The sequence below is a fragment of the Isoptericola sp. NPDC055063 genome (assembly GCF_053608125.1).
The window spans coordinates 66,070-121,361 of sequence record NZ_JBSGUW010000010.1 but is presented as its reverse complement, the minus strand read 5'-3'; the positions used below and the strand labels follow the sequence as shown (position 1 = coordinate 121,361).

General features: G+C 71.9%; 51 protein-coding genes, 3 tRNA genes and 2 pseudogenes. 24 read left to right on the top strand and 32 right to left on the bottom strand.

Annotated elements, in window-relative coordinates; translation table 11 throughout:
• The first annotated feature begins 429 nt into the window (after nucleotides 1–429).
• A complete protein-coding gene (locus ACWF41_RS13735; protein WP_380316178.1) occupies nucleotides 430–1,488 on the top strand; it encodes a hypothetical protein in 1,059 nt (352 codons plus the stop codon).
• A gap of 1,300 nt (nucleotides 1,489–2,788) precedes the next feature.
• On the opposite strand, the gene ACWF41_RS13730 is transcribed toward ACWF41_RS13735, so the two are convergent.
• The 6 genes from ACWF41_RS13730 to ACWF41_RS13705 all read right to left on the bottom strand — a co-directional run bounded on the left by ACWF41_RS13730 (nucleotide 2,789) and on the right by ACWF41_RS13705 (nucleotide 12,288).
• Nucleotides 2,789–3,121 carry a hypothetical protein gene (locus ACWF41_RS13730; protein ID WP_380316175.1) on the bottom strand — a complete coding sequence of 111 codons (333 nt, stop codon included), beginning with the start codon at nucleotides 3,119–3,121 and terminating at the stop codon, nucleotides 2,789–2,791.
• A 299-nt stretch (nucleotides 3,122–3,420) separates the two neighbouring features.
• Nucleotides 3,421–4,440: a hypothetical protein gene (locus ACWF41_RS13725; protein ID WP_380316172.1), complete on the bottom strand. Its 1,020-nt coding sequence runs from the start codon at nucleotides 4,438–4,440 to the stop codon at nucleotides 3,421–3,423.
• Complete coding sequence (locus ACWF41_RS13720; RefSeq protein WP_380316169.1) at nucleotides 4,437–7,640, bottom strand: type I restriction endonuclease subunit R; 3,204 nt, start codon at nucleotides 7,638–7,640, stop codon at nucleotides 4,437–4,439. The genes ACWF41_RS13725 and ACWF41_RS13720 overlap by 4 nt, the downstream gene beginning before the upstream one ends.
• Nucleotides 7,640–8,827, bottom strand: a complete 1,188-nt coding sequence (locus ACWF41_RS13715) for a restriction endonuclease subunit S (protein WP_380316166.1) — start codon at nucleotides 8,825–8,827, stop codon at nucleotides 7,640–7,642. The genes ACWF41_RS13720 and ACWF41_RS13715 overlap by 1 nt, the downstream gene beginning before the upstream one ends.
• Nucleotides 8,820–10,436, bottom strand: coding sequence for a class I SAM-dependent DNA methyltransferase (locus ACWF41_RS13710; protein WP_380316163.1), 1,617 nt, complete (start codon nucleotides 10,434–10,436; stop codon nucleotides 8,820–8,822). The genes ACWF41_RS13715 and ACWF41_RS13710 overlap by 8 nt, the downstream gene beginning before the upstream one ends.
• A 1-nt stretch (nucleotide 10,437) precedes the next feature.
• Nucleotides 10,438–12,288: a hypothetical protein gene (locus ACWF41_RS13705; protein ID WP_452182703.1), complete on the bottom strand. Its 1,851-nt coding sequence runs from the start codon at nucleotides 12,286–12,288 to the stop codon at nucleotides 10,438–10,440.
• A gap of 165 nt (nucleotides 12,289–12,453) precedes the next feature.
• Here ACWF41_RS13705 and ACWF41_RS13700 point away from each other — a divergent pair, with 165 nt between their 5' ends.
• The 4 genes from ACWF41_RS13700 (at nucleotide 12,454) to ACWF41_RS13685 (ending at nucleotide 16,024) form a co-directional block, all read left to right on the top strand.
• Nucleotides 12,454–13,875 (top strand): hypothetical protein, encoded by a 1,422-nt coding sequence (locus ACWF41_RS13700; protein ID WP_452182701.1) that lies wholly within the window; start codon nucleotides 12,454–12,456, stop codon nucleotides 13,873–13,875.
• Nucleotides 13,876–14,145: 270 nt separating this feature from the next.
• Entirely contained in the window at nucleotides 14,146–14,382 is a 237-nt protein-coding gene (locus ACWF41_RS13695) for a hypothetical protein (protein ID WP_380316154.1), read from the top strand.
• Nucleotides 14,383–14,627: 245 nt separating this feature from the next.
• Nucleotides 14,628–15,572: an alpha/beta hydrolase family protein gene (locus ACWF41_RS13690; RefSeq protein WP_380316151.1), complete on the top strand. Its 945-nt coding sequence runs from the start codon at nucleotides 14,628–14,630 to the stop codon at nucleotides 15,570–15,572.
• Nucleotides 15,569–16,024 (top strand): MarR family winged helix-turn-helix transcriptional regulator, encoded by a 456-nt coding sequence (locus ACWF41_RS13685; RefSeq protein WP_380316148.1) that lies wholly within the window; start codon nucleotides 15,569–15,571, stop codon nucleotides 16,022–16,024. Before ACWF41_RS13690 ends, ACWF41_RS13685 begins: the two co-directional genes overlap by 4 nt.
• Before the next feature lie 34 nt (nucleotides 16,025–16,058).
• Here ACWF41_RS13685 and ACWF41_RS13680 read toward each other — a convergent pair whose 3' ends face one another.
• From ACWF41_RS13680 to ACWF41_RS13670, 3 genes and pseudogenes are all read right to left on the bottom strand, one after another.
• Nucleotides 16,059–16,289, bottom strand: a complete 231-nt coding sequence (locus tag ACWF41_RS13680) for a hypothetical protein (protein WP_380316140.1) — start codon at nucleotides 16,287–16,289, stop codon at nucleotides 16,059–16,061.
• On the bottom strand, nucleotides 16,282–16,746 hold the full coding sequence (locus tag ACWF41_RS13675; RefSeq protein ID WP_380316246.1) for a hypothetical protein: 465 nt from the start codon (nucleotides 16,744–16,746) through the stop codon (nucleotides 16,282–16,284). Before ACWF41_RS13675 ends, ACWF41_RS13680 begins: the two co-directional genes overlap by 8 nt.
• A gap of 20 nt (nucleotides 16,747–16,766) precedes the next feature.
• Nucleotides 16,767–17,000, bottom strand: a pseudogene (locus tag ACWF41_RS13670) (DUF4240 domain-containing protein); the annotation flags it as partial.
• A 309-nt stretch (nucleotides 17,001–17,309) separates the two neighbouring features.
• On the opposite strand from ACWF41_RS13670, the gene ACWF41_RS13665 reads away from it, so the two are divergent.
• Complete coding sequence (locus ACWF41_RS13665) at nucleotides 17,310–19,040, top strand: SpoIVB peptidase S55 domain-containing protein (protein WP_380316137.1); 1,731 nt, start codon at nucleotides 17,310–17,312, stop codon at nucleotides 19,038–19,040.
• A gap of 16 nt (nucleotides 19,041–19,056) precedes the next feature.
• Here ACWF41_RS13665 and ACWF41_RS13660 read toward each other — a convergent pair whose 3' ends face one another.
• Nucleotides 19,057–20,670, bottom strand: a complete 1,614-nt coding sequence (locus ACWF41_RS13660) for an esterase/lipase family protein (RefSeq protein ID WP_452182697.1) — start codon at nucleotides 20,668–20,670, stop codon at nucleotides 19,057–19,059.
• A gap of 297 nt (nucleotides 20,671–20,967) precedes the next feature.
• Between ACWF41_RS13660 and ACWF41_RS13655 the strand changes: the two genes are divergently transcribed.
• A complete protein-coding gene (locus tag ACWF41_RS13655) occupies nucleotides 20,968–24,324 on the top strand; it encodes a hypothetical protein (protein ID WP_380346799.1) in 3,357 nt (1,118 codons plus the stop codon).
• Here ACWF41_RS13655 and lpdA read toward each other — a convergent pair.
• Together lpdA and rnhA are read right to left on the bottom strand one after the other, a co-directional pair.
• On the bottom strand, nucleotides 24,314–25,717 hold the full coding sequence (lpdA, locus tag ACWF41_RS13650) for a dihydrolipoyl dehydrogenase (RefSeq protein WP_380325836.1): 1,404 nt from the start codon (nucleotides 25,715–25,717) through the stop codon (nucleotides 24,314–24,316). The two genes, ACWF41_RS13655 and lpdA, sit on opposite strands and share 11 nt — an antisense overlap.
• Nucleotides 25,718–25,794: 77 nt before the next feature.
• Nucleotides 25,795–26,247, bottom strand: a complete 453-nt coding sequence (rnhA, locus tag ACWF41_RS13645; RefSeq protein ID WP_452182694.1) for a ribonuclease HI — start codon at nucleotides 26,245–26,247, stop codon at nucleotides 25,795–25,797.
• Between the two features lie 104 nt (nucleotides 26,248–26,351).
• Between rnhA and ACWF41_RS13640 the strand changes: the two genes are divergently transcribed.
• From ACWF41_RS13640 to ACWF41_RS13630, 3 genes are all read left to right on the top strand, one after another.
• Nucleotides 26,352–27,227, top strand: coding sequence for an LLM class flavin-dependent oxidoreductase (locus ACWF41_RS13640; RefSeq protein WP_380325839.1), 876 nt, complete (start codon nucleotides 26,352–26,354; stop codon nucleotides 27,225–27,227).
• Nucleotides 27,228–27,324: 97 nt separating this feature from the next.
• Nucleotides 27,325–28,260, top strand: coding sequence for a hypothetical protein (locus ACWF41_RS13635; RefSeq protein WP_380325842.1), 936 nt, complete (start codon nucleotides 27,325–27,327; stop codon nucleotides 28,258–28,260).
• Nucleotides 28,257–28,700 carry a GntR family transcriptional regulator gene (locus ACWF41_RS13630; protein WP_380325845.1) on the top strand — a complete coding sequence of 148 codons (444 nt, stop codon included), beginning with the start codon at nucleotides 28,257–28,259 and terminating at the stop codon, nucleotides 28,698–28,700. The genes ACWF41_RS13635 and ACWF41_RS13630 overlap by 4 nt, the downstream gene beginning before the upstream one ends.
• Before the next feature lie 56 nt (nucleotides 28,701–28,756).
• Here the strand turns inward: ACWF41_RS13630 and leuD are convergent, their stop codons facing one another.
• The gene (gene leuD / locus ACWF41_RS13625; protein WP_380325848.1) at nucleotides 28,757–29,395 is read right to left on the bottom strand and encodes a 3-isopropylmalate dehydratase small subunit; all 639 of its coding nucleotides are present in this window, start codon (nucleotides 29,393–29,395) and stop codon (nucleotides 28,757–28,759) included.
• A 37-nt stretch (nucleotides 29,396–29,432) separates the two neighbouring features.
• Nucleotides 29,433–30,908: a 3-isopropylmalate dehydratase large subunit gene (gene leuC / locus ACWF41_RS13620; protein ID WP_380325851.1), complete on the bottom strand. Its 1,476-nt coding sequence runs from the start codon at nucleotides 30,906–30,908 to the stop codon at nucleotides 29,433–29,435.
• Between the two features lie 165 nt (nucleotides 30,909–31,073).
• On the opposite strand from leuC, the gene ACWF41_RS13615 reads away from it, so the two are divergent.
• The 3 genes from ACWF41_RS13615 (at nucleotide 31,074) to ACWF41_RS13605 (ending at nucleotide 32,923) form a co-directional block, all read left to right on the top strand.
• Nucleotides 31,074–31,793 (top strand): IclR family transcriptional regulator, encoded by a 720-nt coding sequence (locus tag ACWF41_RS13615; protein WP_079574616.1) that lies wholly within the window; start codon nucleotides 31,074–31,076, stop codon nucleotides 31,791–31,793.
• A gap of 159 nt (nucleotides 31,794–31,952) precedes the next feature.
• The gene (locus ACWF41_RS13610; RefSeq protein WP_380320620.1) at nucleotides 31,953–32,120 is read left to right on the top strand and encodes a hypothetical protein; all 168 of its coding nucleotides are present in this window, start codon (nucleotides 31,953–31,955) and stop codon (nucleotides 32,118–32,120) included.
• Between the two features lie 8 nt (nucleotides 32,121–32,128).
• Nucleotides 32,129–32,923: a PH domain-containing protein gene (locus tag ACWF41_RS13605; protein WP_380320617.1), complete on the top strand. Its 795-nt coding sequence runs from the start codon at nucleotides 32,129–32,131 to the stop codon at nucleotides 32,921–32,923.
• 90 nt (nucleotides 32,924–33,013) lie between these two features.
• Here ACWF41_RS13605 and ACWF41_RS13600 read toward each other — a convergent pair.
• The 3 genes from ACWF41_RS13600 to ACWF41_RS13590 form a co-directional block, all read right to left on the bottom strand.
• A tRNA-Glu gene (locus ACWF41_RS13600) sits at nucleotides 33,014–33,086 on the bottom strand.
• A gap of 62 nt (nucleotides 33,087–33,148) precedes the next feature.
• Nucleotides 33,149–33,221: transfer RNA gene (locus ACWF41_RS13595), tRNA-Glu, on the bottom strand.
• A 77-nt stretch (nucleotides 33,222–33,298) separates the two neighbouring features.
• Nucleotides 33,299–33,370, bottom strand: a tRNA-Gln gene (locus tag ACWF41_RS13590).
• A gap of 151 nt (nucleotides 33,371–33,521) precedes the next feature.
• Between ACWF41_RS13590 and ACWF41_RS13585 the strand changes: the two genes are divergently transcribed.
• Nucleotides 33,522–34,331 (top strand): class I SAM-dependent methyltransferase, encoded by an 810-nt coding sequence (locus ACWF41_RS13585; protein WP_380320614.1) that lies wholly within the window; start codon nucleotides 33,522–33,524, stop codon nucleotides 34,329–34,331.
• Here ACWF41_RS13585 and ACWF41_RS13580 read toward each other — a convergent pair.
• Nucleotides 34,328–35,233, bottom strand: coding sequence for a LysR substrate-binding domain-containing protein (locus ACWF41_RS13580; protein ID WP_380320611.1), 906 nt, complete (start codon nucleotides 35,231–35,233; stop codon nucleotides 34,328–34,330). The genes ACWF41_RS13585 and ACWF41_RS13580 overlap by 4 nt on opposite strands.
• Before the next feature lie 69 nt (nucleotides 35,234–35,302).
• Here ACWF41_RS13580 and ACWF41_RS13575 point away from each other — a divergent pair, with 69 nt between their 5' ends.
• On the top strand, nucleotides 35,303–36,433 hold the full coding sequence (locus tag ACWF41_RS13575; RefSeq protein WP_380320608.1) for a YeiH family protein: 1,131 nt from the start codon (nucleotides 35,303–35,305) through the stop codon (nucleotides 36,431–36,433).
• Nucleotides 36,434–36,552: 119 nt separating this feature from the next.
• On the opposite strand, the gene ACWF41_RS13570 is transcribed toward ACWF41_RS13575, so the two are convergent.
• The 3 genes from ACWF41_RS13570 to gltX form a co-directional block, all read right to left on the bottom strand.
• Nucleotides 36,553–37,926, bottom strand: coding sequence for a carboxylesterase family protein (locus tag ACWF41_RS13570; RefSeq protein WP_380320605.1), 1,374 nt, complete (start codon nucleotides 37,924–37,926; stop codon nucleotides 36,553–36,555).
• Between the two features lie 74 nt (nucleotides 37,927–38,000).
• Nucleotides 38,001–38,741, bottom strand: a complete 741-nt coding sequence (locus ACWF41_RS13565) for an HAD family hydrolase (protein WP_380320602.1) — start codon at nucleotides 38,739–38,741, stop codon at nucleotides 38,001–38,003.
• Nucleotides 38,738–40,159: a glutamate--tRNA ligase gene (gltX, locus tag ACWF41_RS13560; RefSeq protein WP_380320599.1), complete on the bottom strand. Its 1,422-nt coding sequence runs from the start codon at nucleotides 40,157–40,159 to the stop codon at nucleotides 38,738–38,740. Before gltX ends, ACWF41_RS13565 begins: the two co-directional genes overlap by 4 nt.
• Nucleotides 40,160–40,284: 125 nt before the next feature.
• On the opposite strand from gltX, the gene ACWF41_RS13555 reads away from it, so the two are divergent.
• Nucleotides 40,285–41,022, top strand: a complete 738-nt coding sequence (locus tag ACWF41_RS13555; RefSeq protein WP_380320596.1) for a flavin reductase family protein — start codon at nucleotides 40,285–40,287, stop codon at nucleotides 41,020–41,022.
• Nucleotides 41,023–41,040: 18 nt separating this feature from the next.
• Here the strand turns inward: ACWF41_RS13555 and ACWF41_RS13550 are convergent, their stop codons facing one another.
• From ACWF41_RS13550 to ACWF41_RS13525, 6 genes are read right to left on the bottom strand one after another with little or no spacing between them, the layout of a single operon-like run.
• Entirely contained in the window at nucleotides 41,041–41,706 is a 666-nt protein-coding gene (locus ACWF41_RS13550) for a nitroreductase (RefSeq protein ID WP_380320593.1), read from the bottom strand.
• Nucleotides 41,707–41,755: 49 nt separating this feature from the next.
• Nucleotides 41,756–42,316, bottom strand: coding sequence for an NUDIX hydrolase (locus ACWF41_RS13545; RefSeq protein WP_380320590.1), 561 nt, complete (start codon nucleotides 42,314–42,316; stop codon nucleotides 41,756–41,758).
• 1 nt (nucleotide 42,317) lies between these two features.
• Nucleotides 42,318–43,100 (bottom strand): fumarylacetoacetate hydrolase family protein, encoded by a 783-nt coding sequence (locus ACWF41_RS13540; RefSeq protein ID WP_380320587.1) that lies wholly within the window; start codon nucleotides 43,098–43,100, stop codon nucleotides 42,318–42,320.
• A gap of 23 nt (nucleotides 43,101–43,123) precedes the next feature.
• On the bottom strand, nucleotides 43,124–43,504 hold the full coding sequence (locus ACWF41_RS13535) for a type II toxin-antitoxin system VapC family toxin (protein ID WP_380320584.1): 381 nt from the start codon (nucleotides 43,502–43,504) through the stop codon (nucleotides 43,124–43,126).
• Between the two features lie 7 nt (nucleotides 43,505–43,511).
• Nucleotides 43,512–43,766 (bottom strand): hypothetical protein, encoded by a 255-nt coding sequence (locus ACWF41_RS13530; RefSeq protein WP_380320581.1) that lies wholly within the window; start codon nucleotides 43,764–43,766, stop codon nucleotides 43,512–43,514.
• Nucleotides 43,767–43,794: 28 nt separating this feature from the next.
• The gene (locus tag ACWF41_RS13525) at nucleotides 43,795–44,706 is read right to left on the bottom strand and encodes a class I SAM-dependent methyltransferase (protein ID WP_380320578.1); all 912 of its coding nucleotides are present in this window, start codon (nucleotides 44,704–44,706) and stop codon (nucleotides 43,795–43,797) included.
• Here ACWF41_RS13525 and ACWF41_RS13520 point away from each other — a divergent pair.
• Nucleotides 44,705–45,439: pseudogene (locus ACWF41_RS13520) on the top strand (heparan-alpha-glucosaminide N-acetyltransferase domain-containing protein); the annotation flags it as partial. The gene ACWF41_RS13525 and the pseudogene ACWF41_RS13520 overlap by 2 nt on opposite strands.
• A gap of 433 nt (nucleotides 45,440–45,872) precedes the next feature.
• Here the strand turns inward: ACWF41_RS13520 and ACWF41_RS13515 are convergent.
• Both ACWF41_RS13515 and ACWF41_RS13510 read right to left on the bottom strand, forming a co-directional pair.
• A complete protein-coding gene (locus tag ACWF41_RS13515; protein ID WP_380320575.1) occupies nucleotides 45,873–47,000 on the bottom strand; it encodes a glycosyltransferase in 1,128 nt (375 codons plus the stop codon).
• The gene (locus ACWF41_RS13510) at nucleotides 46,997–48,043 is read right to left on the bottom strand and encodes a phosphodiester glycosidase family protein (RefSeq protein WP_380320572.1); all 1,047 of its coding nucleotides are present in this window, start codon (nucleotides 48,041–48,043) and stop codon (nucleotides 46,997–46,999) included. The genes ACWF41_RS13515 and ACWF41_RS13510 overlap by 4 nt, the downstream gene beginning before the upstream one ends.
• 115 nt (nucleotides 48,044–48,158) lie before the next feature.
• Here ACWF41_RS13510 and ACWF41_RS13505 point away from each other — a divergent pair, with 115 nt between their 5' ends.
• The 3 genes from ACWF41_RS13505 to ACWF41_RS13495 are packed head-to-tail and all read left to right on the top strand — an operon-like array spanning nucleotide 48,159 to nucleotide 49,440.
• Complete coding sequence (locus ACWF41_RS13505; protein WP_380320569.1) at nucleotides 48,159–48,761, top strand: TetR/AcrR family transcriptional regulator; 603 nt, start codon at nucleotides 48,159–48,161, stop codon at nucleotides 48,759–48,761.
• Complete coding sequence (locus ACWF41_RS13500) at nucleotides 48,758–49,243, top strand: hypothetical protein (RefSeq protein WP_380320566.1); 486 nt, start codon at nucleotides 48,758–48,760, stop codon at nucleotides 49,241–49,243. Before ACWF41_RS13505 ends, ACWF41_RS13500 begins: the two co-directional genes overlap by 4 nt.
• Nucleotides 49,240–49,440: a hypothetical protein gene (locus ACWF41_RS13495; RefSeq protein ID WP_380320563.1), complete on the top strand. Its 201-nt coding sequence runs from the start codon at nucleotides 49,240–49,242 to the stop codon at nucleotides 49,438–49,440. Before ACWF41_RS13500 ends, ACWF41_RS13495 begins: the two co-directional genes overlap by 4 nt.
• A 10-nt stretch (nucleotides 49,441–49,450) precedes the next feature.
• Here ACWF41_RS13495 and ACWF41_RS13490 read toward each other — a convergent pair whose 3' ends face one another.
• Complete coding sequence (locus ACWF41_RS13490) at nucleotides 49,451–50,320, bottom strand: PhzF family phenazine biosynthesis protein (RefSeq protein WP_380320560.1); 870 nt, start codon at nucleotides 50,318–50,320, stop codon at nucleotides 49,451–49,453.
• Between the two features lie 55 nt (nucleotides 50,321–50,375).
• Here ACWF41_RS13490 and ACWF41_RS13485 point away from each other — a divergent pair, with 55 nt between their 5' ends.
• Nucleotides 50,376–51,338 (top strand): 3-methyladenine DNA glycosylase, encoded by a 963-nt coding sequence (locus ACWF41_RS13485; protein WP_380320557.1) that lies wholly within the window; start codon nucleotides 50,376–50,378, stop codon nucleotides 51,336–51,338.
• Nucleotides 51,339–51,347: 9 nt separating this feature from the next.
• Here the strand turns inward: ACWF41_RS13485 and ACWF41_RS13480 are convergent, their stop codons facing one another.
• Both ACWF41_RS13480 and ACWF41_RS13475 read right to left on the bottom strand, forming a co-directional pair.
• Complete coding sequence (locus tag ACWF41_RS13480; RefSeq protein WP_380320554.1) at nucleotides 51,348–51,800, bottom strand: peptidoglycan-binding domain-containing protein; 453 nt, start codon at nucleotides 51,798–51,800, stop codon at nucleotides 51,348–51,350.
• A gap of 108 nt (nucleotides 51,801–51,908) precedes the next feature.
• Nucleotides 51,909–52,442, bottom strand: a complete 534-nt coding sequence (locus tag ACWF41_RS13475; RefSeq protein ID WP_380320551.1) for a CGNR zinc finger domain-containing protein — start codon at nucleotides 52,440–52,442, stop codon at nucleotides 51,909–51,911.
• Nucleotides 52,443–52,481: 39 nt separating this feature from the next.
• On the opposite strand from ACWF41_RS13475, the gene ACWF41_RS13470 reads away from it, so the two are divergent.
• The 3 genes from ACWF41_RS13470 to ACWF41_RS13460 all read left to right on the top strand — a co-directional run bounded on the left by ACWF41_RS13470 (nucleotide 52,482) and on the right by ACWF41_RS13460 (nucleotide 55,158).
• Nucleotides 52,482–53,489, top strand: a complete 1,008-nt coding sequence (locus ACWF41_RS13470) for an EamA family transporter (RefSeq protein WP_380320548.1) — start codon at nucleotides 52,482–52,484, stop codon at nucleotides 53,487–53,489.
• Between the two features lie 33 nt (nucleotides 53,490–53,522).
• Nucleotides 53,523–54,293, top strand: a complete 771-nt coding sequence (locus tag ACWF41_RS13465) for a phosphotransferase (protein WP_380320545.1) — start codon at nucleotides 53,523–53,525, stop codon at nucleotides 54,291–54,293.
• Nucleotides 54,294–54,432: 139 nt separating this feature from the next.
• Nucleotides 54,433–55,158: a lytic polysaccharide monooxygenase gene (locus ACWF41_RS13460; RefSeq protein WP_380320542.1), complete on the top strand. Its 726-nt coding sequence runs from the start codon at nucleotides 54,433–54,435 to the stop codon at nucleotides 55,156–55,158.
• Nucleotides 55,159–55,292 lie beyond the last annotated feature (134 nt).

Below are 55,292 nucleotides of genomic sequence, written 5' to 3'. Positions count from 1 at the left end.
CGGCCTTCCTGGAGCGGCGGCGGTAAGAAGTTGATCCTCTAGGATCGGTGGCCCAGAATCGTTGACATTCCGCGGTTCTTGTCCTCATTCCTGCATCTCGTGCCCCCTGCGTGCCCCTCTGAGCACGTCGCCAAGCGAGACAGCCCATCTACAGTTCCTGGTGGACCAGCTCGTCCGGACTGGGGGCCGTGCCCGCCAGGCACGACCCCGGGCCGTGACGCGCCGCGGCGCCGCCGTGACTACCGCACCCGAATGGAACCGCCGACCTCAGTCGCCCCAGCCTTCAAGAGCCTCATCCACTGTTCCACGCGGCGAGGAAGGCAGAGGAAGGCGAATCCCCCGCCCACGATGCCCCCTCTGGCGTCGGCGTCCTCCATCGTGCGGCAGTCCGCGCGGCCACGCTATCGCGCGGTGGTTCACACTGTGCACATGGATCTGGACGCCCAGGTGACGGCTGGGGACTTGTTAGCCATTGGGACGACGCTGCTGCTGGCCGTTCTCTCAGGCGTGAGTGTGTTGCGCCAGCGTGATCGGCCAGACGATGAGGTGGTGATGGCGTGGCAGCTACGTTCGCACCGATTCGCCAAGGATGGACGCCGCACTAATGTGGCGCGCGTCTTGGGTCAAAATGTATCGAACCCGCACATCTTTAAGCTAGTTGCCGTAAACACGGGCCACAGAGACATCGAGTTGGACAAACAGTTCTCGCCGTTAAACAAGAGCGGCTTATGCCTGTTCTCAACAGAACTGGTAGGTTGCGAGAAGGTGAGATTCGTTCGACTGCTCGCTAACGGGAAGCATGTCGATGGTGGCGGCGACTTGAATCGCTGGGAATGCGAGCCATTCCAGCTTTCGATCGGACAGGCGCTTGTGATTGAGGGCGTCGCGAGCGGTCGGCCCCGTTCGGCAAAATTTGAGGGAATTCGTCACGCGCACTACGTTCGACGAATCGGCAAAAGTGCGAGATGGTGGTGGACCGTTGGACCCATCGCTGGGGCAACCGGCGTGTGCTGGTTTACGCTGCAGCCTTGGGCACACGACTCGTTCTCAAATTTGACGCAGGCCGCGGCCTGGCTCGTTGCGCTCGTCATGGTGGTAGCGGTGTGGTGGCGCGTTCAGATGACAGACCGCCGCAGAAGCTGGTGGTCCGACCCGTGGGCAAGCGAACAGGTCGCGCTACCAGCGGAAATCGAGCGCCAGCCGTCGGATGCGAGCTTGTCGGTTGCGGTGAAGCAAGGAACATATTCACCGCAGTGGTCTCTAGTCGTTGAAAACGGTGGCCGGACGTCGGCCGAAGATGTCCGGGTAGAGATTTCACGGAATGGCGTAGCGCTTGAGGAACATGGCAGCACAGATATTGATCCGGGATGTGCACTGGAGATCCAGTTCACGCAGTGGCCGGACGGAACTGCTTTCGTCGTAGGGATGCTGATGTGGCGTGAGGGTGGGCGCGATATGTCTGGCCCATTCCATGCGCGCGTTCCGTAGGTTCAGTTTGGTCGCCTCCCGGTTATTCTACTGTGCGAAGTCCACTCTGGGTCTTGAACTGCGCACCCGCTCGTCCGAGGCGATACACTTTCCGGGTCGTCGGGCACCAGGAGGTCATCAGATCCTTAGTAGATGACGCGGGATGCCCGGTACTTACAAGGATGCGGGCTGCATTAATGTCCAGTGCCGCCGAGAGATGCGTGCTTGTAGGCGCTAATTGCTCGCCCTGACGCGCCGTGCCGAGTGCTGGCCAGGGTATCTGTGATATCGACCTCGGCACATTTCGGCGAACCTGCAGGCGCTCGTACCTGGGACGCCATAGCCACTCCTCCACTCAGAGGGTGCCGTGGCCGATGAAGTTGTCCTCGACATGGTCGAGTAGGCCGCCGCACGGATCACAGAGCCCGTGAATAGTCAATATGATACTTTCGTTCGATTCAATGCGCGGCCCCGCGGCGCCGACCGGCCTTGGCGACCAGGAACTCGGCGAGGTGGCCGCGGGCCGCGTTCTCCTTGACGTTAGTGCGTAGGCCCGAGGTCACGGACGGTCGCGTCGATGTCGGTGAAGGCCTCGTAACCGGTGACACGGACGGAGTTGGTCAGGAGCGGAGTTCGGCCGGTGGCCACGACATCGACGAGCACGACCTCACGCCCACCTCATCGAAGTCGCCTCCGGAGCCGACCAGCTCGCGCCAAGGCTCCGCTCGAACGACCACGCGAGCTCCTCCTGAGTGCCGCTGTCGCCGCCGAAGACCGCCGACACCGAAATTCGTGACGCGCCTCTTGCACCCGTGTAAATCGGCTGCGTCGCGTGACGTGATTGGTTGACCGGTATCGGTCCCCGCGCTCGACCCCCGACGACGATGTCCCAGACGTGAACACCTCGACGCCAGAGACGGTCCGGCTGTGCGCCAACATCACCTGCAACGCGCCGATACCCGCAGCCCGACGTTTGACCGCAAGATATCGCTCGCCAGGGTGCGCGAGCGTCTCATCCTCGCGTGACTACATCGCCCGTCGCAAGGGGCTGTCGTCGTGGAAGCCTCCAGTCCCAAAGTCGTGCGCGCGCGACGGCTGCGATCGCGTCGTCGATGTCGAGCGCCTGCGCCGACGGGCGAAATAATGCTCGCCGGGTTGCATGCGCCAAGCCCGCACCGCACCGACCCGCGAGCGCCGATGCGCTCGCTCAGAGTGTGCGCGAGCAGTCCCCGATGAGCGTGCCCGTCACGGGGGCCGGTACTGCTCCGATCAGAGCGCGCGGGCCGCTCGCCGCGAGCGGTCGGCCGAATAATCCAAACGGTCACGTGCGCTCACCCGACAGCGTGCTGCCGCCCGTCGTGACCGCGCGCTCGCCGCCAAGCTCAAGTTGCTCGGCCAGGACGCCACGACGCGCATCCGTGAGCTCGACGCAGGCGAGGCCGCGATCGCTCGCCAGCTCGCCGACCTGGAGGAGATCGTGGTCCTCCACGAGCAGAACGCACAACAGTTGGCCCGCTGGCTGTGGCATCTGGCCGCCGTCTACGGCGATCGCCTCGTGTTCGACGAGGCCGTCCAGACCTTGCTGCGCTACTACCTGCCCGGGCTCGCTGGCCCCACCGGCCACCAGTAGCACCTCGACGACGCCGTGTTTCACCCAGGTTCGATGTTGGCGCGGTGCTGGGGGCATCCGAGGCTGAGGTGTCCGCACCGGGGAGATCGGCGTCGAGGGCCGAACGTGGGGACCGAACCGGTCAACCGGTCACGTCACGCATCTTCGGCGATCTACACGGGTGCAAGAGGTGCGTCAGGAACTTTGGTGACGACGGTCTAGCGGGAGCAGCGGCCGTTGTAGTCTCGCGCGTCAGACTGAGTGTCAGGAGCTCACCTCAAAGTAGAAATTGCCTGCGACGAGCTCGCTCGGGACTGGGTTTCAGCGACTCGATACCGCACAGATCAGCCGCGACCGTGCTTGCGGGCGGGGAGCCAACTGTCACCCATGTCCTCGATCAGCCCTGCGGCCTTAGTCATCGCGTTGAGGCTCACGCCCGGGGGCACACCTGCTTTGTCAAGATGGCCCTGGATGTAGTCGCCCATCACGACGCCCGGGTCGACGCGCGAGACGATCATGTGGACGACTGACTCCGCCTCGACCTCTTCCACGTCGTGCGGGGTTCGCGGACGCGACGGCCAGTTCTTCTCATTCGGCGATCCAAGGTGCCCGCAGTAGATGTGCGCGAGTTCGTGCACGAGCGTCGCGTACTGGTCGCGCCGCCTCAGAGTGCCGTTCACCTCGACGTCGTAACGAAGCGGGAACTTTTCCGGGCGGCCCGCCGCGTCGCGTGCGCGAGACGGCCGGGACAACATGATCCCCGACGAAAGGCGGGACGTCGTCGAACCGCCCGCGTGAGCGCCGTGGTCGACGAGCGAAATGCGGATACCGTCGCGGATCGCGTTGTGCTCGATCCGTGACCACCGAGTTTCGATCTCAGTTTCGGGTGCCCGATAGCCGATGGCGATAGGGTCGGTGGCGCTCGTTGGGACCGGCCTGGGGTTCGGTCCCACGGCCTCAGTATGCCGGACATCGAAGACGATGAGGACCGGCCCCATCGGCTGTAAGACGATGATCGGCCGAGCGCCCGGCGTGATTTCCCGTCCAAACTCTGATCGCCACCGGGCGGCCGTGGCCACGTACTTTGCTCCCGGGTCCTGGATGTGTACGAGCATCCGGTTGAACGGGCTGTACCGAGGCAGCTTACCGACGAACGCCACGAGGTCGCGGTACTCGGAAGGGGTGGAGTAGCGGCTCGCACTCGCGAGCAGCGCGTCCACTGAGGCTTTGGCGGTATCTTCAGTGATCCCGGTCTCGACGGAGTCTTCGAAGTGCTCGAATAGGTCCTGGTCCTCGAAGGCGAGTTGGCCCTGCCCGGGTGAGATAGGGCTCGCCGCGCTCTTCGTATCCTTCGACCCCATCACGGCTCCAACGTGGCAACGAACGAGGTTGACCCCTGGGCCGCCACCCGGGGGGCCATGCTCTCCATTTGCTCCATGACGAGCGTGATGGCGCCAAGCTGCTTGTCCGGTGGGTACCTGTACTTGACGAGCAGCCGCTTGATGGACGAGCGGAGTTTGGCGCGCACGTCGTCGCGCACGGTCCAGTCGGTCTTGATATCGCGGCGCATGACGGCGACAAGCTCGCGCGCAATCTGAGCGAGGACGTCATCGCCCTGGACATCCACCGCGGACTCGTTCGCGGCGACGGCGTCGTAGAACGCAAGCTCGTCGGAGTTGAGAGGCGGGGTGAACTGCTCGCCGCGGGTGGCTTCGGCGGCGACCTCCTTGGCGAGCTCGATGAGCTCGGCGATGACCTCCGCCGAGGTGAGCTGCTGGTTGGTGTAGCGGTTCATCAGCTCCTTGAGCTTCTCGGAGAACGCGCGCTGACGGACGATGCTGTTCTGGGTGACGCGCGCGGACTCCTCGATGAGCAGGTCACGCAGGGCCTCGATCGCCAGGTGCGGGTTGTCAGCCCGCTGGGCACGGTGGACGTACTCCGGGCCCAGGTCGGACAGCGAGGGCTTAGGCAGTCCTGCGGCGTCGTAGATGTCGACGATCTCGCCTGTCGCGGTCGCGGTCGCGACGAGGCCGGCGAGCATGCGGCTGATCTCCTCGGGCACGGGCTCACCGGAGGACTGCCGCTCGTTCGCGTCGAACTTCGCCATCCAGACGCGGACCTCTTCGTAAAACTTCGCGGTCCGGCGCAGGTCGTCGAGCGTCTGCGAGCCGGACGCGAGGGCCCAGGCCCGCGCGAGCTGGTTCGCGAGCCGGCGGAACCGGGCACCGAGCGTCTCGACGCCGTCGGCCGCATGGTTGCCGGCGGTGGCGGGTGACCGCAGGTGGTTGGTGACGCCGACGGCGGCCTTGATCCAACTTTTCGCGTCGGCGCCGATCTGCTGCTGCCACGGGTAGCCGGCGCAGACCGCGTCGAGCGCCTCGATGAGCGCGCGGGCCAGCGCCGCGGCCTCGTCGATGTTGCGGCCGACGGGCTTGGTCGCCTGGTCCTTCTCGGTGTACTCGGCCAGCGCCTTGTTGAGGTTGTCGGCCAGCGGGGCGTACGCGACGAGCAGACCGTCGGGCTTGCCTCGGAAGGTCCGGTTGACGCGGGCGAGGGTCTGCATGAGCAGGGCGCCCTTCAGCGGCCGGTCCAGGTAGAGCGTATGCAGCGGCGGCGCGTCGAAGCCGGTGAGCATCATGTCCTTGACGATGACGATCTGAAGCGGGTCGTCGGCGTCCTTGAGGCGCTTCTGGATGACCTTGTTCTGCGCGTCGCGGCGCACGTGCTTCGCGACGATGCCCTTGTCTGCCGCCGAGCCGGAGTAGACGACCTTGATGGACCCCTTGTCGACGACGTCGTCGTGCCACTGCGGCCGGCGGGCGACGATCTCCTCGTAGAGCTGGGCACAGATCTCCCGGGTCGCACCGACGATGAACGCCTTACCCGGCGACTCCAGGAACGGGCGCATGGCCTGCGAGCGCTTGTCCCAGTGGTCGAGCAGGTCGTCGGCGAGCGCGGAAATGCGCGCGGGCGCCCCGTAGACGGCGTTGATGACCGCCACGGACTTCTCGATCCGCTCCCGCTCGACCTCGTCGAGCCCGGTCGACGCCTCGTCGGCCGCGGTGTCGAGGTCCTCGTCGGAGACGTCGGTAGCGAGCTTGACGGAGATGAGACGCGGCTCGAAGTAGACCGGGACCGTCGCGCCGTCCTCGACAGCGCGTGTGAGGTCGTAGGTGTCGATCACCTCGCCGAACACCTCGGCCGTGTTGCGGTCGACGAACGAGATCGGGGTGCCGGTGAACGCGATAAACGCGGCGTTGGGCAGCGCGTCGCGGATGTGGCGGGCGTAGCCGTCGAGGTCGTCGTAGTGGCTGCGGTGCGCCTCGTCGACGACGACGACGATGTTGCGCCGGTCGGTGAGCAGCGGGTGGTCCGCGCCGGCCTTGCGCTCGTCCTCGGTAAGCCCGAACTTCTGCAGCGTCGTGAAGTAGATCCCGCCGGTCGCCCGGGCCGTCAACGCGTCGCGAAGCTGCCCGCGGGAAGTGACACTCACCGGGCTTTCGGCGAGCAACCTCGACCGGTTGAACGCCTCAAAGAGCTGGCTGTCGAGCTCGGTCCGGTCGGTGACGACGACGAGCGTCGGGTTCTTGAGCTTGGGCTGCAGAGCGACGAGGTGCGCGTATAGCTCCATCTCCATCGACTTGCCTGAGCCCTGCGTGTGCCACACGACGCCGGCCTTGCCGTTGCTCTCGACCGCGGTCACCGTCGACCCGACGGCCTTGGTGACCGCGAAGTACTGGTGCGGCTTGGCGATCCGCTTGTCGTATCCCTCGGCGCCCTCGTCGAACGCGACGAAGTTGCGCTGCAGCTGTAGGAACCGCTCCGGGTTGCAGACCCCATCGATGAGCAGCTCGATCTCCAGTCCGAGGCTGTCGTCGCGCACGTCGGCACCGGGCGTGACGCGGCGGCCGTCGTCGTCGACGTTCCACGGTGAGTAGTGGTTGAGCGGCGTGAACGGCGTGCCGTACCGGGCCGTGATGCCGTCGCTGACGATCGTCAGCACGACGAACCGGAACGCCATCGGGAACTCGCGCAGGTACGTCTCGAGCTGCGCGTGCGCGGCCGACACGTCGGCGCGCTCGGCACCGGCCTTCTTCAGCTCAACGACGACGACGGGCAAGCCGTTTAGGTACAGCACCACGTCGAACCGGCGCTCATGCTCGGCCGAGCGGATCGTCACCTGGTTGACGGTCAGCCACTCGTTGTCCTCGACGCGGTGGCTGACGAAGCGGATCGTCGGGTTCTGCTCGACCCCGTCGGGGTCGACGTACGTGATGCCGCGGTACCCGTGCACGAGCACCTCGTGCAGCCGGAAGTTCTCCGCGATCGGGTCCTGCGACGCCGGCGACAGCACCTCCGCCAGCGCCTGCTCCAGGTACCCCTCCGGCACGAGCGGGTTGAGACGGCGCAGCGCGGCCATCGCCCGGTCGCGCAGCACGATGTCGTCCCACGACGAGCGCCCTAGCTCGGCGCCCGGCGCGACCTGCGCGCCGGCGAGCGGCTCCCAGCCGTGCTCGGACAGCCGCTCGAGCGCGATGTCCTCCCACTCCGCCTCACTCACCATCAGAGCACCTCCTCCACCCTCTTCTCAGCATCGCGGACCCGGACCTTGCCCGACATCATCAGCGGAAGCAGTTCATCTCGCGTCTTCGCCAGAACCGAGTTCTCACGAACGAGTCCCGACACCAGCCCAAGTAGCGGTCGCACGTCTCCCTCGATACCGTTCCACTCGTCGTCGGTCAGGTCGGGGATAAGGACGTGGTCGAATGTCCGCATGGTGATCGTGTCGAATACAGATCCGTGCGCCAACGCTCGAGCTTGGTCCGAGGCGGCCTCCACGACAAATCGCAGGGCTCCCGCGGGTAGCCGCCCTGGGACGAATCCATAACACGACTGGTTGATCGACGCCGCGACATCCAAGCGCGCGACGCGTCCAACCGTTCCGCGCGCAGTCAGTACAACGGAGCCGACGGGAAGCGGGCGAAGACGAGCGACTCTGGTGGCCGATTGTGAAATTCCCTCGGACGTCGCTCTGATGACGCCGTGACTCGCACTGGTCACGTCCTTAGCCGAAACCCACGGCACCGCGCCGTCCCAGAATCGCGAGTCGGACCTGGTGGGCGTCCCGCCGAGCAGTGGAACGAGCACATCGGACATTCGGCTCGTCGGGCGGCTCGCGACGTGCAGGTGATAGCGCGAACGAGCCAGGTCGTCCGCAAGCGCCGATGCGCGGTCGTTGGCGGCGATCTTGTCGTCGAGCGCCCCGAGCACCTCGGCAATCGCCCGCTGCCTCGCCAGTTCCGGGATTTCCACGTGCCACTTCGGCATAGCCGCGAGGCCGATGCGCGAAACCGTTGCGCCGTGGATCGCGTTGGTCGCGATAATGCGCTGGAATCCCGGGCTCAAGTAGTAATAGAGCAGGAATCGAGGGTCGACGATGGACAGGTTCGGGCGGAGGAGCGCCATTCGGCGCCCAAGGCACGCTTCCACTCCGTCGACCATCAGCGCGGCTTCACCCAGACGCGTCTCGTACGAGAAGAGCAGATCGCCCGCACGAGGGGTCACGCGGCGAGTCCACTTCGAGAAGTCTTCTGGCGAAACATGGTCCGACTCGGCAAGATTGAGGCGTCCTGATTGAAGGCTGGAAATGTTCAGGAAGTACGGCCCGGACTGACGGCGTACGGGAGTAGCGTGCGGGCCGTCGAAGAGGTCACCAAGGTCACCGAAGGACATCTCTACCAAGTCAGCCATCGAGGCGCTCCAGGCTGGAGCGGACAACGGCGTCGTGCTGGCTCGACTCGTCCAGCGCGTGTAGAAGCTGACGCGTCAAGCGTTCGACCTTGTCGCCGGCGCTCTCGTCGTCGACCGCGCCGTCGGCCGATCCGACATAGCGACCTGGTGTCAGCGCGTAACCGGCCGCCTCGATCTCCGTAAGCGAGACAGACCGGCAATAGCCCGCAATGTCCTCGTATTCGCCGACCGTCGACGCCGACCCGCGCCACGCGTGGTACGTGCTGCCGATCTTCGTGATGTCTTCGACCGACAGGTCGCGCTCGGCGCGGTCGACCATGTGTCCGAGCTCGCGGGCATCGATGAACAGCACCTGCCCGGTACGGTCGATCGACCCCTGCGTGCCCGCGGTCTTGTCCTTGGCGAAGAACCACAGGCACACGGGGATACCGGTGCTGCGGAACAGCTGCGTCGGCAGGGCGACCATGCAGGCGACAAGGTCGGCCTCGACGATCTGCCGGCGGATGTCGCCCTCGCCGTTCGAGTTCGACGACATCGACCCGTTCGCCATCACGACGCCGGCACGTCCGCCGGGGGCAAGCTTGGACAGGATGTGCTGAATCCAGGCGTAGTTCGCGTTGGTGGCGGGCGGGACCCCGTACCGCCAGCGCGGGTCCTCGACGTTGCGCGCCCAGTCCTTGATGTTGAACGGCGGGTTCGCCATGACGAAGTCCATGAGGACGTCCGGGTGCTGGTCCCGGGCGAACGTATCGCCCCACCGGGCGCCTAGGCCCTTGTTGTCGATGCCGTGGATCGCGAGGTTCATCTTCGCCAGGCGCCATGTCTCCTCGTTGAGCTCCTGGCCGTAGATCGCGACATTCTTCGGATCGCCGTCGTGGTCGTGGACGAACTTCTCGGTCTGCACGAACATGCCGCCGGAGCCGCAGCACGGGTCGTAAACGCGACCCTCATGCGGCTCGAGCACCTCGACGATCACCTTGACCACTGAGGGCGGAGTGAAGAACTCGCCGCCGCGCTTGCCTTCGGCGCGGGCGAACGCGCCAAGGAAGTACTCGTACACCTCGCCCATGAGGTCGCGGGCCTTGTGCTCGCCCTGCCGGCTGAACCGGGTGCTGTTGAACAGGTCGACGAGTTCGCCGAGGCGCCGTTGGTCGATGTTGTCGCGGTTGTAGATCCGCGGCAGCGTGCCGACCAAGCTCGGGTTGGCGCCCATGACGACGTCCATCGCGTCGTTGACGAGCGACCCAATGGTACGCGGCGGCTCGCTGCCGACCGCGGGCTTGCCCTTGGAGTTCTCCGACAGGTACGCCCAGCGCGCCTGCTGCGGCACGACGAACACCCCGTACCCCTGGTACTCGTCGGGGTCGTTGAGCAGCGGTCCGATCTGCGACTCCTCGAAGCCATCGGCCAGCAGGTCCGCGCGGATCGCCTCGTGACGCTCCTCGTAGGCGTCGGAGACGTACTTGAGGAACACCAGGCCGAGGATGACGTCCTTGTACTGCGACGCGGACAGGGAGCCGCGCAGTTTGTCGGCAGCCTTCCACAGGGTGTCCTTGAGCTCCTTCATCGTGGAGGGAGCGCTCGAGACGGTCTTGGTACGGGGTGGCATGTCAGCCGGCCTTCTTCCGTGCGGTGGCGGGGTCGAGCACCAGCGCGCCGATGGCGGCGCCCTGGACGAGGTGGTGGACGAGGTCGTGCATCGCGGCCTCGCGGCGGCGCAGCTCGCGCAGGTGGGCGGCGGCCGCGGTGAGCGTCGCCTCGACCGAGGCGATCTGATCAGGCGGGAGGCGCGGCACGGGCCAGGCGCGCCAATCGGCGGCCGGACTCTGTAGGTGGTCGATCCACGCCGCGAGCGCGTGCGGCCCGATGCCGGCGTGCTCACTGAGCCGGACGACGGCACTCGGGCTGCGTATGAGGGCGCCGCCGACCTCGTCGACGAGCGCGTAGGGCCGCGGGGTCGCGGTGACCACCACGTCGCCCGGCTCGGTGCGCTGCGCGCGGTCGTAGTGCTGCGCCGCGACGAGTGGGTCGATGCGCCGCTCCGGTTCGGTGGGGTCGGCGGACAGGATGCGCGTCGTCCCGGACGGCTCGGTGTGCTCATCGGCGATGCGGGAGCCACGCACGCGGCGGGCGGCGCGTTCGTCGAGCATCTGGCCGAGCGAGCGTGGCGGGGGTGCGGGCTCGTCACGGCCGGGCAGGACGAGGACGTCGAACCCGGGCACAGGGTCGCTGGTCTGCAGCGACGCGGCTGTGAGCGCGTCGCGGTGCCCGAGGTCCGCGCCACGCAGCGGCGCCGGGGCCATGCCGGGCGGGACCAGCGGGTTCCCCGCTGCGACGCGGTCATAGCGCAGGGCGCGCCCGTACCGAAACCGGCGGGCCCGGGACTGTGCGAGCGCACCGAGCACGTCGTCGACCACGTCGCCGACGTTCACGGCCTTCCCGGTGACGTCGGCAACGAGCGGGGACCGCTCCTCGCGGGTGCTCTGCAGCACCCACAGGCCGAGGGCCTGCCGGTGCGCCCCGCGCCACCAGCCGCGCGGCAGTCGCACCGTCGCCACAAGGTTGCCCACGTCGAGCGTGGCGCGGCGCCGGCGCAGGATCTCGCCTCGGACCTCGTCGCAGAGCACCGAGGACGGGCCAAGGACGATCGCCACGCTGCCGCCCGCGAGCCCGTCGGCGATGTCGTCGACGCGATCAAGCACCTCGTCGTCGCCGAGCCCCACCAGCGCGGCGACGTGCACGACGCTCGCAGCCGCCTCGGCCGTCGAGACGCCGCGGATCATGAGGCGACGCCGCAGCTCGCGGTCGTGCGGCGTGACGACGATAGCGTCCTCGCCGAGCGCACCGGCCACGGCGTCGGGCGCGTCGAGCACGACAGCCCCTGCACCGAGGTACTGCGCGCAGGCACGGGCGACCACGCCGAGTAGGTCGACCGCGTCCCGCGTGAGGCCGCGCTCCCCGAGCTCGCGCCCGAGCCTGCTCGACAGGAGGCGGTCCAGGGCATCGCCGGGGCCGAATGCCGACTCCCACAGTCCGTCGACGTACTCACGCAGCGCATGGGACGCGGCCGCCGAGGCCGCCTCCGACGCGAGAACTCGGTCTTGCGGGTCGACGCTCGCGACGAGCGCACCGATCTCGTACCGGGTGAGGTCGGCGAGGTCGTCACCTGACTGGGACCGCAGCGCGAGCAGAGCCACCGCGTCCTCGAGGACGGCATCGTCCGGAGGAGTGAGCGCGGGCGCGTCGAGAGACGCGTCGGAGTTTCGACCCCGGCCTGTCGCGGACAGCCAGGCCATCACCTCGTCGCTGTCGAACCGCTCGACCCCTGCGGTCGACGCGACCGCGGCCGGAAACGGGTGGAGCGCGCCGTGCACGGTCGCGCGTCGGCACCAGTTCGTCACCGCCTGGCGCGTCACGCCAGCGGCGATCGCGATGTCGCGCTTCGTCAGGGTCCCGCCCATGCTTCCCACCTCCTCATCGCACTGACCATATCCCCATCCGGTGTCCGCCATCGCCTCAGCACTGTTTAGTGGGCTACACATAGACAAGCATTGCCAGCAGCGGAACGGGGCATCACCGTTGGTCCCGTCGCCACGTCCGGCGGCCCAACAGGAAGGAGCAAGGCCATGAACCACGTCCCCACCGGTGCCCAGCTCGACGAAACCGGCCGCGTGCTGCTCGTGCACGACCTTTCCATCGACGACAGCGCCGTTGTCCGCGAGGCGCGACGCTGGACAGGCGGTGTCCGCGCGCAGGCCGTCGACGACGAGTCGGCGCTCGCAGGCGCCGACGTCACCGCGTTCGCGACCGAGGCCCTCACCCTCGGCGCCCGTGCGCTCGCCGCGACGGGCCAGACCGTCGAGGCCCGGGCGCTGGAGCGGATGGTGGCCGACGTAGGCACCCAGACCGCCGCCGCGACGACCACCGCCGCCGAGCTCACCGCCCGCGCGGCGAAGACCGCGACCGACAGCATGTCCAAGGCCACCGATGAGGCCCGCAAGGCCATCGTCGAGGCCGACCGCACCACCCGCGATGAACTGACGGCCGCCGTCACCGCCGCCAAGTCCCAGCTCCTCGACGAAACCCGTCGACTGTTCGCGGGCGAAAGCCCCGAACTGCTTGAGCGCCTCCAGCCCGTTCTCACGTCGTTCGGCACACAGCTCGAGAAGCAGGTCAACGACGGCGCCCGGCAACTGCTCCAGCAGGCTGCCAAGCACCTCGACCCCGCTGACCCGACCTCGCCGATCGCCCGGCACGCCGCCGCCCTGACCGAGCAGCATCAGCACCTCGCCACGCGGCTGGAGGCGCAGAACCTCGAGCTCGGCCGCAAGGTCGACGAGCTCGCCAACCAGATCAAGGTGCAGGACGCCCGCACGCGGGTCGCGCAAGTGACACCCATCAAGGGCGGCGCGTTCGAGAGCCGGCTGCACGCGATCATGCACGACGTCGCGGCCGGCCTCGGCGACGCATACGACGACACGACGACCGCCGTCGGCGCTCTGCCGAACAGCAAGAAGGGCGACGGCGTGCTGGCCGTCACCGGTGAGGACGCGAACGTCGTCCTCGAGATGACCGACTCCACGCGCAAGGGCTGGAGCGACTACCTCGAGATGGCCGAGCGCAACCGCCGTGCCCAGGCGTCGCTCGGCATCGTGCGCACCGTCGAGCAGAACGCCGGGCAATCGGTGCGCGTCCTCGGGCCGCGTCGCGTCGTGCTCGCGTTCGACCCCGACGTCGACGAGCCCGACCTGCTGCGCACCGTCGTCCTGCTGCTGCGGACCGTGGCGATCACGTCGGCCCGCAGCACCGGCGGAGGCGCCGAGATCGTGGCGGCGCAGGAGCGGGTCACTGCCGCGATCGAGCACCTTGAGAAGCTCGACGCGATCAAGAAGTCGGCCGCCGCGATCACGAAGCAGGCCGCCTCGATCGAGTCGGGTTGCACGCTCGTCACGGGCGGGATCCGGCGGCTGCTGGACGAGGCGCTCGCCGCCCTCGCCGGCACGGGCACCGACACCCCCGACGCCCCGTCGGTGGAACACGCCGCGTGACCTGCCGGGCACGCGCGAGGATCCCCCTCGCGCGTGCGAGCCGTCGTCCGAGGTAAGAGAGATGCTGGGGCTACGAGACCGTCAGGAATGGCACAGGGGTCAGGCGCAAGCGAAGTCGTGAGGCGAAGGCGGAGGTACCGTCCCTCATCAAGTCATCGAGGCCGAGGTCGTCACCGGGCCCGTCGGCCGGCGGACGCCACGACGGAAGACGCAGGGCGCTCCCTCGCACAACGGCTCCTGACACCCGGCAGGCGGTGACCAGTGGTCGTGGTGACGATCGCGAACGGTGCGCCCGAGCCGCACGCCGACGTCCGCTCGCTCGTGGACGACCTGCGCGGACTCGCAAAGGTCGGCATGATGGCGACGTTCGACGTGTCGTGGGCGTTCTCCTCGCAGGTGCCGCCGCAGACACAGGTCCACGGCAGCGCGTCGCGGGCCAAGCCGACCGACCACGACTGGGTACCCACGCCCCGCACCACGCCGCTGCCGTCCGCACGCCGAGCGTGAACGCGAGCGCGCGACTGACCAGCTCGTCGGCGACGCAATCGCGCGGCTTCCGATTATGCCGGCGCTGGTGAGGACGGTCGGAGGCATGCGCGACGCCTTCTGCGGCTGGTAGAGGTCTGCGGCCACGGCGGCGGCCTCCGTCGCGGCCGGCTCGGCAGGTTCACGACCGAAGAGTGCGACACGCGACCGGTTCTCGGGGCTGCTCGACCGCGGGCCCGGTCACACAGCCCGCTAGGGTATTTCGCATGCGAAGTGACGATCCGACGACGGTGGACTCCGAGGAGCTGCGGATCCAGATCCCGGCGGGCGGCTGGGTCGTCGGCACGGTGCGCAAGCCCACCGACGAGCCGCCGCGCGGCGTCGTGGTGATCCACCCAGCGACGGCGGTGCCCGAGCGTCTGTACAGGGGGTTCGCGGAGTTCCTCGCCGCCCAAGGGTACGTGGCCATCACGTACGACTACCGCGGCACGGGCCGGTCGGGCAGCCCGCGCGAGCATCGCGGCCTGCGCATGCGGGACTGGATGTCCGACGACGTCCCCGCGGTCGCGGCGTGGGCGCGCCCGCGGTTCGGCGACGTGCCGCAGCTGGCGATCGGGCACAGCATCGGCGGGCACGCGCTGGCCCTGGGGAACGGCTCGCGGGGGCTGGCCGGGTTCGTCACGGTCGCGTCGCACGTGGCGGCGACGTCCACGATCCCCGACCGCGCCGAGCGGGCGCGCGTCCGGCTGATCCTGCGGGCGCTCGGCCCCGCGACGGCGCGGGTGCTCGGCTACGTCCCCGGGCGTCGGCTGAGCCTCGGCGAGGACATGCCTTCCGCCGCGATGCTCGAGTGGAGCCGCTGGACGACGATGCCGCACTACTTCTTCGACGACCCGACCATGACCGCCACCGCGGACGCCGCGCGCGTCACCGGCGACGTCCTCGCGGTCGGCTTCACCGACGACCCGTGGGCCACGCCCGCCCAGATCGACGCGATCACCGACCACCTGACGTCCGCCAACATCGAACGCCGCACGTGGAGCCCCGCCGACGGCGGCGTGGACGCGATCGGGCACCTGGGCTTCTTCCGCCGCGGCCTGCGCGACACGCTGTGGCCCGAGCTCCTCGCCTGGCTCGACGCCCGCGCCGACGCCGCGCCGACGCAGGAGGACGGGAACGTCCGCTTCCGCGCCAGGAAGCCGCGCCGATGACGCGCCGCCCGCCGCGGCTGGTGTTCCTCACCACCGCGGCGGAGCGCCAGATGCGGCGCTGGATCGCGCGACGCGGCGGCGCGCACGCCGCCGGGAGCAGCGCCGGGAACGGCGGCCAAGGATTCGGCGCCCCCGCCGCCGGCGTGCTGCTGCACCTCGCCGACCACCCCGGCGCGACGATCGGCGAGGTCACCACCGCCCTGCAGGCCTCCCCCGCCGGCACCAGCGGCTTGCTCGCCCGCATGGAGCGCGCCGACCTCGTGCGCCGCCGCACCGACCCCGACGACCGGCGCACCGTCCGCCTGGACCTCACGCCCACCGGCGCAGAGGCACTGGCCGACGTCCGCGCCGCGCTCGCCGAGCTGAACGACCGCCTGACCGACGGCTTCACCCCCGACGAGCTGGCCGTCGTCGCCCGCTGGCTCGAGCACGCCGCGCGCACGCTCGCCTAGCAGCCGGACCGCCATGACCGCCGGCGGACCGCCCTCAGGCGCGGTCGTGCCCGGCGTCGGTTCCGGCGAGGAGCTTGTCCGCCTGGTCCCGCGACAGGCCCATCGCCAGGGCCGTGTCGCGCAGCATCGCCGGGGTGACGTCGTCCTCGACGAAGTCGTACTCGGACAGGTCCTCGGGGACCTGCCCGATGCGCGGCCAGTCCGGATGTGCTGGCATGCGCAGCCGTGCGGCGGCGAGCTCGACCAGGTCCTGGATCTCACGCACCACCGCGTCCGCGAGCTGCTGGGGGGTCGTGGCCGTGCCGCCACGCGGAGTCCAGCTCGATCTCGACGTCGACGGTCCGCCGCCGTCGCCGCACCCGCACGTCTCCCGAGGGGCGCGGCGTCACGAACGGGTACACCCGGAGGGTCGCGCGGCCGCTGCGCTCCCACCAGGCACGCCAGCCCGCGTCGGCATTGAGGGCCTCGCAGAACGTCAGCTCCGCCCAGGTGCTGGCCGCCGGGTGGGGTACCGCCATGTCGAACCCGTACCCTGCGTCGAGCCAGTCGGTGCTCTCCTCGTCGGTCGGATCGAGCTCGAACACCTCGCCCGTGCGGTCGTCGTACGCCTCCTCGACGAGCGCGAGCAGCAGCTCGCCGTCCGCCATCTGCCACGGTCTCGCGGCGAGCACGGCCGGGTCCGCGACCACGGCCTCCCACGCCGCCCGACCGGCGCCGACCACCGCGCAGCGGTGTAGAGGAACACGTCGTCGGACATCGGGAGCTCTGCGCCCAGCGGGTCGTCGACGTCCCGTACCAGTTGTCCCCGGTGCACGTCGGTGTCCAGGGCCTTCAGCGCCGCGCGGAAGTGGTCGCCGAACGCCGTCATGCGCGCCGGTCGCAGCCTGGTCAGCGCCTCCCCGAGCGGGGCCAACGCGCCCTCGTCGACGCGCCCGTCCGTCAGGGACACGAGCTCCCAGAACGCGTCCGCCGACATCGACGACCGACCTGCGCCTGCCGCACCCAGGGTCCACTTCACCGTTGCTCGTCTCCGTCGTCCGGCCGGCCAGGACCGCGGCACGCGCGCACGGCGGCCCGATCCTCGGGGGAGGACGCTCCCCAGGACAAGCCCGGCGACCCGGCGGCAGAAAGTTCACCCGTGTCCTCGGCAACGACAGACCGCAGCGTCGCCGATGCTGTGAGGATGCTGAATTCGGCCGCCGGGGACGGCGGGGCGACGACGCCCACTTCCCCCTCCGAAGGACGACCTACCGCACACGGCCGGCGGTCGCACGGCTCCGGGAGCGTGCGTCGCGCGGCACGGCTGTCGGCGTCCGGCGCGGCGACCGCGCTGGTGCTCACCAGCCTGGTGGCGGTGGGCCCGACGGCGACGGCGGCTCCCACCCCCGACTGCGCGGCGCCGTTCCCGGTCTCCGACGTGGTGAGCGGGGCTCCGGTCACCGGGCTGACGGTCAGCAAGGGCACCACCCCGCAGTCGTTCACCGGCGAGGTGCTCGGCGTCCTGTCGGACGGCATCGCCCCCGACCTGGACATGATCGTCGCGGAGCTCCACTCCCCGGCGATCGACGCGGCGGGCGGCATCTGGCAGGGCATGTCGGGGTCGCCGGTGTACGCGGAGGACGGGCGGCTGATCGGCGCGGTCGCGTACGGCCTCGCCTTCGGCAGCTCCCCCGTCGCGGGCATCACGCCCTACGAGGACATGCAGGGCTACCTCGGCGCCGCGAAGGCCGCCCCCGAGGTGGCGGTGGGGACCCGCCTGGCGACGCGCATCGCGGCCGAGACCGACGTGACGCGGACGGAGGCCGCCCAGGGCCTGCGGCAGCTGCCGATGCCGATGGGGGTCGGCGGGATCGACCTGACGCGCGCCCGCACAGCGGTCAAGGCAGCCGGCGGCAGCGAGCTGGTGACCCCGGACTCCTACCGGATCGGCCGGTCCAGCAGCGCGACGGCCGCCGGCATCGACACCGTGGTCGCCGGGGGCAACGTCGCCGCGGTGCTGTCGCACGGCGACATCACCCTCGCCGGCGTCGGCACCGCGACCTCGGTGTGCGGCGACCGGGTGGTCGCGTTCGGGCACCCGCTGAACTTCACCGGCAGGGCGCGCCTGGGGCTGGCGGCCGCGGACGCGGTCTACGTCCAGGAGGACCCGTTGGGCGTGCCGTTCAAGGTGGCGAACGTCGGCGAGGTCGGCGGCACCGTCACCGACGACCGCCTGGCCGGGATCGCCGGCACCTTCGGCGCCTCCCCCACACCGACGCCGATCACGTCGAAGGTGACCTACCACGGCAGGTCGCGCACCGGCACGACGCAGGTGCTGGCGCCGTCCGCCCTCGCGGACGTCACGCTCCTCGCCGGGGTGGCGAACCACGACCGGGTGGTGGACGGGACCATCGGCGGGTCGGAGACCCAGGCGTGGACGATCACCGGGACCCGCAGCGGCACCCCGTTCCGGCTGCGGTACGCCGACCGGTACCGGTCGGCGGACGACATCGGCTCCACGGGCGCCTTCGACCTCCCGGCCGTCGTGGCCACGCTCTCGTCCGTTTCGAACGTGAGGCTCACCGGGGTGACCAACGAGGTCAGTGTGAGCGACAACGCGCGCCGGTACCGGGTCGCGAAGATTCAGCAGCGCACCGGCGGCCGCTGGGTCGACGTGACGGGCAAGACGGCCAAGGTCCGCGCCGGCAAGACCCTGGTCCTCCGCACCCAGGTGGTCGGCTCGGAGGGCGTCACGCGGTCGTTCTTCCGCGAGGAATTCACCATCCCGAAGCGCCTCAAGGGCAAGAGCGGCGTGGTCACCGTGGTGGGCGGCAACACCTTCCAGGACGAGTTCTACGACGCCACGTCGTTCGACGGGGTCCAGAAGCTGCTGAAGGGCAACCTGCGCAACGACGAGGCCCGGCTCAGCCTCGTCATCGGCTCCGGCAGGACCGCCTTCGAGCGGACCCGGACGTCCGACATCACGACCCGCGTCGTGTACGGGCAGAAGCAGCTGCGGGTCCGCGTGGTGTCGTGAGCCGCCCTGGCACTCCTCACCCCTGTCGGTCGCTTTCGACCCCTATCCGGAAGGTCGCCCCGAACCCGGTGCCCACGACGCGGAAGGTCCGTTGGTCGGGGCGATCCGGGACGACACCGGCTGCCTGGACCTCGGCCCCGGCCTCTGGTCGGGCGAGCGTACGCAGCGTGCCCTGGTCGGCGGACGAACGGGTTCCCAGATACTTCTCGCCCGTGTGCACGTACAGCTCCCAAGGGTCCCCGGGGAAGACTTGCACGTAGTACTGCTTGCGGAAGACGACGTTGTCTGAGAAGCCGATCCCGTAGGAGTCGCGTTCGCCCACGTAGACGTCGAGCCGGAACACCAGGCCCTGGACGCTCGCTCCCGGGGCGCGATCGCCTACGCCGGTCGTGAAGGCGGCGTCGATCCAGCCCTCCCACACGAGGCGATCGGGTCCGGCCCAGCCGGTCGTCCGGTCGCCGAACTCCGCCAGCGGCTTGCGAAGCTCCCCCTCGAGGTCAGGGAGGTCGTCCATCAGGTCGGCCCGGCGGAACGGCCCGTAGCAGTTCTCGGACTCGGAGTCCTGGTGCATGAGCTCGAAGTCCACGAATCGCGGCTTGATCGACACGCCGAGATAGAACTCGCTCCGGCCGAAGAGGTCGCCTCCACGGCTGATCTCGGCCGCGTCCAGCCAGAGGGACACCTTGTGGGAGCCGTGGAAGAAACGCATCGCGATCTCATAGGCTTCTCGGGACGTCACCAGGGAGTCCGCTCCGCCGTGGCACTTGTGCACGAAGGTGCGGGGCGCTCCGGGCAGCTGGGCGGACGCCTGCTTGACGAGTCCGTCGCTGCGGTTCGTCGCCAGGCTCCCTTCGTCGGTCAACGTGCTCCACCGGTTGGCGGCCGAGGCGACAGCGGGCCCGTAGGTGCGGTAGTTGGTACCGACGACCGTCAGGACACGGGAGACGTCGAAGCAGGTCGCCCAGCGGGTGAACTCGGCCTTCGTCGGGTCGAACGCAGAAAGCTCGTCCTCCGCGCCGGCGACCGGCGGGAGCATTCGCAGCAGCCAGTCCGGCGCACGTTGGAACGCGATCCCGCGGTGCGGAGTGCCCAGCGTGACCACCCGGTGGACCAGGTCGAAGGCCGATCCTTCCCGTGCCTGGTGCATGCGCCTCAGGCCCTCGCGGACCACCAGCCCACCCATGCTGTGAGCGACGATGTCCACGCCGGTGAAGTTCTCGCCATGGCGCCGCGCCGAACGTTCGATCAGCTCCACGAGCCTCCGGAGCCCCTCGCCGTAGCGGGCGAGCGCGCGCGGCCGCAGGTCGTAGTACCTGTAGACCCAGATCGTGCCGCCTACTCCCGAGGCAAGGACCCGCTCCTCCATCTCGGGATGGAGGACCACGGTGCCCCGGACGTCGTCCTCTGTGAGACTTCGCAGCTCGGTCGGGGGGACGACGTCCTCGGGGTAGTAACCCACGACGTTGGTCGCGTCCGTGTATCGATAGGCCGTGGACTTGAGCGCTCGAAGGACGAATCCTTCATAGATGTAGTTGTCGCCGCTGCGCCCCGGATAGACCGAACCGTCGTTGAATCCCTGATAGGGATTGCCCTGCACCTCGGTAAGGTCAGGTCCGCCGAATCCGCGCACGAGTACCAATGGTCGTATCGGCTCCACAGCGACACCCCCAGCGCCATAGGCCCGTGAGGTCACGCGGCCTCTCACGATCGTAGGTCTGCACCGACATTCGATTGGTCGCACAGCGAGGGTGAAGTGTCGACCTGGCACTCTGCCTCATGCTCGAATCACCGGACGACCCGACGTTCCCTGCACGGGAATTCACCCGGCCTCTTGCCCTGAATTCTCTGCAACAACGTTGTGCGAAGCACACGGTCGACCGCACGATCATGAGGGGGCACGTCAGTCGAACTCGCCGAGGGGGCCGACATGCGAAATCTCGTGCTGGACGCCGCGGTGTCGTGCGTCGCCCTGTTGCTCGTGACCTCCGGATCGCCTCCGCCGCAAGCAGTGTGCGCGACGGCCGCGTCGCTCACCGCCGCGGCGCTTCCGGTCCGTGCCGTGGACCACATCAAGTCCAACGAGGATATCGAGCAGTGCGCGACGGAGTATGCAGCCGCCAGGGCCGCCGTCGACACCTCCGCCGCACTCGCGGCCAGGGCTGATGCTCTGCGCGAGAGCGCAGACTGGCCCGCTGCGCTGGCCGCGGCCCACGAGGCGCTGGCGGTCGATGCCGCGAACAAGACTGCCAACGAGGTCGCCGAGGCGGCGTCCGAGCAGATGCTCCCGCCACCACCTGGGCCGCTGGAGCGAATGGCGCAGGCGTGGACGTCGTTCACGGACGTGATGAAGTCCCTCGGGCAGTCGTTCCTCGTCCTGGCCGGAGTCATCGCCGTTCTCCTGCTCGCCGCGCGTGCGCTCACGCCGCTCGGTGACTGGCCCGTGCTCAGCGCCCGACGACGGAGCTTCCTGGCATGCTCAGGGATCGTCTCGATCGTCGTGTCCGCATTGTTGCTGACGTGGGGCCCGGCACTGGCCTTCGACGCAAGCGGCGCCATCACCGAGCCGGTCGGGTCCCGTCTGCTCAGGATTGCGCTCGGAGTGCTCGCCGCATCCACGCTGGTGACCATCGTTGCAGCCGTCCGGCCGTGGTCCCCGGATCGTCGGTTCGTCCGCAAGCTCTTGTCCGACCGGTGGTTGGCGTGGACGTGCTCCGTCGTGTTCGGCGCGCCGCTGGCCCTTCTCATCTGCCTCGTGACTGCCGTCCTTCGGAGCGCGGGATACATCGTGCTGAGCGGCATCGCCGGAGCGATGGTCGGTATGTTCGCCGTGGGAACCTGGCTGGCGACACGTCTCCGGGTCACCATCACCGCGACGCGCAGCGACGGCGCCGTGTCCGCTGTCGACGCCGCGCACGTGGCCGCGCTCGTCTGCGATCTTGGTGCCACGCCTGGTCGCGGGCTGGAAGTACCTCGTGGGAGTGACGTATCAGCTCTCGACAACGCCCTCGACGGAATCCCCGGGGGGAAGGCCGCCACGATCGCGTACCGCTTCCTGCGGACCGTGCTGGGCACCTCCCCGTGGAACGTGCTGGTCGACGCCGCGACGCAGGACAAGATCTCCGTCGTGGTCACGCGGAACGGCAACCAGGTGACGTCCGCCGACGTGGAGAGGGACGCCCTTCGACTGGGCGCGGAGGATCTGAAGGAGTACGACGCTGCCGACGTGACCGTCGACCTGCACCGGTTCGCCGCGGCGACTCTCCTGGTCGCCCTCGCCGAGGCATACCCGGACGACTTCGCCGGGCTCGGGGGCGCCCGCGACTGGCGCAGCCTCGGTCTGCACTACGTGGCGACCACGGACCTTCGCGAGAAGGAGAAGGCTCAACCGTTCGTCCTGGGCAACGCCGTCGACCTCGACCCTCGCAACTGGCTCGCCCAGGTCGCGCACCGTCGGTCGATCTATCGCTGGTCGACGAGCCCCGAAGAGATCCGTCGCTATCGCGACTGGCTCACCTATGCACTCGACAACGCCAGGGAGGCGGGGTTCTTGGCCGTTGCTCCCGGCGAGACCGGGGGCGATCTCGATGCGCACACGCCCTACACGCTCCTCCGGCTCCGCGCGCTGTACACGCGCGTGGCGCTGACGATCAACTACGAGTTCGCGCTCCGGAACGAGAGGCGCGGAGTGTCGGGCCCATCGATTCTCCGCCAGGCACCGGTCGAGTTCACCGCGACCGACAAGCGGTACCTCGATGCCCTCATGGATGCGCTCGACGCGGTAGACGAGCCCAAGGCCAAGAACACGAACAAAGCCAAAGACACGGCCAAGGACACGGCCAACCCTGAGGGCAAGGGCAAGGGCAAGGGCAAGGGCAAGGGCAAGGGCAAGGGCAAGGGCAAGGGCAAGGGCAAGGGCAAGGGCAAGGGCAAGGGCAAGGGCAAGGGTCACGATCGAGGGAAAAGCTCAGATGCCAGCAGGCTCGCAGAAGAACTTCGGGTGCCGGCTTCGGCGATGCAACGACTCATCGACAAATGGCTGAGCAAGCAGGGCGGTCCTCATGTGGACGGCGGGCTCCAGCTCCTCGCCAAGCAGGCCCGTCACGAGCTGGAACATGCACGCGCCGACGACACCGATCTCCTCGCTGCGCTGGGGGCGCTCGAGGAAGATCTGAAGAAGCCCCATCAGACCTGGTCCGGGGCGCAGCGTCGGCTCCAAGGATTCCGCGATCCCGTGGGCGAAGAGGCCGACGACAGAGGCCGCGAACGCCTGATCGCCGATCTGGCCCAGGCGTTCGGGTATGAGCCGGGAATGCGATACACGCTCACCACCCTCGGATCGGACGCACAACCGGTCGAGACGTTGCGACGCTTCGTGACAGAGCGTCTCGGCGAGGTCGACCGGACACGTGTCCTGACACGTGCGGCCCGCGCGCAGATCGGCCGCCGCCGTCGCGCGCTGAAATCGGCGCTGGACACGCTGGATGCGGAGCTGGACCAGCTCGGTCGCGGGGATCACGAGGCTTCCCCGCCATTGTCGGCCGGTCCCGATCCATCCCCCCACGCATCCGTCGCCTGGACCACCTCGGCGCACTACGCCTATGCCTGCTACCTGGCAAGCAGGCCACAACCTGCTCAGGACGCGGCGGTGAGCCGCCTGACCTTTGCGGTCCGGTCCCGACGCGACCTTGCAGCGTGGTACGTGAACGACCCACAGCTCCATGACCTGCTGCAGGTGCCAGAAGTACGGACCAGGCTGCACCACGAGCTCGGCGACGACCCCCGGTCGTCGCTGCTCGACGTCGGGTCGATGGAGCCTTGCCGCTCCGCGCTCAGGAAGGCGGGCCTGACCTCGTCGGAGGCGATGGCGAGCCTGCCCGCCGCCAGCCTCGCGGAACGCCTCTCGCTCACGCCCACCCTCGCCCACCACGTGCGGGGTCTCGCTCAGATGCACATCTCGCTCGCGCACGGCCTTCCGTCTCAGCGCGCCATGGCGGTCGAGATCCTGGACGACCTCGACCGGCGCGGGTTCAGCTCGCTCTCCAGCCTCGGGAACCTCTCGGGCCGGGACCGCAGCACGCTGGCCGAGGAGATCACGGCCCATTTCTCTGGACCCGAGAAGCTGCTGAAAGGGCTCGACGCGGAGGAGCTGCGGACGGAGCTGGCCTCCTGGCTGGCCGGCATGTGCTCCGCTGCCCCAGGAAGACGATGGCCCGGAACCGCGGCAGTCCGCGGTTCCGGGCCATCGACCAGACGATCTGGTCCGACCGGGTGGGTCAGAAGTTGATCATGTGCCCCACGATGCCGTGGATGGACTCCTGCACGGCCTCGGAGAGCGTGGGGTGCGTGTGCACGTTGCGCGCGACCTCGTCGGCGGTGAGGTCCCACTTCTGCGCGAGGGTGAGCTCGGGCAGCATCTCGGAGACGTCCGGGCCGATCATGTGGGCGCCGAGCAGCTCGTTGTACTTGGCGTCGGCGACGATCTTGACGAACCCGGTGGGGTCGCCGAGGCCGTGGGCCTTGCCGTTGGCCATGAACGGGAAGGACGCGACCTTGACGTCGTAGCCCTCGTCCTTGGCCTGCTGCTCGGTGAGGCCGAACGACGCGACCTGCGGGGAGCAGAACGTGGCGCGCGGCATCATGCGGTAGTCGCCCAGAGTCATGGTCTCGGCGCCACCGATGGTCTCGGCGGCGACGACGCCCTGCGCCTCCGCGACGTGCGCCAGCATGAGCTTGGCGGTGACGTCGCCGATGGCGAAGATGTGCGGCACGTTGGTGCGCATGTGATCGTCGATGGCGATGGCGCCGCGCTCGGTGAGCTGCACGCCGGTGTTCTCGAGGCCGAAGCCCTCGACGTTCGGCGCGAAGCCGACGGCGGACAGGACCTTGTCGACGACGAGCTCGCCGGGCTTGTCGTCCTTGACGCCCTTGTAGCTGACGGTGACGGACGAGCCGTTGTCCTTGATGGTCTGGACGGCGGTGGACGTCAGGATCTTGACGCCCATCTTCTTGTACTGCTTCGCGATCTCCTTGGAGACGTCTGCGTCCTCGTTGGGGAGGGCACGGTCGAGGAACTCGATGATCGTGACGTCCACGCCGTAGTTCTTCAGGACGTAGCCGAACTCCATGCCGATGGCGCCGGCGCCGACGATGGCGATCGACTTCGGCAGCTCGCGCGTCATGATCTGCTTCTCGTAGGTCACGACGTTCTCGGAGAGCTCGACGCCCGGCAGCAGGCGCACCTGCGAGCCGGTCGCGATGATGACGTTGTCGAACGTCACCGTCTCGGTGCCGCCCTTGTTGAGCGCGACCTCGATCGTGTGCGCGTCGCGGAAGGTGCCGCGGCCGTCGTACTCGGCGATCTTGTTCTTCTTCATGAGGAAGTGGACGCCCTTGACCCGGCCGTCCGCGACCTCGCGGGACCGGTCGAACGCCTTGCCGAAGTCGAACGTCACGTCACCGGACATGCCGAAGAAGTCGGCCTGGTGCGTGAAGATGTGCGACAGCTCCGCGTTGCGCAGCAGGGCCTTGGAGGGGATGCAGCCCACGTTGAGGCAGACACCACCCCAGTACTTCTCCTCGATGATGGCGACGGACTTGCCGAGCTGGGCCGCGCGGATCGCGGCGACATAGCCGCCGGGGCCAGCCCCGAGGAGGACGACGTCGTAGTGGGAAGCCATGGGCCCAGCCTATTCGCGCGCGCCACCGGTTGCGGCGTGACGTCCGTCGCACCTTCACCGGGGGTCGGGCCACGGGTTCAGCGGACCGTGTCGACCCCGAGGTTCGCGAGCTCGTCGGCCCGCTCGTTGCCGGGGTCTCCGGCGTGCCCCTTGACCCACACCCAGCGCACGTCGTGCTTGGTGACCTCGGCGTCGAGCGCCTGCCAGAGGTCCACGTTCTTCACCGGCTTCTTGGCGGCGGTGGTCCAGCCGTTGCGCTTCCACCCCGCGATCCAGGTGCGCATGCCGTTCATCACGTACGACGAGTCGACGTGGATCACGACGGTGCTGGGCCGCTTCAGGGCGCGCAGCCCCTCGACGACGGCGGTGAGCTCCATCCGGTTGTTCGTCGTGAGCGGGTCGCCGCCGTAGAGCTCCTTGGAGTGCTCGCCCGAGCGCATCAGCGCGCCCCAGCCGCCGAGCCCGGGGTTGCCCTTGCAGGCGCCGTCGGTCCACATCTCGACCAGGGGCTTGTCGTTCTCGTCAGGCACGCGCCCACCCTACGTTCCTGGAGCTCCGGGACGATGTCGGACGGCGCGCGTAGCGTCGGCCGGACATCCCTCGCAGACTTCCGGTGACGATCAAGGAGACGCGCATGAGGTTCGGGTTCGTCGGCAGCTTCGGCTCCCCGCAGCAGATGGTCACGCTCGCGCGCGAGTGCGAGGAGCACGGCTGGGACGGCTTCTTCAGCTGGGACGGCCTGAGCATGGCCGACTGGGGCGGCGAGTCCCTCACGGCGTGGGACCCGTTCGCGATCCTCGCGGGCGCCGCGGCCGTGACGGAGCGGATCTCCCTGGGAGCGATGGTCTTCGCGGTGCCGCGGCACCGGGCGTGGGAGCTGGCGCAGCGCGCTCTCACCGTCGACCACCTCTCGGGCGGGCGGCTCGTGCTGCCGGCGGGCGTCGGCGTGCTCGACGACCGCGGGTTCACGTCCGTCCCCGGGCAGGTCACGGACCTGCGGGAGCGGGCGGCGAAGCTCGACGAGACGCTCGAGTTCCTGCGCCGGTCGTGGTCGGGCGAGCAGCTCGAGGCCGACGGCGAGCACGTGCGCACCGGGCCGTTCCGGTTCGCCGCTCCCCCGGTCCACGGCCACATCCCCGTGTGGCCCGTCGGCGTCTGGGACGCGCAGCGACCGCCGCTGAGGAACCTGCGGCGGACGCTGCGCTGGGACGGCATCGTCGCGCAGGTGCGCGGCGCCACCCCCGAGGAGGCGGAGGCGGGTCCCGACGCCGTCCGCGAGCTCGCCGCGTGGATCGCCGAGCAGCGCGCGACCGACGGCGACCAGGGCGCCGGGACGTTCGACATCGTCGCCTCCGGGCTGCTGCCCGACGACCGCGGCGCAGCCCGCGAGCAGGCGCGGGCGATGGCCGACGCCGGCGCCACCTGGTTCATCGACTCCTGGTGGGACCCGGCCGCAGCCACGCCGGAGGGGCTGCTCGATCGCGCACGGCAGGGACCGCCGCAGCTCTGACCGTCCGGGCGCACGGCCCACCGGTGGACACCGGGCATCGCCAATGATTCAATGCGTTGACTCATTAGTGATAGCCCGCCCGCTCCCGGAGGTTCGGATGTTCGCTGGTGTCCTCGTCGCGGCGCTGGTCGCGGTGGCCCTGCCCGCGGTGCTCGTCGCGTTGGTGCTGTGGCTCGTGACCCGCCGGTCGTCGGACGACGGCGGCCCCGCCCGCGCAGCCCGTCGGCACGAGCTGCTGGTCTCGTCGGTCGCGCTCGGCGCCGCAGTCGTGTGCGCGGTCGTGCTGCTGGCCCAGCCGGTCGTCTGGCCGCAGTGGGCCCCCGCGCCCGGGCTGCTCCAGGCCGTCGCGCCCTTCTCGGTCGCCCTGGTGTTCTGCGCCGTGCGAGCAGTCGGCGAGCGGACGTGGCCCCGGCCGCGCGGCGAGGTCCGCTCGGCCCCGCTGACCCGTCGCACCGTCGGGTCGCTCGGCGGCGCGCGCCTCAAGGCCGTCCTGGCGACCGCCGGGGCGTTCGCCGTCGTCCTGGTGGCCTGCGGCCTGACCGCCGACGGGTCCGGCCGCGCGTTCCCGACCGGCCCGGTGACGATGGCCGGCGGCGGGGTCCTCACCGGTTCCTCGGGCCCCTACCCCGGCTGGCCCTACGGCGCGGCGATGCTGCTGGGCCTCGCTGCCACCCTCGCGGCGACGTGGGCCACGCTCCGCGCGATCGTGCGCCGCCCGCCCCTGCACGGCGTCCCCGCGGCGCACGACGACGCCGTGCGCGCGACGAGCGCCACCCGCCTCCTGGGCGCCGTGCAGCTGTGCCTCGGCGTCGGGCTCGGCGTCACCCTCGCCATGGGCGGGAGCGCCGTCCGCTCCGGGGGCGAGAACCTGTTGCTCAACGGCACCCCCGACCACGGCCTGGTCGCCCTCGGCACGACCGTGACCGTCCTGGGCCTCGCCGCCGCCGTCGCCTCGATCGTCGTCGGGCTGCTTGCCGCGCGGCCCCGCGCGGCGTCCGCAGCGACGGCCGTCGCGGCCCCGGCCGCCGCATGAGCGACATCGTCGTCTCGCTGGCGTCGCCGGTGCCGGTCTACGAGCAGATCCGCGCTCAGGTGGCCGCGGCGGTCGCCGTCGGCACGCTGACGCCGGGCGACCGGCTGCCCGCGTCACGGGACCTCGCCCGCGACCTCGGCATCGCCGTCGGCACCGTGCAGCGCGCGTACCGCGAGCTGGAGGCGGGCGGCGTCGTCGTCTCCCGCCGCCGCACGGGCACGGTCGTCGCACCCGCGGCCCGCGCGGGCGCAGCCGCCGGGACGGGCGGGACCGCTCCCCCGCCCGCCGGGATCGTGGCGGGGGCCCGCGCCCTCGTCGCGGACGCGCGCGCCGCCGGCCTGTCCGACGACGCCGTGCTCGACGTCGTCCGCGGCGCCCTCGCCGCACCCGCCGACCCGCCCGGGAACGCGACCGGAAATGCATCGAGCGTGCCGGCTTGATCCTCAACCAGCTCGGGTGAGGAACAAGTCAGCACGCTCGACGCGGCGGGGCGGTGTCAGCCGACGGGGCGCGCCGGCTCGATCGGGACGCTCGGCAGGTGCTTGGCCGGCAGGGTCTTGGGCCGCCAGGCCGCGCGCTCGGCCTCGAAGGCCGCGATGTCGTCCTCGTGCTGCAGCGTGAGGCCGATGTCGTCGAGGCCCTCCATGAGGCGCCAGCGCGTGTAGTCGTCGATCTGGAACGGCACGGTGACGTCGTCGGCGTGCGCGGTGCGCGCCTCGAGGTCCACGGTCACCTCGGTGCCGGGCTTGGTCTCGAGGATCTTCCAGAGGATCTCGATGTCCTCCTGCGCGACGACGCCGGCCACGAGGCCCTGCTTGCCCGAGTTGCCGCGGAAGATGTCCGCGAACCGGGGCGCGAGCACCACGCGGAAGCCGTAGTCCTTGAGCGCCCAGACGGCGTGCTCGCGGGACGAGCCGGTGCCGAAGTCGGGGCCGGCGACCAGCACCGAGCCGGACTTGTAGGCGTCCTGGTTGAGGACGAACGACGGGTCGCCGCGCCAGGCGGCGAACAGCGCGTCCTCGAAGCCCGTGCGGGTGACGCGCTTGAGGTAGACGGCGGGGATGATCTGGTCGGTGTCGACGTTGCTGCGGCGCAGCGGCACCCCGACGCCCGTGTGGGTGGTGAACTTCTCCATGACGATCTCCTGGACGATCTTCTGCGACGGGGTGGGGTCAGACGAAGGACGGGGCGGACAGCGGCGCCAGCGGGGTGCCGTCGAACGTCGTGAGGTCGACCTCGCCCTCGAACTCGAGGTCGGCGACCGACGACAGCGTGCCGCGCACGGCGGTCGCGGCGGCGACGAGCGGCGACACGAGGTGCGTGCGCCCGCCCTTGCCCTGGCGGCCCTCGAAGTTGCGGTTCGACGTCGACGCGGCGCGCTCGCCCGGGGCGAGCTGGTCCGGGTTCATGCCGAGGCACATCGAGCAGCCGGCGTTGCGCCACTCCGCGCCGAACTCCTTGAAGATGACGTCCAGGCCCTCGGCCTCGGCCTGCAGGCGCACGCGGGCCGACGCGGGCACGACGAGCACGCGCACGTCGTCCGCCTTCTGGCGGCCCTGAAGGACCTTGGCCACCGAGCGCAGGTCCTCGATGCGGCCGTTGGTGCAGGAGCCGATGAAGACGGTGTCGACCTTGATGTCGCGCAGCGGGGTGCCGCCCTCGAGGCCCATGTACTCCAGCGCGCGCTCGGCCGCGACGCGGTCGCCCGCGTCGGCGATCTCGGCCGGCACCGGCACGGACGCCGACAGCGGCAGGCCCTGGCCGGGGTTGGTGCCCCAGGTGACGAACGGCTCGAGGTCGGCCGCCTCCAGCACGACCTCGGCGTCGAACTCGGCGTCGTCGTCGCTGCGCAGCGTGGACCAGTACTCGACGGCGGCGTCCCAGTCCTCGCCCTCGGGGGCGTGCGGACGCCCCTGGAGGTAGTCGAACGTGGTCTGGTCGGGGGCGATCATGCCCGCGCGGGCGCCGGCCTCGATGGACATGTTGCAGATGGTCATCCGCGCCTCCATCGACAGCTTGCGGATGGCCTCGCCGCGGTACTCGAGCACGTAGCCCTGGCCGCCGCCGGTGCCGATCTTGGCGATGATCGCCAGGATGATGTCCTTGCTGGTGGCGCCCGGGGGCAGCTCGCCGTTCACCGTGATCGCCATCGTCTTGAACGGGGCGAGCGGCAGCGTCTGGGTGGCGAGCACGTGCTCGACCTCGGAGGTGCCGATGCCGAACGCCAGCGCGCCGAACGCGCCGTGCGTGGAGGTGTGCGAGTCGCCGCAGACCACGGTGAGGCCGGGCATCGTCAGGCCGAGCTGCGGGCCCACCTGGTGCACGATGCCCTGGTCGGCGTCGCCGAGGGAGTGGATCCGAACGCCGAACTCGCGCGCGTTGTTGCGCAGCGTGTCGATCTGCGTGCGGCTGGTGAGGTCCGCGATCGGCAGGTCGATGTCGAGCGTCGGGGTGTTGTGGTCCTCGGTCGCGATCGTCAGGTCGGGACGACGGACGGGACGCCCGGCGAGGCGCAGGCCCTCGAACGCCTGCGGGCTGGTCACCTCGTGCACGAGGTGCAGGTCGATGTAGAGGAGGTCGGGTGCCCCGTCGCTGCCACGGCGCACCAGGTGCGCCTCCCAGACCTTCTCCGCCAGCGTGCCGGCCATCATGAGCTCCTCGTCCGCCGCGTCCCGCGGCCGTCGTGCGTGTGCGTGTGTCTCGGTCGATACCGCCGCGTCGGACCCGCAAGGCTCGGTCCGCGAGACGGTTCCGTCCAGTGAGATGCGGTCCTCGACTTGCAATCTCAGTGGGCGAGACGCCAATATCGTCCTATGGACGATACTAGCGGAGTCGGCGTACTGGACAAGGCCGCGTCCGTGCTGGGCGCACTGGAGGCGGGCCCCGCCACCCTGGCGCAGCTGGTCTCATCGACCGGGCTCGCCCGCCCCACGGCGCACCGGCTGGCCGTCGCGCTCGAGCACCACCGGCTCGTGGGCCGCGACATGCAGGGGCGCTTCGTGCTCGGGCCGCGCCTCAACGAGCTCGCGACAGCGGCCGGCGAGGACCGCCTCCTCGCCGCGGCCAACCCCGTGCTGACCGCGCTGCGCGACCACACGGGCGAGAGCGCGCAGCTCTACCGGCGCCAGGGCGACCACCGCGTCTGCGTGGCCGCCGCCGAGCGCCCCGTCGGCCTGCGCGACTCGATCCCCGTGGGCGCCACCCTCACGATGCACGCGGGCTCCGCCGCGCAGATCCTCCTCGCCTGGGAGGAGCCGGACCGCCTGCACCGCGGCCTGCGCGAGGCCGTCTTCACCGCGACGATCCTCTCCGGCGTCCGCCGCCGCGGGTGGGCGCAGTCGGTGTCCGAGCGCGAGCTCGGCGTCGCCTCCGTCTCGGCGCCCGTGCGCGGGCCCTCGGGTCGCGTCGTGGCATCCGTGTCCGTCTCCGGCCCGGTCGAGCGGCTCACCCGCCAGCCCGGTCGCCTGCACTCCGCCGCCGTCGTCTCCGCCGCCAACCGCCTGACCGAGGTGCTCCGCCGCGCGGGCGAGTGAGCCCCTCCCCCTCCTGACCTCCACCAGGAGGCCCCGGGCCCGGCCGCCGCGTCCCGACGCGGCGCGCCGGGCCCGGTGCTGTCGGGCCCCGGCCCAGGTCAGTACGCTCCAGGCTGGTGGGGCAACTCTGCCCCGAGACCCGAGAGGCGTGAGGACCTGATGCCCGCGAAGGCCAAGACCCTGCTGATCTGGATCGTGGTGATCTTCCTGATCTTCGCGATCGTGAACGACCCGGACCGAGCCGGCAACATCGTCACGTCGATCTGGGACTTCATCGCCAACACGATCTCCAGCTTCGTGCAGTTCTTCTCCACCATCGCGTCCTGAGCCGGCCCGTGGTCACCGAGGAGCCCCGGCAGCGCGACGCCATCCGCGCGCACGGGCACCTGCGCCGGTACGTGCTCCCGCGCGAGCACGTCATCGTCGCGACCCGGCGGCACTGGGCCGTCCTCCTGCGCCCCATCGCGCTGACCGTCGGCGTGTTCCTCCTGGTCGGCGCGATCGTCATGTCCACGCCGCTCGACGTGCGCCCCACCGCGCAGTGGCTGTGGCTCGCCTGGCTCCTGGTCGCGAGCCACCTCGCGTGGAAGTGCCTCGAGTGGCGCTACGAGTGGTTCGTCGCGACCGACAAGCGACTCCTGCTGCTGTACGGGCTCGTGGTGCACAAGGTGGCGATGATGCCGCTGAAGAAGGTCACGGACATGGGCTATTCGCGCAGCCCGCTGGGCCAGGTCCTCGGGTACGGGCGCTTCGACATGGAGTCCGCCGGCCAGGACCAGGCCCTGCGCACCATCAACCACGTCCCGCACCCGGACGCCACGTACCGCACCCTGTGCGACACGCTCTTCACCCCCGGCCGGTCGCACGACGACGATGACGATGCGCCCTCGGGCGGAGGTGGCTCCGGTGGCCGCACCCCCGGCAGGCCGACGATCGTCCCGGGCCGCCCGGACCCCGAGGGCCCACGACCGACGACGCAGCCGATCGCCGTGCAGCCCGCCGCCCCGGCGCCGCGCCCCCCGGAGGCGCAGCCCAGCCCCGGCGCGCACCCCGTCAACTGGACGCCCACCGGGGCGCGGCACGAGCACCCGACCAGCGACGGCGGCAGCGTGCCGGAGCCCTTCCTCTGACCCGATCACACGTCACGGGGCGCGGGCCGCGGCAGGACCCGTCCGGGAACGACGAAGGCCCGGTCCTGACGGACCGGGCCTCGTGCTCTGTACCCCCAGCGGGATTTGAACCCGCGTTACCGCCGTGAGAGGGCGGCGTCCTAGGCCGCTAGACGATGGGGGCCTGGAACTGGTCCGCGCCGCGAGGCGCTGACCTGGCGATCGACCGGCGACGGTCGACCTGCGTACCCCCAGCGGGATTTGAACCCGCGTTACCGCCGTGAGAGGGCGGCGTCCTAGGCCGCTAGACGATGGGGGCCTATGACTCGGACGTCCCGAAGGACTCCGTGCCGTGCACACCCCCCGCACCGCTGAAAGCGACCGGAGGGAGTAGCGCTGGGGTACCAGGACTCGAACCTAGACTGAGAGAATCAGAATCTCTAGTGCTGCCAATTACACCATACCCCAATGGGTCCGACCTTCTCGGCAATTCCGACATCGTCGGAGCGACCGCGTCAGGCCCAACGTCAGAGAACATTACCGGATCCCGGACCGTCGTCCAAAACGCGCGCGGGGTGCCGTACGTCACCCGGGCCGCCCGCCATGGAAGGCTCGCCCCATGACCTCCCCCACGCCCTCGCCGGCCGCCCCTACCGACGCCGTCCGCGTCGCCGACCCCCAGGCGCAGGCCGACCGCGCCGCGTCCTTCGAGCGGGACGCCGACGTGTACGCGCAGGTCAGGCCCTCGTACCCGCGCGAGGCCGTCGCGTGGATGCTGCCCGCCCGCCCGCGGCGCGTGCTGGACCTCGCCGCGGGCACGGGCAAGCTCACCGCGGTCGCCGCCGACGTCGCCGGCCCCGGCGCGGAGCTGGTCGCCGTGGACCTCTCCCCCTCGATGCTGTCCGAGCTGTCCGCGCGCCTGCCGCGCGTCACGACCCGGCAGGGCACCGCCGAGGCCGTGCCGCTGGACGACGCGTCGGTCGATGCCGTCCTCGTCGGGCAGGCGTGGCACTGGTTCGACGCCGAGGCCGCCGCGGCGGAGATCGCCCGCGTCCTGCGCCCCGGCGGCACTCTCGGCGTCGCCTGGAACGACCGGGACGCCGAGGTCGACTGGGTCGCCCGGTTCGGCGAGATCCTGCACCGCGGCGACCTCCTGGAGCCCGCGGCGGGGAACGGCGCCCTGACGGGGCTCGGCGACCGGTTCACCCCCGTCGAGGCCGGCACCTTCCGCTGGGCCGACCGGGTCCCCGCCGGGGCGCTGCGCATGCTCGCCGGGACGCGCAGCTACCTGCTGACGCTGCCCGACGACGAGCGGGCGGCCCGCCTGGCCGAGGTCGACGCGCTGGTCGCCACGCACCCCGCGCTGGCCGGCCGCGCCGAGATCGAGCTGCCGTACGTCACGCACGCCTACCGGGCGACCAGGCGCTAGCGCGCCCCCGCCACCGCCGCGAGTCGCCGGGCGGGGGCGGAGAGCGTCGCGCCGTCGCGCCACACGACCCGCAGCCGGCGCGAGAGGTCGAGCCGGGAGATCGGCACCGTCGCGAGGTGGCCGCCGGCGACCTCGTCGGCGACGGTGAGGGCGGAGAGCACCGTGACCCCCTCGCCGTGCCGCACCGCCGCCTTCACCGCCGAGGTGGACCCCAGCGCGGTGACCTGCGCCGGCAGCCGCACCCCGGCCTGGCCGAGCGCGTCCTCCAGCACGTCGCGGGTGCCGGAGCCGGCCTCCCGCAGCACCAGGCGGCCCGTCACCAGCAGGTCCGGGTCGACGGACCGTCGTCGCGCCCAGGGGTGACCGGGCGCGACGACGGCGACGAGCTCGTCGTGCGCCACCGTGCGCGACCGCAGACCACGCCGCACCGTCGGGCTCTCCACGAAGCCGATCTCCGCGCCCTCGTCGAGCACGAGCTCCATGACCTCGCGGGAGTTGCGCACGACGAGCTCCACCTCGGGCGTCGCGCCGTGCTCCCGCTCGGCCCGCGCGAACGCGGCCAGCCAGCGCGGCGCGAGGTACTCGGCGATCGTCAGGCTCGCCGCGACGCGCAGCCCGGCCACCGGCGCGGACCGCAGCGCCGCGGCTGCGGCCTCGAAGCGGTCGACGGCGGCCACGACGTCGCGCGCCGCGCCCGCCACGCGGTGCCCGGCCTGGGTGAGCGCGGTGCCGCGCGGGCCGCGAGCGAGGAGCTCGAGGCCGAGCCGGCGCTCGAGCCGGTGCAGGCCGGCGGACGCCGTCGGCTGCGAGACCCCGGCCGCGCGGGCGGCCGCGCTGATCGACCCGTGCGCGTCGAGGGCGACCAGCAGCTCGAGGGCGGCTAGCGGAGGACGTTCTGCCATAGCGTCAGTCTATGGATCGATCGGGACCTGGCGCTTCCGCCGTGCCCCGCGGGTCGCGAGCCTGGTCACGTGCCCACCGCCCTCACCACCCCGCCCCGCTCCGGGACCCCGACCTCGGCCCGGTTCGCCCGCCTGACGCCGGGCCTCGCGCTCGCCGCCGTCGCCACCGCCGTCCTGCTCGGCGTCAGCCGGCTCCTCGCCCCCGTGACGGGCGGCGCGGTGTCCCCGCTGGTGCTCGCCCTCCTGGTGGGCGCGGTTGTCGGCTCCGTGCTCGGCCGCGTGGTGCCGCGGGCGGGTCGAGCGGCACGGTTCGTCGAGCGCACGGGCCCGGGCACGGACTGGACAGCGCGCACGGTGCTGCGGGCCGGCGTGGTGCTGCTCGGCCTGCAGCTGTCGATCCCGGACGTGCTCGCGCTGGGCTGGCGGGGCATCGCCGTCGTGGTCGTCACCGTGACGTGCACGTTCGCCGCGATCCTCGGCCTCGGCCGGCTCCTGCGCGTCCCGCGCGCCACCGCGCTGCTGGTGGCCACCGGGTTTTCGATCTGCGGCGCCGCCGCCGTCTCCGCGATGACGAGCGTGCTCGAGCGCGACCCGGGCGCGGACCCCGCCGGGCAGGCCCGGCTGCGCGACGACGTCGCCGCCGCCCTCGCCCTGGTCACCGTCTACGGGACGATCGCGATCTTCGCCCTGCCGGCGCTGGCGGGCGCGCTGGGCCTCACGGACCACCAGGCGGGGCTCTGGATCGGCGCCAGCGTGCAGGAGGTGGCCCAGGTGGTCGCCGCCGCGGGGACCGTCTCGGCCGCGGCGCTGGCCACCGCCACCGTCACCAAGCTGGCGCGCGTCGTGCTGCTCGCGCCTCTGGTCGCCGGCGTCGGGGCCGTGCGCGGGCGCCGGACCGCGCTCACGCAGGCGCAGGCCGACGTGCCGGCGGGCCGGCGCGCCCCGCTGGTGCCCGGCTTCGTGCTCGGCTTCCTGGCCGCGGTGCTGGTCCGCAGCACCGGCCTGCTGCCCGACGTCGTCACCGACACCGCCCAGCAGCTCACGACGATCCTGTTCGTCGCCGCGATGTTCGCCCTCGGCACCGGCGTGGACGTGCCGCGCCTGGCGCGCACCGCCCGCCGGCCCCTCGTGCTCGGCGCGGCGGGCGCCGTCGTCGTCAGCGGGGTCGGCCTCTCCGCCGTCCTGCTGCTCACCCCCTGAGCGAGTTGTCAGGGCCAGGACCAGGTTCCTGGCCCCGTGGTCCTGACAACTCGTACTGCCCAGCGAGCTGTCAGGGCCTCGTGCAGGTCTTTGTCCACCTGGTCCTGACAACTCGGTGGTCAGGGCAGGCCGAGCATCCAGGCGTAGATGTCGTTGCCGGCAGTGAGGTCGTAGGTGCGCGACCAGGAGTCGTGGTCCACGCCGGGGTACACCGTCAGCCGAGACTCCCGTGCCGGCGGGGACGGGCACCCCTGCAGGTGCGCCACGGTCTGCGTCGCGCCGAGCGGGTCCATCACGTCGTCGGCGTCGCCGTGGAACACCCAGGTCGCGGTGCCCGCGAGGTCGCAGCCCGCCGCGTCCCACGACGGCCTGCCGTCCGTCGCGATCGGGACCGCGCCGCGCACGGCTGGCCCGTCGCCCTGCGCCAGGTACTCCCAGAGCCCCACGCCGCCGCAGCTCAGGCCGGTGAGGAAGACACGGCTCGGGTCCACGTCGTAGGCGTCCAGGGCGTACTCGAGGAAGCCGCGCACCTCGGCCGGGGTGGTGCACGGGGAGGTGCCCGCCGGGTGCCCCAGGTCGTGCTGGACCCTGGCGGCGCACGACCCGAACCACGGCCCCTCGCCACAGGCGGCGTAGGCGGGGTCGTCCGCGGGGAAGTCGTGCTGCGGCGCGAGGACGACGAACGGCCGGTCGGCCGGCCAGCCGTCGACGTCGATCAGCCACGGGACGCCCGTCGCGAGGAGGTTCGGCAGCGCGGCGGCCGAGCCGTCGCCGCCCTCGTCGAAGCCGTGCAGCGCCACGAGCAGCGGCCGCGGCTCGTCCCCGTACCCGGGCGGCAGGTATTCCTGGTAGCCGAGCGGCGACGCCGTCGTGCCCGCCGGCCGGGCCGTCAGGCGCTCCCCCGAACCGGTGCCGACCAGCTCGCCCGCCGCTCGGCAGATCCCCGAGTCGAAGCCCGGGTGGGGCCCCGCGACCCGCTGGTCCAGCAGCTCGACGAACTGCCCATCGGCGTCGAGCACGTACGTGGAGCGGATCGCGCCCCGGTCGCGCGCCACGACCCGCCCGTCCGTGGTGGCGACGACGAAGGGCTGGCCGGCGTCGAGGCTCCGGACCCGGACCAGCCCGTCGTCCGTCCGTGTCGCCGCCACGTCACGGGTGGTCCCGTGACCCCGCACGACGAACTGCTCCCCCGTGTCCGTGCGCGTGTGCACCTCGGAGTAGGAGTAGACGTCGCCGAACAGCAGGGTCGGGTCGTCACGCGGGCCGCCCTCGCGCACCGAGTACCGGCCGGACCGCTCGCCTTCCACCTGCACCGGGTAGCCGCAGTCGCCGTACTCGTAGGCGTAGGTGTCGGAGTAGGTGCCGCGGTCCACGACCGCCGCGGTCGCCGGTGGTGCGGTCGCGACGACGGCGACGGCCAGCGCACCCGCCGCCGCCATCCCGGCGAGCGCCCGCGCGCCCCCGATCCCGCCCCGGAACGCGTGTGCGCCCATGGCCTGACCTCCTCGTCGGACCGACGTCCCACGCTAGGCACGGCCGGGCGTCCCCGGGAAGGATGAAACCCCCGTCAGAGGCCGAGGGCGTCCACCAGCCCGGCGAGGCCGGGCAGCACGACGATGCCGTCGGCGCGCAGGGCGTCGGCGTCCACGTGGTGCTCGTCGTCGCGGCGGGCGCCGGGGCGGTCGAGCCACACGCCGAGGAGGCCGGCGTCGTAAGCGGCGCGGGCGTCGGTGGTGGGCTCGTCGCCGACGTACGCGGTGCGCGCGACGTCGGTGCCCAGGCGGCGGGCGCCCTCGACGAACACGTCGGGGTGCGGCTTGCCGTAGCCGAGCGTGTCCACGCCGACGAGCACGGGCACGTCCGCGAGCCCGGACGCGGCGAGCTTGCGCTCCTGCAGCTCGGTCGCGGCGTTGGTCACCACGCCGACCCTGACGCCCGCGTCGCGCAGCGCGTCCAGGGCGGCCGCGGAGTCGTCGAACGCCGCCCACGACCGCTCGAACGTGCCCCAGAACAGCGCGTCCCAGTCGGCGAAGGTGTGCTCCGTGACGGGCTCGCCGCCGAACGTGCGGTGCAGCAGGTCGGCGCGCAGGCGACGCTGCGTCAGCGCGTCGGTCTCGCCCCGCGTGTACGCCTTGTAGTGCCCGCCCGGGTCGGAGCGCCAGTGCGCCAGCAGGTCCGGGTACCGGTCGACCGGGACGTGCGGCAGGTGCTCGACGGCCACCGCCGTGAGCGCCTTCGCGAACGCGCCCTTGGTGTCGACGAGCGTGTCGTCGACGTCGAGCAGGACCCCGTCGACGCGCGCGGTCACAGCTTCGCCAGCGCGGCATCGACGCGGGCCAGCGTCCGCTCCCGACCGAGCACCTCGAGCGACTCGAACAGCGGCAGCCCGACGGTGCGGCCCGTGACGGCGACGCGCACCGGCGCCTGCGCCTTGCCCAGCTTGAGCCCGTGCTTCTCGCCCACCGCGGTGATCAGCTCCTTGAGCGGCTCAGCCTCCCAGGTGGCGAGGTCCGCGAGCGCCGCGCGGGCGTCCGCGAGGAGCGCGGCGGCGCCCTCCTTCATGGCCTTGGCCCAGGAGCGCTCGTCGTCCACCGGCTCGTCGAGGAAGAGGAAGTCGACGTTGTCGGTGATGTCGGCGAGCAGCGCGACGCGCGACTGCGCGAGCGGCGCGACCTCGGCGAAGGCCGCGGCGTCGTACTGCTCCTCGGTCCAGGGCGCCTTCGGGGCGTGCAGCCACGGGTCGACGGCGGTGATGAAGTCCTCGACGGACAGCGCGCGGATGTACTCGCCGTTGAACGACAGCAGCTTCTTGACGTCGAAGAACGCGGACCCGCTGTTGACGTCCTCGATACGGAAGCGCTCGACGAGCTCGTCGAACGGCAGGATCTCCTCGTCGTTGCCGGGCGCCCACCCGAGCAGCATGAGGTAGTTGACCATCGCGTCGGGCAGGTAGCCCTCGGCGAGGTAGTCCTCGAGGGCGACCTTGTCGCGGCGCTTGGAGAGCTTCTGCCGCTTCTCGTTGACGATGACCGGCAGGTGCGCCCACGTGGGCGGCTGCGCGCCGAGCGCCTCCCACAGCAGCTGCTGCTTGGGCGTGTTCGGCAGGTGCTCCTCGCCGCGGATGACGTGGGTGATGCCCTCGTCCATGTCGTCGACGACGTTCGCGAGCAGGAAGACGGGCGAGCCGTCGCCGCGCGCGACGACGAAGTCCTCCATGGCCGAGTTCGGGAACGTGGGGTTGCCGCGGATGAGGTCGACGACGGGCGTCTCGCCCTCGTCGGGGGTGCGGAAGCGCAGCGCGCGCCCGGGCTCGTACGCCAGGCCGCGGTCGCGGCAGTGGCCGTCGTAGCCGGAGTGCGGGTTGCCCGTGCGGGCCGCGACGTCGTCGCGGGTGCAGTCGCAGTAGTAGGCGCGGCCGGCCTCGTACAGGCGGGCGGACGCCGCGCGGTGCTTCTCCACGTTCTGCGACTGGAAGTACGGACCCTCGAACGTCGGGTCCTCGGCGTGCATGCCGAGCGCCGCGAGGGCATTCAGGATGCCGTCCACCCACTCCGGCTTGTTGCGCGCGGCGTCGGTGTCCTCGACGCGCAGCACGAAGATGCCGCCCTGCCGCTTGGCGACCGCCCAGTTGAACAGCGCCGAGCGGGCGCCGCCCACGTGGAACATGCCCGTCGGGGACGGGGCGAAGCGGACACGGACGTCGGAGGAGCCTGCAGCGGGGATCACGGGACCAGCGTAGTTGTCCCCCGCCGCCGGGCGGCATCGCCGCCCGGCCGGCCGCCGCGCGGAGGCCTCACGCGACGTCCGATTCCCGCCGGACGACGGCGGGCGCCCGACCTAGCGTCGTGCCCATGACCAGCACCGCGACCACGGAGACCACCGAGACCACCGAGACCACCGAGCCCGCCGCGACCGAGCACGTCGTCGTCGACCCCGCGATCCTGTACTTCGGCACGCTCGTCGTGCTGCTGAGCTCGACCAACGAGGACGGCTCCACCAACCTCATGCCGATGTCGTCGGTCTTCTGGCTGGGCCGCAGCGCGGTGCTCGGTATCGGCGCGCGCAGCCAGACGGCCCGCAACCTGCGCCGGCACCCGGAGGTGGTGCTGAACCTGGCGTCGCCGGACGTCGTCGAGCATGTGGACCGGCTGGCCCTCACGACCGGGCGGGCCGACGTCTCGCCCTGGAAGGCCCGCGCGGGTTACGTGTACGAGCCCGACAAGTTCGCCGTGGCCGGGCTGACGCCGTTGGAGTCCGCGACGGTGCGCCCGCAGCGCGTGGCCGAGTGCCGGGTGCACCTGGAGGCCGTGGTGCGACGCGTCCACCCGCTCGGCGGCCCCGCGGACGTGGGGCAGGAGAGGGAGGACGCCGCCCGGCAGCTCGCCGTCGAGGTGGAGGTGACGCGCGTCTGGGTCGACCCCGCGATCCGGCTCGCGGGCCACGCCGACCGGATCGACCCGGACCGGTGGCGCCCGCTCGTCATGAGCTTCCAGCGGTTCTACGGCCTGGGTGGCCAGGTGCACCCGTCGCGTCTGGCGGGGATCGACGAGGACCGCTACCGCGAGCCGCGGACGTCCGCTCCGGCCTGACCCGCGGCCGACAGACACTCACGCCCCGACGAAGCTCACCGTCTCGCGCAGGTCGGCGCGCCCCGTCCGCAGCCGGGGCACGCCGTCCTGCTCGTACCCCACGGACACGCCGCAGAGCAGCACGTGCCCGTCGTCGGCCCCGACGACCTCGCCGACGGTGCGGCGGTACATGGTCCACATCACCTGGGGGCAGCTGTGCACCCCCTCCGCGCGCATCAGCAGCATGACGGTCTGCAGGTACATCCCCGCGTCCGCCCACTGCCCCGGCCCCATCGACCGGTCGAGGTAGCAGAACAGCACCGCCGGGGCGCCGAAGGCCCCCGAGTTCAGGGTGGCGATCTTGCGGGGCCGGTCCGGGTCGTCGCGGTCGATGCCGAGGGCCTCGTAGCGCTGGGCGGCCGCGGCGGCGAAGCGGTCCGCATACGGGGCGGCCAGCCCGTCCGGGTACATCGGGTACTCCCGCTCGTCACCCGGGTCGCCCGCGAGGGCCCGGGCGGTCGCGCGCCGCTTCAGCTCGGCGAGGGGCTCCCCGGTCACGACGTACACGTGCCACGGCTGGAGGTTGCCGCTCGACGGCGCGCGGGTGGCCGCGGTCAGCACGCGGTCGAGCACCTCGCGGGGCACCGGCTCCGGGCTGAAGGCCCGCACCGCCCGGCGGCTGTCCACGGCCTCGTACACGTCCACGCGTCGTCGTCCTCTCAGTCCCGGAGGGACGGCAGGGGTGCCCGCGCGGTCAGCGCGGGTCGGACTTCCGCACCCGCGCCACCGCGAGCCCGACCATCGTCGTGAGGTCCGGGTTCGGCAGGTCGTCGACGGGCCACCACCGCACGTCGAGCGACTCGTCGCTCACGGCGTGCCGCGCACCCTGCGGCGCGACGGCGACGAAGCGCACGTCGAGGTGGTGGGCGTCGCCATCGGGCCCGCAGAACGGCACGGCGTGCTCGTCGAGGTGCACGGGCACGGGGTCGAGGTCGACGTCCAGCCCGGACTCCTCGGACGCCTCGCGACGCGCCGCGGCGAGAAGCGTCGCGTCGCCGGGCTCGACGTGCCCGCCGAGCTGGAACCAGCGCCCCGCCTTGGCGTGCAGGGTCAGCAGCACGCGCGAGGCGTCGGGCGACAGCACCACCGTGGACGCCGTGACGTGGTCCGGGCGGCAGGTGCGCAGCACGCCGTCCACGTGGGCGTCGAGGTGCGCCACGAAGCGGTCGCGCAGCGCGCGCTGCCCGTCGTCGACCACGGGCATGGTCCGCAGCACCTCGCGGGCGTCGGCGTGCAGGCCGGCGATCGCGGGCACCTCAGTCGCGCCGGAAGACGGGGTTGGCGAGGACGCCGATGCCCTCGACCTCGCACTCCACGCGGTCGCCGTGGTCGATGCGGCCCACGCCGGCGGGCGTGCCCGTGAGGATCACGTCGCCGGGCAGCAGGGTCATCGCCTTGCTGATGTACGACACGAGGAACGGCACGTCGAAGACCATGTCCGAGGTGCGGCCGTCCTGCTTGGGCTCGCCGTTCACGCGCGAGCGCACGGCGACGTCCTCGGGGTTCAGGTCGGTGTCGATCCACGGGCCCAGCGGGCACGACGTGTCGAAGCCCTTGGCCCGCGCCCACTGCCCGTCGGTGCGCTGCGCGTCCCGTGCGGTGACGTCGTTCGCGACGGTGTAGCCGAGCACGTAGGAGCGCACGTTCTCCGGCTCGACGTCCTTGCACACCTTCGAGATGACGACGGCGAGCTCGGCCTCGTAGCTGACCTCGCGCGTGAACTCCGGCAGCACGACCGGGTCGTCGGGGCCGACGACGGCGGTGTTCGGCTTGAAGAACAGCAGCGGCGACGCGGGGACCTCGCCGCCCATCTCCTTCGCGTGGTCGGCGTAGTTCTTGCCCACCGCCACGACCTTGGACCGCGGGATGACCGGGGCCAGCAGCCGGACGCCGTCGCCCAGCTCGATCCGCTCCCCCGTCGGCATCGCCGGCATGTAGATCGGGTCGCCGCCGAGGACGGCGAGGTACGTGCGGTCGCCCTCCTGCTGGACGAGGGCGAAGCGGGGGTCGTCTCCGGTGGTGAATCTCGCGATGCGCACGCGCCCAGGTTACGCGGGGCGGGTCAGTAGGGGGCGACCAGTCCGTCGATCATCGGGAAGTGCTTCACGTTGCGGGTCAGCAGAGCCGCCCCGGACAGCTCGGCCGTCGCCGCGATCACGTAGTCCACCAGGTCGATCCCGGAGTGCGAGCGCCGGTACGACCGGGCCAGCTCCCCGGCGCGGTCGGCGATCTCGCGGTCGACGTCGATCCAGCCGACCGCCAGGAACAGCGCCCGCGTGCGCCCCTTCTCGGGCGAGCGCATGCCGCCCAGCAGCTCCGCCCGCGTCAGCACGGACGCCACCACCTGGTGGCCCTCCCGGCGCACCGCGGCGAGCGCGTCGCGCGCCTCGACCCGGCCGCGCAGGTGGTCGACGAAGACCGACGTGTCGACGAGGACGGTCACGCCGGCGTCACCACTCGGCGAGCCGGTCGGAGCGCGCCGGACGGGCCGCTTCGACGTACGCGGCGCCGTCGACGTCGGCACCGTCCCACGCACCGAAGCTCTCGTCGAGCGCCCGCAGGAACTCGTCGGCGTCCGCACCGCCATAGACGCGGTCCACCGCCCGCCGCACCAGCTCCGCGAGCCCGAGCCCGGACGCCCGCGACTCCGCGAGGAGGCGCGCGTACTGCGCGTCCTCGAGGGTGATCTGCGTCCGATGGCTCATGATGTAAGCCTACATCAGGCCCGTCACGTCAGGCCCGGGCCAGGACCTCGCCGTGCAGGATGGCGAACCAGCCGTCGGGCGCCTGTGCCCACGCCTGCCAGTCCTGCGCGATCTGCTCGAGCGCGACGTCGTCGGCGAGGCCGGACTCCTTGGCCTGGATCGCGAAGTTCGACTCCACGCACCGCTCGGCCCACAGCTCGCCCCACCACTGCCGGTCGGTGGGGGTGGCGTAGCACCAGGACGACGCGGACGGGACGATGCCGTCCAGCCCGGCCTCCTGCACCCACGACATGAGGCGGCGGCCCGCGTCCGGCTCGAAGCCGTACGCGTGCGTGACCTCGTGGTACAGCTCGTTCCACTCCGTCAGGCCCGGGGTCTCGGGGTACCAGGCCATGCCCGCGTAGTCGGCGTCGCGCACCGCCACGAGGCCGCCCGGCTTCGCCACGCGCTTCATCTCGCGCAGCGCCGCGACCGGGTCCGACAGGTGCTGCAGCAGCTGGTGCGCGTACACGACGTCGAACGAGTCGTCCGCGAAGGGCAGCTCGTAGGCGTTCGCCTGCTCGAAGCGCACGTTGGCGTAGCCGAGCGCCTCGGCGTGCTCGCGCGCGGCCTCGAGGACGTGCGGGCTCGCGTCGACGCCGACGACCTCGCCGCCGGCGAGGAGGCGGGCGAAGTCCGCGGTCACCGTGCCCGGGCCGCAGCCGACGTCCAGCAGGGACATGTCGTCACGCAGGTGCGGCACCAGGAAGCCGGCCGAGTTCTGCGCGGTGCGGCTCCGGTGGGAGCGCAGCACGGACTCGTGGTGGCCGTGCGTGTACGACTCCGACTCCTTGCTGGGCACGGTGTGATGGGTGCTCGGGGCCTCGATCGCGTCGTTGAGGTCGGCACCGGCAGGTTCGGGGGTGCCCTCGGGTGTGGGCTCCGTGCGCAGGTCGCTCATGGTCCCTACCGTAGTGACCGCGCGGCCCGCAAGCCCTTGCGTTCTCACGCTCCGGGACGCCGCGCACCACGCGCGGTGGGATCATCGCGCCATGACCGTGGCCACCGGTGCGCCGGCCTCCCCGCTCCGCGCGGGGCTGGACGCGGGGCTGCGCCGGCTGGCGGGCGGCCCCGGGCGCGTCCCGGGGGTCGACGTCGCCCGCGGGATCGCCGTGCTCGGCATGTTCACGGCCCACGTGGGCGTGACCACCCCGGACGCCGGCCCGGCCTGGTGGCTGCTCGACCTGTCCCACGGCCACTCCTCGGTCCTGTTCGCCGTGGTCGCCGGGATCTCGGTCGCGATCGTCTCCGGCGGCCCGCGGCCGCTCGACGGCGACCCCCTGCGCCGGGCCCGGCTCCGGCTGTTCGTGCGGGCCGCGCTGCTGCTCGCCGTCGCCGCCCTGCTGGACATCCTCGGCACCCGCGTCGCGCTCATCCTCGGCTTCTACGCCTGCTTCTTCGTGCTCGCGCTGCCGTTCCTGCGCTGGCGGCCGCCGCGGCTCGCGGCGCTCGCCGCCGTCGTCGCCCTCGTCGGTCCGGTGCTGGCGTACTGGGGGCCGGAGGCGATCGTCCGGGCGGGGCTGCGCCCGCCCCGCGACGGTTCCGGGGCGGTCACCGACTTCCTGGTCACCGGCATGTACCCCGGCGTCGTCTGGATGGCGTACGTGCTCGCCGGGATGGCGATCGGCCGCTGCGACCTGCGCTCCCCGCGGCTGCGCCGCGGCCTGGTGCTGGGCGGGCTGGCCGCGTGGGGCGCGTTCACCCTGGTGTCGCGCGCGGTCGTCGGGGCCGCGGGCGGCGAGGAGGCGGTGCGCGGCCTGGGCCTGGCGTACCGGTCCGTCGACACGATGCCGTTCGGGTGGCGCGACACGTGGCCGCCGGTGGCGGGGCTGTTCCTCGACGGCCCGCACGACGACACGACGATCGAGGTGCTCGCCTCGGGCGGGTTCGCCGTCGCCCTCGTCGGCCTGTGCCTGTACGTCGGGCGGATCGGCCGATGGGTGCTGGCGCCGCTGGCCGCCGTCGGGTCGATGGCGCTCACCGTCTACACGCTCCAGATCGTCGCCATCTGGCACTGGGACCTGCTCGAGTCGACCACCAACGGGCCCCTGACCGTCCTGGTCGTGGTCACGCTCGTCGCGGCGACGGCGTGGCGGTTCCTGCTCGGCCGCGGGCCGCTGGAGCGACTGGTGGGCCGGGTCGCGGACCGGACGGCGGGAACACCACCTGCCGCTGCACCGTCCAGCTCGCCACGAACAGCGCCGCGTCCGTGAGCACCTTCGCCGCCAGCAGCGGCACGCCGAGCGTGCCGTGCAACGCGTCGAGCAGGCCATAGCTCGCGGCGAGCAGGAGCAGGGCCAGCGCGGCGTACCGGGCCGCCGACCCGCGCACCGGGCCCCGCCGCGCCCGCCCGAAGACGAACGCCCGGTTCACCCCGTAGTTGACGCCGGCGCTGAGCACCCGGGCGCCCACGACCGCGAGCGCCAGGCTCCCCGTGGCCGCCTGCAGCGCGAGGAGCCCCGCCGCGTCGACGCCGAAGGCCAGCAGCCCCGACGCGGCGAACGCGAGCAGGGGCGCCATCACGACCGCCGAGTCGCGCACCGGCCGGAAGTGGGACGACGCGTTGTGGTCGACGTAGACCGTCTCCACCGGCACCCCCGCGACCACCGCCCCGCGGGCCGACGCCTCCAGCAGCACGCGCAGCTCGTACTCGTAGCGGTCGCCGGGCACGTCGAGCAGCCACGGGAGCGTCCCTGCGGCGACGCCGCGCAGGCCCGTCTGGCTGTCGCGCACCGGCAGGCCCGTCGCCGTGCGCACTGCGGCGCCGCTGAGCGCGTTGCCCACGCGGCTGCGCAACGGGACGCCCGCGCCCGTGAGGTCCCGCTCCCCCACGACGACGTCCGCTCCCCCGGCGACCAGCCGGTCCGCGACGGCGCGCACGCTCGCGGGCGTGTGCTGCCCGTCCGCGTCCGCGGTGACGACGTCGCGGCCGGGGTGGCGCTCGCGGGCGTGCGCGAACGCCGTCCGCAGGGCGACCCCCTTGCCCCGGTTGCGGTCGTGGCGCAGCACCTGGGCGCCGAGCGCGGCGACCTCCTCGAAGACGGTGGTGTGCGCGGGGCCGGAGCCGTCGTCGACGACGAGGACGTCGGGCAGGCCCTGGGCGGCGAGGCCCCGCACGAGCGCCGGCAGGGCGCCGTCGGGCCGGTAGGCGGGGACGACGACGAGGGGCGCCGGCCTGCCCGGGATGCCGGTCATCGCGCCACGTAGAGGATGTCGGAGGTGCCGCGCTCGCCGCCGTTCGACGGCCGGTTCACGACCTCGCCGTCGAACCACAGCGTGGACGAGCCGCCGCCGTCCAGGTTGTACGCCGTGACGGCGCCCTGGTCGATCATGATCTGCGCCAGCCCGGTCATGGTGACCCCGCGGCTGTAGCCGGGGTCGCGGCCGTCGACGACCACGATGACGAGGTTCCCGTCCGCGTCCACCCCGATCGCGGTGCGCGGCTGCTCGCCCTGGATCGAGTGGTTGCCCACGTTCGTGTCGACCTCGACGTCCTCGATGCCGTCGACCGTCTTCCCGTCCTCCACGACCGCCGGCCCGAACGACAGCGTGTTCCACACGCCGTCGGCGACGAGCTCGTCCGCCGTGGTGGCGGTCTCGTCGTACACCTCGACGCGGCCGTCGGCGTAGAGGGCGAGGCCCTGGCGCGCGCCCTCGTCGCGGTAGACGACGCCGTTGCGGATGACGATGCCGGTGTCGCGGAAGCCGTAGTAGTCGCCGTTGACGGCGAGGATCGCGTCGTTGTCCTCGGCGATGTCGCTGGTGCGCTCCGTGATGTTGGTGCCGAACTTGTCCTGCGCGAACGCCGAGCGCAGCTGCGTGGCGTCGTCGAGCGCGACGTGGGCCACGTAGTACGTGACGGTGTCGTCGCCACTGCCCTGCGTGACCGTGTCCAGCGAGACGGACGTGTCGTCGGAGGTGTATCCGTCCGCGGTGACCGTGCCGTCGTCGCCGGGGTCGCCGTCGCCGGAGTCGTCACCCGGGGACGAGGACGACGTCGACGAGGAGGACGCGGACGACTGCGCCGCCTCGTACGCGGAGACGTCGTCGATCTGGACGTGCTCGACGAGGTAGCGGTTGGCCGCCCATGCGGTGACGCCGCCGACCGGCAGCAGCACGGCCAGGACGGCGGCGAGGACGACGGCACGGCGGGGTCGTCGGCGGCGGCGGGCACTGCCGGTGGGCTCGGTGGGCTCGGGCGGATCGGTGGGCTGGGGCGGATCGCTGGGAAGGGTCATGCAGCCATGGAAGGTGAGCGACCTGCGACGGCCGTCGGCGCACGCTGCGGGCCGCCCGGGAGCGCTGGACGTCGGCTGGACGAACGAAATTATTCAGCCGGATAAGATGCATGCTATGGTTCCTGACGGTCGGACGTATGCGCCGACCCACGCACGCCGTCGGCAGATCCTCTCGGCCACGATCTCGGTCCTGGCCGAGGAGGGCTACGCCGGTGCGACGTTCGCCCGGATCCGGGAGCACGCGCAGCTCAGCAGCACGCGGCTGATCTCGTACCACTTCCGGACGAAGGAGGCGCTGATGAGCGCCGTCGTCGCACAGGTCGTGGCCGACTCCGCCGAGGTCATTCGCCCAGCGCTCGAGGCCGCGACCACCTACCCCGACAAGCTCGCCGGGTACATCCGCTCGAACCTCGAGTTCCTCGCCCGGAACCCGCTCGCCGCCGTCGCGGTCGTGGAGATCGTGCGGCACGGCGCCCGGCCGGGCGTCCGGGAGGGCGCCGACACCTCGGTGATGCTGCTGGCCCTGCTGTTCTCGCAGGGGCAGCACGCCGGCGAGCTCGGCGCGTTCGACCCGGAGGTCATGGCGCGCTCCGTGCGGGCCACGATCGACGAGTTCGCGTCGCGCTGCGCCCCCGGGCGCGCCGTCGACACCCACGAGATCGACCAGATCGTCGCGCTCTACGCGCGCGCCACCGCAGCCGGAAGGACCACCCCGTGACCCCCACGCCACCGACCACCACGCCGGCCACCACCACGGACCGCGACGGGAACCCGCCGGGCGGGGCACCGCTCGACCGCACCGTCCTGACGGTGCGACGGCTCTGGGCTGCCGCGGGCGTCGTCTCGCTCGTGGCGCTCGTCGTCACGGCCGTCCTGAGTGTCGTCGCACCCGCCGAGGCCAACTGGGTGATGTGGTTGCGCGGTGTCGTGATCACGGTCGCCTGCTTCGCCTTCGCGCGATACGCCGGCGCGCTCGCGCGCGGCAGCCGCGCCGCGTACGTGCGGATGCGCCTCGTCGCGACGCTCGCGCCGATCGGCGTCGTCCTCCTGGTCGCGGCGCCCGACGACGGCTACCCGGGCTGGATGAAGGCCGAGCAGGCCGTGCTCGGCGTGCTCGTCGCCGTCGTCGCGGTGCTGCTGTGGCAGCGGGCCACGCGCGCCGCCTTCCCGCGCGGCGAGCGGGCGGGGCGGGCCGCGTGAGCCGCCGCCCTGCCACTGCCGCGCCGGCGCGCACGCAGACCGCCGTGGCGGTGGCGGTGCTCGTCGGCCTCGAGATCGCCCTCATCGCCCTGCTGACGGCGGCCGGCATCACAGGGACCCCCGCCGTGATCACGGTGATCGTCTTCGCGCTGGTCGAGCGCGTCGCCTACGTGCGGTGGTTCAAGCGCCGCCGCTAGCACGCCGGCGCTACAGCGTGACCGTGCCCCCGATCGTCGTGACCGCGGCGCCCCCGACCCACACCTCGCCGTCGGCATCGCGGCGCACGTGCACCCGGCCACGGCGCCCGAGGGCGGTGCCCTGCGACGCCACGTACGAGGCGGGCAGGAAGTCCCCCGCGAGCCACTGACCGAGCCCGGCGTTGAGGCTGCCGGTCACCGGGTCCTCGACGAGGCTGCCGTTCTCCCCGAAGAGCGCCCGGACCTCGACCGCCGCATCCGACTCCCCCGGTGCGTAGGGCCCGACCACGCCGATCTTGAGGTCGCCGAACGACGCGGCGTCCGGGTCGACGGCGAGCACCGCGGCGGCGTCCCGCAGGCGCGCGGCCACCCAGCCGGGTCCGTTGTCCACCCAGGCCGCGTCGTCGACGTCGGCCACCGCGACGCGCAGCGCCCGCGCGATCCGCGCGAGGTCCTCCGGTGCGACCGGGCCCGAGCGCCGCAGCGGCGGGGCCGCGAACGCGAGCCGCCCGGCGTCGGCTCCCCCGTCGCCGTCGCTGTCGCGCCGCACCGTCACCAGCCCGACGCCGCACTCCTGGACCACGCGGTCCGCGGAGCGCGGCGCGCCTCCCGCCTCGAGCCACGCGTGCGCGGAGCCCAGCGTGGGGTGGCCGGCGAACGGCAGCTCGCCGCCCGGCGTCCAGATCCGCACGCGGTAGTCGGCGCCAGGGTCGGCCGGACGCAGCAGGAATGTGGTCTCGGACAGGTTCGTCCAGCGGGCGAACGCGGCCATCTGGGCGTCGCTGAGGTCGTCGGCGTCGTGCACGACGGCGAGCGGGTTGCCCGTGAGCGGGCCCGTGGCGAAGACGTCGACCTGGCGGAATCCGTGGGTGTGCGGCACGTGTCACACGCTAGTCCGGGGCCGGGCGTGCTCGCCGCGCTCGTACCCTGGTGGGGTGCGCGCGACGACCCTCGACGACCCGGCGACCCCCGCCGGCGCCGTCCTGCACCCCGACGCGTGGGAGCCGCGAGCCGTGGCGCACGCCGACCGCGCGGACGCCCTGACGGCGGTGTGGCGGGCCGCCCACGACCGCGGCGAGCCGCACGCGATCGAGGACTTCCTCTTCACCTACTACCCCACGCGCGTCAGCCACCTGCGCCGGTGGCACCCCGGGCCCGGCGTCGTGCTCGCGCGCGCCGTCGAGCACGCCGGGTGGCGCTGGTACCGCGAGGTCACCCTGCCGGGCGGCGGCACGGGGCCGTCGAGAACCGGCGCCACGCTGGACGCCGCGGCCTTCGTCGCCGACCGCGGCGACACCGTCCGGTACGTGCGCGCCCTCGTGTCCGCGACGGCCGGACGGCCGGGCACGTTCGGCTGCTTCGGCCTGCACGAGTGGGCGATGGTCTACCGCGACCGCGCCGCCGGCCGCGACCACCGCCACCCGCTGCCGCTGCGGCTGGGCCACGACGGCACGGACGCGGTCGTCGAGTCGCACCGCATCGGCTGCTCGCACTTCGACGCCTACCGGTTCTTCACGCCCGAGGCCGCGGGCCGCAACCAGCTGCGCCCCACCCGCGAACGCCAGCCCGCCATGGAGCAGCCGGGCTGCCTGCACGCCGGGATGGACCTCTACAAGTGGGCGCTGAAGCTCGGCCCCGCGGCGCCCGGCGACCTGCTGCTCGACGCGTTCGAGCTCGCCCGCGACATCCGGTACACGGACATGGCCGCCGCCCCCTACGACGTCTCGTCGTACGGCGTCGAGGCCGTGGCGATCGAGACGCCCGAGGGCAAGGCCGAGTACGTCCGCCGCCAGCGCGGCTTCGCCGAGCGCGGCCAGGCGCTGCGCGCCCGGCTGGTCGAGGTCTGCGACGCGGTCCTGGGGCTGGACGCGGACGATCGGGCCGACGGCGCCGCGTGACCGGTGGGGTCAGTCGGAGACCATCCCGCTGACCATCGCCCGCCAGGTGACGGGGCCGACGACGCCGTCGACGAGGACACCGAACCCCGAGAGGGCCTTCTGGAACTCGCGGACCGCGGCCTCCGTCTTCGCGCCGAACACGCCGTCGACGGCGAGGGCGAACGCGATACGGGTGTCGAGCTCGGCCTGCGCGCCGCGCACGGCGTGGCCACGGCTGCCGCGCTTGACGGTGACCACGATCGCGCCCCAGGTCTTGGGGCCGACGACGCCATCCACCTCCAGGCCGAAGTCGCCCTGCGCCGCGCGGACGGCGGCCTCGGTGCGCGGCCCGAACACCTCGTCGACCGCGAGGTCGTGACCGTGCTCGTTGAGCAGGTGCTGCAGCGTCCCGACGGGGTGGAACCGGTCGCCGGGCCGGACGACGGGCCAGGGGTCGAGCGCGCGGTCGGTCGTGACGGACATCGCCGCCTCCTCGCTGGGGCCGGGCCGGGCGGTCGCCGCCCTGCGGGAGCCTGGCGCCCTCGCGGGGAGGGAGCGGTGGCGCGACCGGCAGATACGTCAGCCGCCCCGTCAGCCGGACCGGCGTGCACGTAGCGCGGCCTGCGCGTTGCGGTTGGTGCACGCCGTGGAGCAGTACCGGCGCGAGCGGTTGCGGGACAGGTCGAGCACCAGCCCCTGGCAGTCCTCGTCGGCGCAGACGGCCAACCGGGAGTGCTCGTCCTCGCGCACGACGTCGACCATCGCCATCGCCGTCTCGACGACGATCCGCGTGGCGAGCGGGGCGTCGTCGGCCGTGGCGTGCACGTGCCAGTCCTCCCCCGAGTGCCGCACGAGGCGCGGGTGCACCGGCACGTCCGCGAGCAGCTCGTTGACCAGCGCGGCGGCGGTGTCCCGGTCCGCGAGCAGCAGCTCGCGCAGCCGGGGGCGCAGCGCGCGCACCTGGGCGAGCTCCTCGGCCGTCCGGTCGTGGCGGCCCGTGTACTCGTGCTCGCGGAAGAACGCGTCCAGGTCGGTGACGGTCGCGAGCGTCTCGGGCGGCTCCGCGGAGTTCACGAGGGCGACGGCGGACCGGAGCTCCGCGACGGTGTCATGAGCGAACGGCATGTTGACACATTACAACGGCCGGCCGTAGCGTCATGAGCCATGGCCGACATGACGCATGACGCCCGCGTGACGGCGCGCACCGGTCTCGGCGCGGGCCTGGCCCTCGCCGTCGTCTCCGCCGTGACCTTCAGCCTCTCGGGCCCGCTCGCCGCGGGCCTGTTCGCGACCGGCTGGAGCCCGGGCGCGGTCGTGCTGGTCCGCGTCGCCGTCGGCGCGCTCGTGGTGCTGCCGTTCGGCGTCGTCGCGCTGCGCGGCGACTGGTCCGCCGTGCGCCGCAACGTGCGCCTGCTGCTGGCGTACGGCGCGGTGGGCGTCGCGGCCACCCAGTTCTGCTACTTCGCCGCCGTGCAGCACATGCAGGTGGGCCCCGCGCTGCTCATCGAGTACTCCTCCCCCGCGGCCGTCGTCGCGTGGCTGTGGTTGCGGCACGGGCAGCGCCCCGGGCGCGCGACGCTCGCCGGCCTCGCGCTCGCCGCCGCCGGGCTGGTGCTCGTCCTCGACCTCACGGGCGCGCGGCTCGACCCCGTCGGCGTCGCGTGGGCGCTCGGCGCGATGGTCGGCGTCTCGGCCTACTTCCTCATGAGCGCCCGCCCCGACACCGGGCTGCCGCCCCTGAGCCTGGCCGCCGGTGGCCTGGTCGTCGGTGCTGCGCTGCTCGGGCTGCTCGCCCTCGTCGGCGTGCTGCCCGTGACCGCCCCGGCCGAGCCGGTGCGCCTCGCCGACGCCGTCGTCCCCGCCTGGGCCGTGCTCGCCGCGCTGGGCGTCGTGACCGCGGGCGTCGCGTACGTCACGGGCATCGCCGCGGGACGGCGGCTCGGCGCGCGGCCGGCGTCGTTCGTGGGCCTCCTCGAGGTGGTCTCCGCCGTCTTCTTCGCCTGGGCCCTCCTGGGCGAGCTGCCGCGCCCGGTCCAGCTCGTCGGCGGGCTGCTCGTTCTCGCCGGGGTGGTCGTCGTGCAGCAGGGCGAGGCCGCCACGCGGCGACCCGCGCCGACCGTCGAGCCCGTGGCCGAGCCGCAGCCGACGGTCGACCCGACGGGAATGCCGTAGCCGGGCGCGGCGCGAAGATGTGACGATCTGGGCATGTCCCGCGTGCTCGCCGCCACCCCGTCCGACCCCGTCACCGTGCCCGAGCGGGTCCGTCTGCTCGCGGGCGACGACGACGTCACGCCCGTGTGGCGCAACGTGCTCGGCGGGCTCACGTTCCGCCTCGCGCCGCCGGGCGCCGCCGGGACCGTCGGCATCGCCACGGGCGACCGCTACGTCAAGTGGGTGCCGGCCGGCGTCGTCGGGCTCGACCTCGACGCCGAGGCCGAGCGCCTCGCCTGGGCGGGGCGGTACACGCCCGTCCCGCGCGTGCTCGACCGCGGCGAGGACGCCGACGGCCGCTGGCTGCTGACGGCCGGCATCCCCGGGCGCTCCGCCGTCGACCCGCACTGGCTGGCCCGCCCCGAGGCCGCCGCGCGCGCCATCGGCGCCGGGCTGCGGGCCCTGCACGAGACGTTGCCGGTGGCCGGCTGCCCCTTCTCCTGGGGCGTCGCCGACCGCGTCGCGCGCCTGGAGCCCGACGCTCGGGCGCGGGTCGGCACGGTGCCCGACGTCGACCGGCTCGTCGTGTGCCACGGCGACCCGTGCGCGCCCAACACGCTCCTTGACGACAGCGGGGCCTGGACCGCGCACGTCGACCTCGACGCCCTCGGTGTCGCCGACCGCTGGGCCGACCTCGCGGTGGCGAGCTACAGCCTGGAGTGGAACTACGGCGACGGGTACGAGCCCGCCTTCTTCGACGCCTACGGCATCGCGCCCGACGCGGGGCGGATCGCGTTCTACCGGCACCTGTGGGACCTCGGCTGAGCGGTCGCCGGTACGGGATTCCCCGTACCCGCGGCCGCGGGATCCCGGCCAGATGACGCAGTTCCCCTGATGCGCGGGGACGGACGGGCGCCGTAGCGGCGAATTTGTCCAGTTTCCTCACGAACACGGGAGAGCAACGATGCGTCTGCGTTCAACCCTCCTCGCCGCGGTGCTCGGCGCCGCCGCCATCCTCGCCCCGGTGGTGGTGGCCCCGGCCGCCTCCGCCCACGGCTGGGTCACCAGCCCGCCCAGCCGCCAGGACCACTGCGCCACGCGCACCGTGTCCTTCGACTGCGGCGGCGTCCAGTACGAGCCCCAGAGCGTCGAGGCCCCCAAGGGCTCGATGAAGTGCTCGGGCGGCAGCGGCTTCTCCGTCCTCGACGACAGCTCCAAGCCGTGGCCGCGCACCAAGATCGGCAACAGCGTGTCGATGCAGTGGAAGCTCACGGCCCGCCACTCCACCTCCACCTGGGAGTACTTCGTCGACGGCGTGCTGCACCGCACGTTCAACGACAACGGCAAGCAGCCCGAGGCGGTCGTCACGCACACCCTCGAGAACCTGCCGCAGGGCAACCACACCATCCTGGCCCGTTGGAACGTCGCGGACACCGCCAACGCGTTCTACGCCTGCGTCGACGTGACCGTCGGCGAGGGCGGCACCACCGAGCCCCCGGTCGACCCGACCGACCCGCCCGTCGAGCCGGGCGACTGCACCGATGCCGCCTGGAACCCCTCCAGCGCGTACACCGGCGGTGCCAAGGTCTCCTACGAGGGCCGCACGTACCAGGCCAAGTGGTGGACCCAGGGCGACACCCCGTCGTCCGCGAGCCAGTGGGGCGTCTGGACCGACCTCGGCGCCTGCTGACCCCACCCCCGCATCGAGCGTGGTGGGCCGTTTCTCCTCCGCGACAGAAAAGAGAAGGAGCCGCTAGTTCGTTGTTTTTTGGTGGGGGTGGGGAGGGGGAGGGGGACGGGATCCACCGATCTCTCGAGACACCC

What these genes read in the sequence shown, in the direction of transcription:
- ACWF41_RS13640 (WP_380325839.1), top strand. Translation starts at nt 26,352, where the DNA reads ATGAGGTTCGGGTTCGTCGGCAGCTTCGGCTCCCCGCAGCAGATGGTC.
- ACWF41_RS13470 (WP_380320548.1), top strand. Translation starts at nt 52,482, where the DNA reads ATGGCCGACATGACGCATGACGCCCGCGTGACGGCGCGCACCGGTCTC.
- ACWF41_RS13685 (WP_380316148.1), top strand. Translation starts at nt 15,569, where the DNA reads ATGACGCGCCGCCCGCCGCGGCTGGTGTTCCTCACCACCGCGGCGGAG.
- ACWF41_RS13720 (WP_380316169.1), bottom strand. Translation starts at nt 7,640, where the DNA reads ATGGTGAGTGAGGCGGAGTGGGAGGACATCGCGCTCGAGCGGCTGTCC.
- ACWF41_RS13570 (WP_380320605.1), bottom strand. Translation starts at nt 37,926, where the DNA reads ATGGGCGCACACGCGTTCCGGGGCGGGATCGGGGGCGCGCGGGCGCTC.
- ACWF41_RS13635 (WP_380325842.1), top strand. Translation starts at nt 27,325, where the DNA reads ATGTTCGCTGGTGTCCTCGTCGCGGCGCTGGTCGCGGTGGCCCTGCCC.
- ACWF41_RS13585 (WP_380320614.1), top strand. Translation starts at nt 33,522, where the DNA reads ATGACCTCCCCCACGCCCTCGCCGGCCGCCCCTACCGACGCCGTCCGC.
- ACWF41_RS13465 (WP_380320545.1), top strand. Translation starts at nt 53,523, where the DNA reads ATGTCCCGCGTGCTCGCCGCCACCCCGTCCGACCCCGTCACCGTGCCC.
- ACWF41_RS13510 (WP_380320572.1), bottom strand. Translation starts at nt 48,043, where the DNA reads ATGACCCTTCCCAGCGATCCGCCCCAGCCCACCGATCCGCCCGAGCCC.
- ACWF41_RS13530 (WP_380320581.1), bottom strand. Translation starts at nt 43,766, where the DNA reads ATGAGCCATCGGACGCAGATCACCCTCGAGGACGCGCAGTACGCGCGC.
- ACWF41_RS13705 (WP_452182703.1), bottom strand. Translation starts at nt 12,288, where the DNA reads ATGGGCGGGACCCTGACGAAGCGCGACATCGCGATCGCCGCTGGCGTG.
- lpdA (WP_380325836.1), bottom strand. Translation starts at nt 25,717, where the DNA reads ATGGCTTCCCACTACGACGTCGTCCTCCTCGGGGCTGGCCCCGGCGGC.
- ACWF41_RS13715 (WP_380316166.1), bottom strand. Translation starts at nt 8,827, where the DNA reads ATGGCTGACTTGGTAGAGATGTCCTTCGGTGACCTTGGTGACCTCTTC.
- ACWF41_RS13630 (WP_380325845.1), top strand. Translation starts at nt 28,257, where the DNA reads ATGAGCGACATCGTCGTCTCGCTGGCGTCGCCGGTGCCGGTCTACGAG.
- ACWF41_RS13610 (WP_380320620.1), top strand. Translation starts at nt 31,953, where the DNA reads ATGCCCGCGAAGGCCAAGACCCTGCTGATCTGGATCGTGGTGATCTTC.
- leuD (WP_380325848.1), bottom strand. Translation starts at nt 29,395, where the DNA reads ATGGAGAAGTTCACCACCCACACGGGCGTCGGGGTGCCGCTGCGCCGC.
- ACWF41_RS13615 (WP_079574616.1), top strand. Translation starts at nt 31,074, where the DNA reads ATGGACGATACTAGCGGAGTCGGCGTACTGGACAAGGCCGCGTCCGTG.
- ACWF41_RS13525 (WP_380320578.1), bottom strand. Translation starts at nt 44,706, where the DNA reads ATGAGCGACCTGCGCACGGAGCCCACACCCGAGGGCACCCCCGAACCT.
- ACWF41_RS13735 (WP_380316178.1), top strand. Translation starts at nt 430, where the DNA reads ATGGATCTGGACGCCCAGGTGACGGCTGGGGACTTGTTAGCCATTGGG.
- ACWF41_RS13480 (WP_380320554.1), bottom strand. Translation starts at nt 51,800, where the DNA reads ATGTCCGTCACGACCGACCGCGCGCTCGACCCCTGGCCCGTCGTCCGG.
- ACWF41_RS13460 (WP_380320542.1), top strand. Translation starts at nt 54,433, where the DNA reads ATGCGTCTGCGTTCAACCCTCCTCGCCGCGGTGCTCGGCGCCGCCGCC.
- ACWF41_RS13505 (WP_380320569.1), top strand. Translation starts at nt 48,159, where the DNA reads ATGGTTCCTGACGGTCGGACGTATGCGCCGACCCACGCACGCCGTCGG.
- ACWF41_RS13710 (WP_380316163.1), bottom strand. Translation starts at nt 10,436, where the DNA reads ATGCCACCCCGTACCAAGACCGTCTCGAGCGCTCCCTCCACGATGAAG.
- ACWF41_RS13555 (WP_380320596.1), top strand. Translation starts at nt 40,285, where the DNA reads ATGACCAGCACCGCGACCACGGAGACCACCGAGACCACCGAGACCACC.
- ACWF41_RS13515 (WP_380320575.1), bottom strand. Translation starts at nt 47,000, where the DNA reads ATGACCGGCATCCCGGGCAGGCCGGCGCCCCTCGTCGTCGTCCCCGCC.
- ACWF41_RS13475 (WP_380320551.1), bottom strand. Translation starts at nt 52,442, where the DNA reads ATGCCGTTCGCTCATGACACCGTCGCGGAGCTCCGGTCCGCCGTCGCC.
- ACWF41_RS13580 (WP_380320611.1), bottom strand. Translation starts at nt 35,233, where the DNA reads ATGGCAGAACGTCCTCCGCTAGCCGCCCTCGAGCTGCTGGTCGCCCTC.
- ACWF41_RS13690 (WP_380316151.1), top strand. Translation starts at nt 14,628, where the DNA reads ATGCGAAGTGACGATCCGACGACGGTGGACTCCGAGGAGCTGCGGATC.
- ACWF41_RS13655 (WP_380346799.1), top strand. Translation starts at nt 20,968, where the DNA reads ATGCGAAATCTCGTGCTGGACGCCGCGGTGTCGTGCGTCGCCCTGTTG.
- leuC (WP_380325851.1), bottom strand. Translation starts at nt 30,908, where the DNA reads ATGGCCGGCACGCTGGCGGAGAAGGTCTGGGAGGCGCACCTGGTGCGC.
- ACWF41_RS13700 (WP_452182701.1), top strand. Translation starts at nt 12,454, where the DNA reads ATGAACCACGTCCCCACCGGTGCCCAGCTCGACGAAACCGGCCGCGTG.